We start from the raw sequence: 57,671 nt of genomic DNA, 5'->3' as shown, positions 1-57,671 counted from the left end.
CGCCGTTGTGGCCCAGAGCCAGTGGTCGGCTTCCCGATGCACCAAAAAACGTGGAGTATCAGGAAGGCAGAGCTGGCTCAGCAAGGGCAGCGCACTGGCTCCCGGCGTCAGCGTTGCAGGAAACAGCCGCAGTTTTCTGAAACAGTGGATAAGCCCCTCCACATCGCTGCGTCGGGCTGCCGTAACCAGAAACGCATTTGAATCCTGCGGCGGTAATGCGTAATCCCAACTAAGTTGAGCTGGCAGCATCTGAAGCTGTCTTGCTGCGGATCCCACGAGATAAGCTTCGCGATCTGGCTCTCGCAGGCGGTTATCCGGTGCGGGGACCGGCCGTTGAAGCGTGCGCCAGGAGGGAAAAGCTACGCGTAGCTGATGACGTAGCGGCAGCTCCCGTCGCCATGGCGCCAACACTTCGATAAGACTTTCTGATGAATATCCCGCGCCATCGCGAAAGGTATTTTCGGGCACGGGCAACTGCCACCAGCGCCGCAACTGCCAGCCTTGACGCTGCCGCTGGACGGCCACGGCGCGCAGTGTTTCCCGTTGAATTTCCAGGCCTATTTGCCAGGTACTGATAACCATAATGACGATCTCCGTATCGTTTGCTTGCGAATTTGGCATATCAAAGCTACTGGCTTGCCTTTATACTACCGCGCGTTTGTTTATAAACTGCCCAGTGGAAATGTAATGGGAAATTTAAGGTGAAGTTCGTAAAGTATTTATTAATCCTTGCAGTCTGTTGCATTCTGCTGGGAGCCGGCTCGATTTATGGTTTGTATAAATTTATTGAGCCGCAGCTACCTGACGTCGCCACGCTTAAAGACGTGCGTCTCCAGATTCCAATGCAGGTGTATAGCGCTGACGGGGAATTAATTGCCCAATACGGTGAGAAGCGTCGTATCCCGCTGACCCTCAATCAGGTCCCCCCTGTCATGGTGAAGGCTTTTATTGCCACCGAAGACAGCCGCTTCTATGAACACCACGGTGTTGACCCGGTTGGGATCTTCCGTGCGGCAAGTATTGCGCTGTTCTCAGGCCACGCCTCCCAGGGTGCGAGTACCATTACTCAGCAGCTGGCGCGTAACTTCTTCCTGAGCCCTGAGCGCACGCTGACACGTAAGATTAAAGAGGTCTTCCTCGCGATTCGTATTGAGCAAATGCTGAGCAAAGACGAAATTCTCGAGCTGTATCTGAATAAAATCTACCTTGGCTATCGCGCATACGGCGTGGGCGCCGCAGCACAGGTTTATTTCGGAAAACCTGTCGATCAGCTGACACTCAGTGAAATAGCGGTTATTGCCGGTTTGCCAAAGGCACCGTCTACCTTTAACCCACTGTATTCCCTGGAAAGAGCGACTTCTCGTCGCAACGTTGTGCTCTCTCGTATGCTTAGCGAAGGCTATATTACCCAGCCCCAGTATGATGAAGCTCGCGCGCAGCCCATTGTTGCCAACTATCACGCTCCGCAAATCGCGTTCTCTGCACCTTACCTGTCCGAGCTGGTGCGTCAGGACCTGGTTGCCCGCTACGGCGATAAAGCTTATGAAGATGGCTACAAGGTTTACACCACCATTACCCGCAGGATCCAGCAGGGTGCGCAGCAGGCCGTACGTAACAACGTGATGAACTACGACATGCGCCACGGCTACCGCGGCCCGTCTAACGTGCTGTGGAAAGTCGGCGAAGGGACGTGGGATAACCAAAAAATTATCGACTCCCTGAAAGGTCTGCCGGTTTATGGCCCGCTGTTCCCGGCAGTGGTCACTCAGGCAGCGCCTGCTGAAGCCACCGCTTTGATGGCCGATGGCACCAGCGTCGCATTGAACATGGACGGTATGCGCTGGGCACGTCCGTACCGCTCGGATACTTCGCAAGGCCCAACGCCGCGCAAAGTGACTGACGTCGTGCAGGCCGGCCAGCAAATCTGGGTTCGCAAAGTGGGTGAGTCATGGTGGCTGGGCCAGGTGCCGGATGTGAACTCCGCGCTGGTGTCGCTCAATCCTCGCGACGGGGCCGTGATGGCGCTGGTCGGTGGCTTCGACTTTAACCAGAGTAAATTTAACCGCGCGACCCAGGCGCTGCGTCAGGTCGGTTCGAACATCAAACCGTTCCTCTACACGGCGGCAATGGATAAAGGTCTGACGCTGGCAAGTATCCTGAACGATGTGCCAATCTCCCGCTGGGATGCTGGCGCTGGCTCCGACTGGCGTCCGAAAAACTCCCCACCGCAATATGCCGGGCCAATTCGTCTTCGTCAGGGCCTGGGGCAGTCGAAAAACGTGGTAATGGTGCGTGCAATGCGTGCAATGGGCGTCGACTACGCCGCTGAGTATTTGCAGCGCTTCGGGTTCCCGGCGCAGAACATTGTGCATACGGAATCGCTGGCCCTGGGATCCGCGTCGTTCACCCCAATGCAGGTGGCTCGGGGTTACTCGGTTATGGCAAACGGCGGCTTCCTGGTTGACCCCTACTTCATCTCGAAGATCGTTAACGACAACGGCGATACCGTGTTCGAAGCCAAACCGAAAATTGCCTGCCCGGACTGCGATCTGCCGGTGATTTACGGTAATACGCCTAAAGCGGAAGTGCTGGAAGATAAAGACGTTGAGGATGTGGCAACTTCCCAGGAAGAGCAAAATGCTGCGGTACCAATGCCGAAGCTGGAGCAGGCCAATAACGAGCTGGTTGCCCAGACAACGGCACCAGACTACGCCCCGCACGTGATCAACACGCCGCTGTCCTTCCTTATCAAAAGTGCGCTGAATACCAATATCTACGGCGAACCGGGCTGGCAGGGTACAGGCTGGCGTGCAGCTCGCGACCTGAAACGCCGCGATATCGGTGGCAAAACCGGGACGACCAACAGCTCGAAAGATGCCTGGTTCTCCGGTTACGGTCCGGGTGTGGTGACCTCCGTCTGGATTGGTTTTGACGATCACCGCCGCGATCTGGGGCGTACCTCGGCAAGCGGTGCGATTAAAGATCAGATCTCCGGATATGAAGGCGGTGCGAAGAGTGCTCAACCCGCATGGGACGACTACATGAAGGTCGCACTGGATGGTGTACCGGAAGAGCAGCTCACGCCGCCGCCGGGTATCATCACCGTGAACATTGACCGCAACACAGGCCAGCTGGCCAGCGGCGGCAGTAGTCGGGAAGAGTATTTCATTGAAGGTACGCAGCCAACACGCCAGGCCGTACATGAGATGGGCACCACGATTATTGATAACGGCGAGACGCACGAGCTGTTCTGATACAAAAATCCCCTCGTTTGAGGGGATTTTTTTGTTCTCCCGATCCGTCCTGAATAGCGTTGTAACGTTCCTGACTTAAAGTTCAAACGTACCTAACGTGATTATCCTCTATCCTTTAGCCCCTGATTCTGCCACGCCAGTTTTAAAGCGGCTGATAACCAATGCCCCGCAGGTCGTTTTATCCCCATGCATGACACGTCGCTGACCGTTAACCATTACATGACTCGATCCGATTAAAGTTGCCTCTCTGCCGCATTGAGGGCAATTAAACTTATGGCCGGTGACAACCATCGGAGCACGGTCAACCGTGTGCGTGTATATACCCTGAACGATAGTGCCGCCGTGCGTGGTTGTGTCGCCCACCAGAATAAATCGTTGATTCATCCCAATCCGTCCTTGCGTGTATTGTCTGAAAATGCGCTCAAAAATTGCGCTGGAGCATATTTATACAATTAACCATTCAAAATAACTGGTCTTTAATTGTACAGTTTGTCACCTGTAGTGAACGTAATGCAAATTCTGATTGCTGCGAGATTAGTCATGTGACTATTAGGGACAATTATGAATGGACGCGAGACACGATTTTCGAATGAGCCTGTGATATTCAATCCTGAAGAAAGTCTGAATAAATACCTCCTGAATATCTATCACTCAGACCTGGTAGCCGATGTGGAATCATTCACCGGCGACGAGGCATTGAGTATGCCCTATCGTTACACCATTCGCTTTACCTCAACCACCGATGATGCTGACGCTTTCCATATCGTTCAGAAAGAGGCGACATTCACCCTTCGTGCCGCAAACCCGGCATGGTCAAAACGTTTTCCTGCTCGCGATAAATGGCTGGTTTTAAGAAAAATTCAAGGGGTCATCACATCACTAAGCAGGATCAGCAGCAGCGCTGATGAAACCTTGTATGAAGCGGTGCTGGAACATCCTATGGCACTGCTCAACACGCGTTATCGCAGTGCCATTTATCAGAATGTATCCGTGCCGGAACTGGTCAAGCAAATCCTCAAAGAACATCGCTTTGAGGGTTATGAAATCAATTTTGACGAACTTTCCTGGGCGTATCCACCACGGGAAATGATCGTCCAGTGGAAAGAAACTGACCTGGCTTTCATCCAGCGCTTACTCTCCGAGGTGGGGATCTGGTTCAGGTTCGAGCTACATCCTGACCATGACCACATCGTCGTTATCATCTTCGGGGATTCAGGCTCGAACTATATCCACCACTATAAAATTGCCGCTATAAATCCCGCAGGAACAGTCGGTAGCCTCTATAGCATGCGTAACCTGACGGCCAGGCACGCCATCGTGCCTGCATCAGTCAATGTCCGTAACTACAACTATCGGGAAAGCAGGAACTTAAGGACTCTGGAAGAACAGGTTGATTTATCACGCGTACCAGAGTTGGTCTGCGGTGGGGAATACCATTACGGGGATATACATCTGACTTGTGGCGATCGCTGGGCTATCAAGAGAGGACAAAGTGCAGAAACCAGCTGGCACTATGCCAGGATTCGTCATGAATACCTGCTGACAAATATGATTACACTGGAGGCAATTGCTGACGACCCCAATATTGTACCGGGCTATGACATCGATATCACCGGTGACATACCTGCTGCCTTCCATGAGGGTATGGTAATAACAAGCATGCATTTGTCGGGTTCCCGGCGCAGCAGCTTTCAGAGTGAAGTCAAAGGTGTGCCTTACAGTGAAATCTGGAGCTTCCGGCCAGAACGTCTGCCACGTCCAATAATCACCGGTACAATTCCTGCGCGAATATCAGGAATCAGCCTCAACGATCAGCTTACGCGCATAGATAATCATGGTCGTTACAGGGTGCATTTTAGCTTTGACCAGGCTGAATGGAAAAAGGGCATGGAGAGCATGCCAGTGCGGTTAGGACGGCAGTACGCCGGTGATACTTACGGCATGCACTTCCCCCTGCTCGACAATACAGAGGTTGGCATTGCGTTTGAAAATGGCGACCCCGAACGTCCGTTTATTGCACATGCCTTCCATGACCAGATTAATCCAGACCTGGTTACAGACCGTAACAGCACTCGCAATATCATCAGAACACCACGCAACAACAAGTTTCGGATGGAGGATAAGAAAGACCAGGAGCATATCAAAGTTGCGACGGAGTACGGCAAGTCACAACTGAATTTAGGCCACCTCGTCGATGCATCTGGAAAACAGCGTGGCGAAGGCGTTGAGCTACGCACGGACAAGCAGGCTTCGCTTCGTTCCGCTGAAGGTTTTCATATCACCACTGAAGCGAAACCAAAAGCCACCGGCAATCAGAACGACATGGCCGCGACCGTAGCGCAGCTTGAATCAGCGTTACAACTGGCTCGCTCGCTTCAGGCCAGTTCAGAAATAGCGGATACGCCAGCCGCAGATCTGTCGCCGGTAATGGAACTTCAGCAGCGGGTACGAAAACCAGAGGATGCCACCCTTTCCCTGCATGGTGAATCAGGCGTAGCCCTGACATCCCCTCAATCGGTTTTGCTGCATGCCGGGGAGAATATGACCACTACGGCCAAACAAGACATGAATACCAACGCCTTCCGTCGTATGACTCTGGCCGCAGGGGAAGTCTTCTCCGTCTTCGTCCGTAAAGCAGGAATGGTGTTCACCGCTGCAAAAGGCTCAATACGGTTAACAGCACAGAAAGGTGAAATTAACGCCGTCGCGAATCAGAACATTAATCTGACCAGTTCGCAGGGCAAAATTGTCCTGAATGCTAAAGATGAACTTTTGCTGATGTGCGCAGGCGCTGGCATCCGTCTCAAAAATGGTGAAATTGAGTTTATCGCCCCTCATTACATCAGGTTTAAAGCTCCTGCCGTCGATTACATGGCGAAGGCGAGCCTTGATCATCTGAAGCCAACCTTTGCTGAAGGGGAGTTGGCTCAGCAGTTCCGGCTGCATGCCCCTGACGACCCGGATCATATTCTGAAAGATCAACGTTTCAGGCTCCATAAAAAAGGCGAAGTCATTGAGGGGATCACCGATGATAACGGTGAATCGCCACTGCTGAACACATCTGAACTTGACACCTGGTCGCTCGAATTAGTCCATGATATTGAAACCACGGAGGGAACCGTATGAGTGAGTTATCTGATGCGCAGAATGCCAACCCATTTGATGAGGCTCCAGAACCACAAGATCCGCAAAGTTTCGGCGCACACAATAACCGTTTCCTGGCGCAGCAGTGTATCGGCGTTCCGGTAAATGCCGGTAAACCGATGTACACCACGAACTGCCCAGTTCACCGTCCAATGCCAGGAATTGTGATACTGATTCATGGCGTGAATGACGTGGGGGAAGCCTATCAGAACCAGGAACGCGGCATCATCGAAGGGCTGAAAAAGCGACTTGGCCGCGATGATTTATGGCCGCATGAGTGGGAAGAAAAAACCTACAAAATCCGTAATGCGGAAGGGGTAATGGAGGACTGTACCGATACACAGAAAAAGCAGATGGTCTGCACCTCTACCTCAGTGCGCTCACCGGTAATCCCCTTTTATTGGGGCTATCGCCCGGTTGATAAGGCTATGTGGGAAGATGACCAGCGACAGTACCGAGAAGCCATGCGCAACAGTGGCAATAGCTCAGAAACCCCCTTGCCCTATGATGCCTATCGCGAAAATGACCCGGCGATCCTAAAGCGATTCGGTGGTAAGTATGCGATGGACTGCTTTCATAATACTCTGGACTTAAGTGGGGTCTGGGGTGGTGGAACGTTCGCCAATGCCACTACCAGCATCCCTGATATGCTAGGGCCGGGAGCCGGGGGCGCAGCGCTTGGTGCGGTTGGCTTTATGAGCCGCAGTGAACTGGCAAACGGCGGTGACTTTACCCATCCGGTGTACAACAACCCGCACCGAATTTACCAGTTCTATGCGGCGCAGAGGCTGGCAAACCTGATATTAACCATTCGCCAAAATATGCCTACTGCAAAAGACACAATTAATGTCGTGGCTCATAGCCAGGGAACCATTATCACGATGCTGGCGAACATGCTGGTTAAGCAGGCGGGAGAGGCTCCGGCTGACTGCGTGATCCTCAATCATTGCCCTTATTCTCTTGAAAATCGCTGGCTGGAGAACGGCCAGCCAGGCCACCATCAGACAGATACTGCCCGGCAGCAAACTTTTGAGAACTTTTTCCGTCTGATGGCGACGAATGATAAGTTCGCAGCCAGCGGCGATGGCCTGATGAGTGCCGCCGACCAGAAAGTGCTTCTCGATACAATGACGCTCCCGCGCAAGGCGTTCAGCAGCAACTGGTATGACACTCCGTTAAATCAGCGCAATAACTTCGGCAAGGTCTATAACTATTTTTGCCCGAATGACGGCACGGTATCCCTGCTGCCTGTACAGGGCTTTGGCTGGCGAGGTGTTCCACAAAAGCTGGCCGACACAATCCCGAACCTACGGCAGCGCGTTTTTTTCCAGAACAGCAGTGTCGGCCATACGCCGGATGGAAAGCCGTTTCGTAAGCCTGCTGCGGGTAAAGGCGATTTCGCTTATTCAGCGCTGACAAACGCAAGCTGGGATTTTCCTGATGTGGTTCCGAACGGTGAAACCCTGCCAGAGCCTTTCATTTTCACGCTGATGGGGCAACCAGACCCACTCGATACCAGTGCTGATAAAGACAAAGCCTACAAAGCTCCTGTAGGGGGGAATGACGCTATGGTTTCGTATAACGCGAAAGCGGGGGCAGCCAGCAATGCCAGGCGCACAAAAGAGGAAGTGTTCAACTGCCCGCCGTTCGATCCCTTTAAACATCTACAGCCCGGCCACGTCCTGACCCAGAGGGAAATTGATGTACTCAGATACTGGCGGGAAATGGATATCGTCAGCGGTGAAATCACCGGCGTTAACGACGCTAACAAAAAGATCGTTGTTCGCCGTAATTTGACCGAAGCCGAACTGCATAAGCTATTCACTTCCTCCGACGATGTAATGTTCAGCCAACATTCATCAATTGTCATGTCGCCTAAAGTACCGGAGCTGGCAATGGCTTATGACCTGGCTATCGGCCCCTGCAAGTCGTTTGATTATGAGCATGGTGCGTTCTGGAAGCAATTATTGAACATCGCTGACTGGCGAACCCGCTGGTCTGAAGACAGTGATGCAGAAACATATTACCGGATAGGACAGCTCCCGGAACCGAAAACCAAAATATTCATGAATAAGCCCGATCAAATCCTACCAACAGGCGAATTTGGCGTGGTGAACCAGTTTATGAATGCAACCCGCGTAATCCCGGCTCGTTACCCGGAAGTCCATAATCGTGAAGTGGCAAATCTGCAATGGCCGATGCCCCCGGTTCAAGGATTTAATACTGTTCCATCTGAACCGAGAAGGAAAATCGGATGATAAAAAGAATCTTTAGTCTGGCCATGCTGATCGGCCAGATATTATTAGCGGGATGTACGGCCGCGCAGGAGTCGCCGACGCAGGTTATTTACCGCTTTGACGACCACCGTTATCTGGAGCTGAAGGGCTGGAACTGCCAGGGGGCGTTGTACTACGTTGACCCGGTCCGCGGGATCCGTTCTGAAGTCGCAAGCCAGTTTTATCGGGCATTTGCTGATAAATATATACATCCTTCGGAGCGCTATATTGCCGTTCCTTCATGGGATTCTTCCGCCTTCCTTGTTTCAAAAAATTACGGTGAAACGTGGCAAGTTGCGCCATTTAACACCGGTTTTCATACGGTCGAACCTGAGGGCACTTTCCGGCCTTCACGAGAAAATATGCTCTCGTTCACGGTCGTTAACGATCAGGGATTTTTGCTTACTCGCCAGGGGAATCTTTACATAAGTTCAAAACCCTTCGATGACCCACGAATTTTACCCGGCGGCTCCGGCGTTGATTATGTCGATGAAGACGGTGATAAGCATCATCTTCGACCGGGCTTTGCAGGTGCAGCCTGGGGGTTATCGTACATTCCACCGAAGTCTCTTAAGTACTTAACGGCTTCTCAGTTAGCTAACTGGCAGAACCTGCCGACCCGCGTACCAGAAGTCAGCAATTACAAGGGCTGGGATCATATGCGATGCAACCCGGATCGTGGGGTTAAGGAATGAACAATCTGACTCGGGTAATCCTGACGCTCTGCATGGGGATATTATTAGCGGGATGTACGGCCGCGCAGGAGTCGCCGACGCAGGTTATTTACCGGTTTGACGATCATCGTTACCTGGAATTGAAGGGATGGAACTGTGAGGGGGCATTATTCTACGTTGACCCGCAGCGCGGTATACGCTCAGAAGTTGCCAGTCAGTTTTACCGGGCCTTTGCTGACAAGTATGTGCATCCCTCCGAGCGTTATATTGCCATTCCTGGGTGGGAAACCGATGCCTTCCTTGTTTCAAAAGATTACGGTAAAACGTGGCAAGTTGCGCCATTTAGCACCGGATTTCATACCGTCGAACCGGACGGCTCAAGCAGTCCATCCAGAGAAAATATGCTCTCGTTCACGGTCGTTAACGATCAGGGGTTTTTGCTTACTCGCCAGGAGAATCTTTACATGAGTTCAAAACCCTTCGATGACCCGCGCATATTACCGGGGGGGAAAGGGGTTGACTATATTGATGAGGACGGAGATAAGCACCATATGCGGCCAGGCTTTGCAGGACCAGGATGGGGTTTATCGTATATTCCACCGAAAACAATCGACCAGTTAACTTACCAGTACCTTACTAACTGGCAGAACCTGCCGACCAGCGTACCAGAAGTCAGCAATTACAAGGGCTGGGATCACATGCAGTGCAACCCGGATCGGGGGCTTAAAGAGTGAGCACGGTGAATTAAATCATCTCAAGTGAGAATACTTTCAAACGAGGTGTTTTAAACGCTACAGGCGGCCCTGCTCTTTCAGCCATTCGCGCAGCAGGAACAGCGCGCTGACGTTTCGCGCCTCGCTGAAGTCTTCTTCATCCAGCAGGTCGAGCAGTTTTGCCAGCGGCCAACGCACCTGCGGCAGCTCTTCCGGCTCATCCCCTTCCAGTGATTCTGGGTAGAGATCTTCGGCGACCACGATATTCATCCTGCTGGAGAAATAAGAAGGCGCCATGGTGAGCTTTTTCAGGAAGGTCAGCTCGTTGGCCCCAAAGCCAACCTCTTCTTTCAGCTCGCGGTTTGCGGCTTCAAACACGGTTTCACCCGGGTCAATAAGCCCTTTCGAGAAACCAAGTTCATAGGATTCAGTGCCCACCGCATATTCCCGGATCAAAATGACATGATCGTCGACGATTGGCAGTATCATCACCGCCTCGCGGGAAGAAGGCCGCATGCGCTCGTAAACCCGGCGGACACCGTTGCTGAACTCCAGGTCCACAGTCTCGACATTAAACAGACGTGAACGCGCCACGGTTTCTACATGTAAAATAGTCGGTTTTTGTAAGGGTTTGCTCATCGTGGCTGGTTTAAAGAGTGGGACAGGTGTGTCATTGTGCGGTATGCCGCACGCTTCGTGCAACGCACATTGGTTATTATTTACATTTTTGTAACTTAATCAGCGTAGTCATAGCAAGCGCATATCTGTCAAGAAGCCACAAGGAAATAGGAATTTGCCGATATTTACCTGAAACTCGCTTTGCTAACATCAAGTTACCGCAGGTTGTACCCTACAATAAGGTTTAGTCCACATTCACACCTGCCGATAACAATTCATACACCCGGAATGCTGTAAGGGGTGCATCTTGCTGCGCTTGAATAAGAACACAATGATTTGATGGGGAAGGCATGAGCACCTTACTACTTCTTTTAGCTGCTATGCTGGCCTGTGTCGTTATTGCCGGATGGTTGGTCTGGCGCAGCCTGAAGCTGCGCTCTTACCCGTCAAACGCGCAATCCTTTACCGGTGCGACCTCACGCAAACTCACCGCCGAAGAACGCACTGCGGTTGAACACTACCTTGAAACCCTGACCCGCACTCAGGATATCATCGGGCCTTCTGGAGCCAGCAATGCTCCGGTGAAGCTGATGTTAAACGCACAGAGCAACACCGTCCTTTCCCTGACTCGCTCAATCACCCGTTACGGCCTGTCCACTGACGATGCTAACAAATGGCGCTACTACCTCGATTCGGTTGAGGTTCATCTGCCGCCGTTCTGGGAGCAATACATCACTAACGACAACAGCGTAGAGCTGATTCGCACCGAAACCGTGCCGCTGGTGATCGCACTGAATGGCCATAAACTGGGCGAAGAGAGCGTCGACAATCCGGGCTTTGCGCTGGAACGTATCTCCGGCAGCCAGGCGTCCATTCGCGGTGAGGAAAGTGAGCAAATCGAACTGCTTAACATTCGCCAGGAAACGGCAGAAGAGGCCGCTCTGGGTCGTCCGGACGGATTGCGTGAAGCGATTCTGATTTGCGTCGCGTTTGTGATGCTCTATCTCTGCCTCGTTACCCCTGTGGTTGTGCTCCCGTGGCTGCTGGGTGGCGCGGTTATGCTGCTGGCTGCAAGCCTGTGGGGACTGTTTGCTCCCCCGGCTAAAAATACGCTGCGTGAAATTCATTGTCTGCGCGGCACGCCCAAGCGCTGGGGGCTGTTTGGTGAATCTAATCAGGACCAAATCAACAATATCTCGCTGGGCATCATCGACCTGATTTATCCTCCGCACTGGCAGCCTTATGTGACTCAGGATCTCGGGCAGAAGACCGATATTGATATCTATCTCGACCGCAACGTAGTCCGTCAGGGACGCTTCCTGTCGCTGCACGATGAGGTCAAAAACTTCCCTATTCAGCACTGGATGCGCAATCTGGTGATCGCCACGGGCGCCCTGGCCGTGCTGTTAATGTTGATGGTGTGGGTGCCGCTGGAGATGCCGCTGAAACTGAGCATCTCCTGGCTGAAGGGTGCACAAACGGTTGAGGCCACGGCCGTTGCCGATCTGAATAAAACGCAGCTGCGAGTTGGCGACACCCTGCGCGTCTCCGGCACCGGCATGTGTAATATCCATTTGCCAGGCACCTACCCTGCGAAACAAAACAACCCATTTACGCCTTTTGATTGCTCACAGATTGTCTGGAACACCGCTCGTCCGCTGCCCTTACCTGAATCTGAAATTATGGATAAAGCAACGGCACTGACTCAGACGGTCAATACCCAGCTGCACCCGCAAACAGAAGCAGACTCCAAAGTAAACCCGCAGCTGAGAACGGCCATTCAGAAATCGGGGATGGTGCTGCTGGATGATTTCGCCAGTATCGTGCTGAAAACTCAGGCGCTCTGCACCGCAAGCGATGAATGTATCAGGCTCAAGAACGCGCTGATTAACCTTGGCAATACGAAAGACTGGGATTCCCTGCTCAAAAGGGCCAGGTCCGGCAAACTCGACGGTGTGAACGTGCTGCTGCGCCCGGTCAGCGCCGAATCACTCGATAATCTCGTGACCACCTCCACCGCGCCGTTCTTTATTCGTGAAACCGCCCGTGCCGCCCAGAAGCTTAACAGCCCGGCGCCAGGCGGCTTTATTATCGTCAGCGACGAAGGCAGCGATTTGGTCGACCAGCCCCTCCCACCGGTTTCGCTTTACGACTTCCCGGCTCAGGAGCAGTGGGGAGAGTTCCAGCGCCTGGCGGATATGCTGTTACGCACGCCGTTCAGCGCCGAGGGGATTATTACGGGCCTGAGCACCGACGCCAACGGCACCCAGCATATAACGCTGCATCGTATTCCAGACAGCAGCGGCCTGTGGCGCTATGTGGCAACAACCCTGCTGCTGTTCGGCATGCTGGTTTGCGCGTTGATCAACGGCGTACTTGCCTGGCGACGCTATCACCGCAGCCGTAACCGTCTTGCGCAGATCCAGCAATACTATGAAAGCTGCATTAACCCCTCGCTCACGGCGCTGCCTTCGGTACGTCCGCTGTTCTAAACTTCTCGCGGCAGGTTGTGCTAACCTGTCGCGCAGTTTCTCCCAATCAGGTCTACCCCATGCATATTGATATTGCCTGGCAGGATGTCGATACCGTTTTGCTCGATATGGACGGCACTCTGCTTGATCTCGCTTTTGATAATCATTTCTGGCAGAAGCTGGTCCCGGAAACCGTCAGCCTTGAACGCGGTATTCCCCTGGATGAAGCCCACCAGCTTATTGCCCGGGAATATCATGCCGTGCAACATACGCTAAACTGGTACTGTCTGGATTACTGGAGCGAACGCCTGGGGCTGGATATCTGCGCGATGACCACTGCTCAGGGGCCTAATGCCCTGTTACGGGATGACACGGCACCTTTCATGGCTGCCTTAAAGGCCTGCGGCAAACGGCGGATCTTGCTGACCAATGCGCATCCTCATAACCTGGCCGTGAAGCTCGAACACACAGGTTTAGCCCAGCACCTTGATTTATTGCTTTCCACCCACACATTTGGTTATCCGAAAGAGGATCAGCGTTTGTGGCAGGCCGTCGCCGCGCATACCGGACTTGATGGGGCACGCACCGTCTTTATCGACGACAACGAAGCGATTCTGGATGCCGCAGCGACATTTGGTATTCGCTACTGCCTTGGCGTGACCAACCCGGATTCCGGCATGGCGGACAAAACCTTTCAGCGTCATCCCGCGCTGAACGATTATCGTCACCTGATCCCCTCGCTTTCCGTAAAGGAGTAGCCATGAAAGAGAAGCCCACAGCAGGCGTACGCCTCGACAAATGGCTTTGGGCAGCCCGCTTTTACAAAACCCGAGCCGTGGCGAGGGAGATGGTGGAAGGGGGCAAAGTGCATTACAACGGCCAACGCAGCAAGCCCAGCAAAGTTGTTGAGCTGAACGCGACGCTGACTCTGCGCCAGGGCAATGACGAGCGCACGGTGACCGTCCTCGGTATTACCGAACAGCGCCGCCCGGCATCCGAAGCGATGCAGCTTTATGAAGAGACGGCGCAGAGCGTCGAGAAACGGGAAAAGGTCGCGCTGGCCCGCAAGATGAATGCGCTGACCATGCCGCATCCTGACCGTCGCCCGGATAAAAAAGAGCGCCGGGATCTGATGAAATTTAAACACGGCGGCAACGAATAGCTGCCGCCTGACTGAGAGAAAATTATGGCTCAACACGACCAACTCCATCGTTACCTTTTTGAAAACTATGCCGTGCGCGGCGAGCTGGTAACGGTCTCTGAAACCTGGCAGCAGATCATGGAAAACCATGACTACCCGCAGCCGGTTAAAAAGATCCTCGGCGAACTCCTGGTGGCAACCAGCCTGCTGACGGCCACGCTGAAGTTTGACGGTGATATTACCGTTCAGCTACAGGGTGACGGTCCGATGAGCCTCGCGGTGATCAACGGTAACAACAAGCAGCAGATGCGTGGCGTGGCTCGCGTACAGGGCGAAATCCCTGCGGATGCTGACATGAAAACGCTGATCGGCAACGGCTATCTGGTTATCACCATCACCCCGAGTGAAGGCGAGCGCTACCAGGGTGTTGTTGGTCTGGAAGGTGATACGCTGGCCGAGTGTCTGGAGGATTACTTCCTGCGCTCCGAACAGCTGCCAACTCGTCTGTTTATTCGCACCGGCGACGTAGACGGCAAGGCCGCTGCGGGCGGCATGCTGCTGCAAGTATTGCCAGCTCAGGATGCTCAGGCCGACGATTTTGCACACCTGGCCGCGCTGACCGAAACCATTAAAGCAGAAGAGCTGCTGAACCTGCCGGCTAACGATGTGCTGTGGCGTCTGTACCACGAAGAAGAAGTCACGCTTTACGACCCGCAGAACGTTGAGTTCAAATGCACCTGCTCCCGCGAGCGCTGTGCTGATGCCTTACGAACCCTGCCGGACGAAGAAGTGGACAGCATTATTGCTGACGACGGCGAAATTGACATGAACTGTGACTACTGTGGCAATCACTACGTGTTTGACTCCATGGACATCGCGGCAATTCGTAACAATGCTTCTCCGACGGACCCACAGGTTCACTGATCCTGGTGATTCCCTCTCCTGTATGGGTGAGGGAAGCACGCTTCACTTCGCCCTCTCTCCCAGCAGAGGGCGCAAAAAATATCTCGTTTGCACGCAAACGCGCGCTCAATCACAAAGCGTCCGTTAATCGCACTAATTTTTAACATATTCAGACTATTTTCACCGACCTTTTGCCAATTCCTGCCATACTCTCACCCCGTTGTGACTAGCCTCACAGCGTTTTCCGCTACCCGATTAGAGTCGGATACTCAAATCTATGAGTTTGGTCGCGGTTAACAACCAATAAACAACCCTACAATCTCAGGCAGTACAAATTGGCTAAGGAGCAGTGACATGCGAGTTAAAGGCATAACCCCGCAGGATCTCAAGGCTTATGGTATTCACGATGCGAGTGAGGTGCTTTACAACCCCGATTACGAAACGCTGTACCGCGAAGAGCTTGACCCAGGTCTGCAAGGCTTTGAGCGTGGAGTAGAAACAAATCTTGGCGCGGTTGCTGTCGATACCGGTATCTTCACCGGTCGTTCCCCGAAAGATAAATACATTGTCCGTGACGACACGACCCGCGACACCCTGTGGTGGGCAGACAACGGCAAAGGCAAGAACGATAACAAACCCCTTTCTGAAGAGACCTGGCAGTGCCTGAAGGGTCTCGTCACCGAACAGCTCTCTGGTAAACGCCTGTTCATTGTCGACGCGTTCTGCGGCGCCAATGCGGACACGCGTCTGTCGGTACGTTTTATTACCGAAGTGGCCTGGCAGGCTCATTTCGTTAAAAACATGTTTATCCGCCCAACCGACGAAGAGCTGCAAACATTCGAACCTGATTTCGTGGTGATGAACGGTGCCAAATGCACCAATCCTCACTGGCAGGAGCAGGGACTGAACTCCGAGAATTTCGTGGCCTTTAACCTTACCGAGCGCATGCAGCTGATTGGCGGCACCTGGTACGGCGGCGAAATGAAAAAAGGCATGTTCTCCATCATGAACTACCTGCTGCCATTAAAGGGTATTGCTTCTATGCACTGCTCGGCAAACGTGGGTGAAGATGGCGACGTGGCCGTGTTCTTCGGGCTTTCCGGCACCGGCAAAACCACCCTTTCCACCGACCCGAAACGCCGCCTGATTGGCGATGACGAGCATGGCTGGGACGACGACGGCGTGTTCAACTTTGAAGGCGGCTGCTACGCGAAAACAATTCGCCTGAGCGAAGAAGCGGAGCCGGATATCTTCCACGCGATCCGCCGCGATGCGCTGCTGGAAAACGTCACCGTCCGCGCCGACGGCAGCATCGACTTTGACGATAGCTCAAAAACGGAAAACACCCGCGTCTCCTACCCGCTTTACCACATCGACAACATTGTTAAGCCGGTGTCGAAAGCAGGTCATGCGACCAAGGTAATTTTCCTGACGGCGGACGCCTTTGGCGTGCTGCCGCCGGTATCCCGCTTGACGGCAAACCAGACGCAGTATCACTTCCTGTCTGGCTTTACCGCGAAGCTGGCAGGCACCGAGCGCGGCGTCACCGAACCAACGCCAACCTTCTCCGCCTGCTTTGGCGCGGCGTTCCTGTCGCTGCACCCAACGCAGTACGCGGAAGTGCTGGTGAAGCGCATGCAGGCATCCGGCGCGCAGGCTTATCTGGTGAACACGGGCTGGAACGGCACGGGTAAACGTATATCGATTAAAGATACCCGCGCGATCATCGATGCGATTCTGGATGGTTCACTGGACGACGCGGAGACGTTCACGCTGCCGATATTCGATTTGGCGATCCCAACCGAGCTGGCGGGCGTTGATCCGGCGATTCTGGACCCACGTCACACCTATGCGTCACCGGAACAGTGGCAGGAGAAAGCAGAGCAGCTGGCACAGCTGTTTGTGACTAACTTCGAGAAGTACACTGATACGCCGGCAGGCGCGGCTTTAGTGAGCGCAGGGCCTAAGATCTAAGTTCTTTGTCGACGGTGGTGGATGGCGCTTCGCTTATCCACCCTACGACTTGAATGATTTGTAGGTCGGATAAGCGTCAGCGCCATCCGACATAAAAAAACGAACCCCTCGGGGTTCGTTTTTTGTTTCGGCAAATCAGCTCTCTTTGGTCTGCGGCACAACTTTGTTTATCGGCAGCGGCAGGTAGGCCCTGATCCGTAAACCTCCGCGTTCGCTGCTGCTTATATCAAGCAAACCGTTATGGTTGTCGATAATCCTTTGGACAATCGCCAACCCCAGGCCCGTGCCGCTTGTGGTACGGGCGCTGTCGCCGCGCACAAACGGCTGGAACAGGTGCTTAAGCTGCTCGGGCTTGATCCCCGGGCCGTCGTCTTCTACCTGGAACCAGGCACGGTTCAGCTCGCCGCCGCTGCTGACTTTTATCCAGCCGTTACCGTAGCGGGCGGCGTTAACCACCATATTGGCAACCGCACGCTTGATAGACAGCGGGTGAATATTCACCAGCAGTTCACCATCCTGCAAATCGGTTTCGATTTCGCGCTCGTAGCCGCTTTCTGCGGCCACCACTTCGCCCAGCACGCCGTTCAGGTCCGCCGTTTCCAGCGGCATCTCCTGCCCGGTGCGCAGGTAATCGATAAACTGTTCGATAATCGCGTTGCACTCTTCGATATCTTTGTTGATCGACTCGGCAAGGTAGCCATCTTCCTGGCCCATCATCTCCGTCGCAAGACGGATACGCGTCAGCGGCGTTCGCAGGTCATGACTGACCCCGGCCATCAGCAGCGTACGGTCATCCGCCAGCTGTTTAACGCCCGCCGCCATATGGTTGAACGCACGGGTTACCGAGCGGACCTCCGAAGCACCGTATTCGCGCAGCGGCGGCGGGATAATTCCTTTACCGACCTGAAGCGCTGCGTGCTCCAGGTCGACCAGCGGTCGGTTCTGTATACGGATAAACAGCCACGCCCCCCCTATCGCCAGCAGCATAATGGCAAGCGTATAGCGGAACAGCGGCGAGAAATCGCCCTGGTGAATTTCCGTCAGCGGAACGCGGACCCAAATATTCGGCGACAGCCAGGTCTTCAGCCAGACCACCGGCGAGCTTTTGTTGACCTCGACGCGGACTTCCGTCGGGCCACCCAGCTGCTGCGCCATCTGCTGGCTTAAAAACTCATAGTGCTGCGCCCAGCGCAGGCCAGCGTCTTCCGCCGCCTCGTTGGAGTAGAGGGAAATGCCCAGCTCGCGGTAAATCTCGCGGCGAAAGGCCGGTGGCACCACCAGCTGCGTGCCGTCTTCAAGCTGCAGCTTATCCGTCATCAGCATACGCACTTCGTAGGCGAGAACTTTATTAAACTGCTGCAGGCTTGGCAGGATCGCGAAGTTAAGCACCACGAGGTAGGTCGTCACCAGGCTGACGAACAGCAGGGTGACGATCAGGAGCAGCGTACGGGCAAACGAGCTTCTTGGTGAGAAGCGGACTCGCCTCATGCCTTAGAACCGTCCGGCACGAAGACGTAGCCCAGACCCCAAACGGTCTGAATATAGCGCGGATGCGCCGGATCCTCTTCCACCATACGGCGCAGGCGGGAGATCTGTACGTCGATAGAACGTTCCATGGCGCTGTATTCACGGCCACGGGCAAGGTTCATCAGTTTGTCGCGGGAAAGAGGCTCGCGCGGGTGGCTCACCAGCGCTTTCAGCACCGCGAACTCACCGCTGGTCAGTGGCATAGGCTCATCTTCACGGAACATCTCGCGGGTGCCGAGGTTCAGCTTGAACTTGCCGAAGGCGATAACCGCTTCTTCCTGAGAAGGCGCGCCCGGCAGTTCGTTCGCCTGACGGCGGAGGACTGCACGGATACGGGCTAACAGCTCACGTGGGTTAAACGGTTTTGGAATATAGTCATCAGCACCGATTTCCAGGCCCACGATACGGTCCACTTCTTCGCCTTTGGCGGTGACCATAATGATCGGCATCGGGTTGCTCTGGCTGCGCAGGCGGCGGCAGATAGACAGGCCATCTTCACCGGGCAGCATCAGGTCCAGCACCATCAGGTGGAAGGACTCACGGGTTAACAGGCGATCCATCTGTTCCGCGTTGGCGACGCTACGAACCTGGAAGCCTTGTTCGGTCAGATAACGCTCTAACAGAGCACGCAGACGCATATCGTCATCCACGACCAAAATTTTATAGTTCTCTTGCATTCTTATAACTCCCAAAGGCTCGAACAGTTGAGTGCGTATTCTTAAAAAACTGTGTCAATACGACCAGTCAAATCTGGTATACATTCTAGTCGAAATTGTTACAAAGCATATTAAACAGGCGGTTATCAACACGATTTAACCCAAAATGATGACTTGTCTCGCAATTACCGGGGATTGCCATCATCCTGTTTTATCGGTTTAAATTATCCCTACTGTTCCAGACGCCAAAGGCTCATTGATGAAAACGCCGCTGATTACCCGAGAAGGCTACGAAAAGCTCAAGCAAGAAAAGGATTACCTGTGGCGAGAAGAGCGTCCGGAGGTGACGAAAAAGGTCACCTGGGCGGCAAGCCTTGGCGATCGCAGTGAAAACGCCGACTACCAGTACAACAAAAAACGGCTGCGCGAGATAGATCGCCGCGTTCGTTATCTGACAAAATGCCTCGAATACCTAAAAATTGTCGACTATTCTCCCCAACAAGAGGGAAAAGTGTTCTTCGGGGCGTGGGTTTGCGTCGAAAACGATGACGGCAATCAGCTACGTTTTCGCATCGTTGGCTACGATGAGATCTTTGGCCGCAAGGACTATATCTCTATCGATTCCCCAATGGCCCGCGCGCTGCTGAAAAAAGAAGTGGGCGATTTGGCGGTCGTACAGACGCCCGGCGGCGAAGCCCAGTGGTACGTCAACGAAATTGCCTATGTGAAGTAAATCGGATACTGGCCACGGAACAGTCCGATTAATAATCACCTGGCGGCTGCGGCTGGCATTTTGACCCTTCAATCCGTATAACTGTCCTCTGCATTTTTCACCTATCGACCTACTCAACACAGATGAAAAGCCATGATGAATGATTCGCTCTGCCGCATTATTGCAAGTGAGCTTCATGCCAGAAACGAACAGGTGGAAGCCGCCGTTCGTCTTCTTGATGAAGGGAATACCGTGCCGTTTATCGCACGTTATCGTAAGGAAGTCACCGGTGGTCTGGATGACACGCAACTGCGTCAGTTAGAGACCCGTCTTAGCTACCTGCGCGAGTTAGAAGACCGCCGCCAGGTCATTCTGAAATCCATTACCGAGCAAGGTAAACTCAGCGACGAACTGGCTTCCGCCATTAACGGCACGCTAAGCAAAACTGAGCTGGAAGATTTATACCTGCCGTACAAGCAAAAGCGCCGCACGCGCGGGCAAATTGCCATTGAAGCGGGCCTCGAGCCGCTGGCAGAACTGCTGTGGAACAAGCCGTCCCACGAGCCGGAACAGGAAGCCGCCCGCTTTATTGATGCCGACAAAGGCGTTGCTGACACCAAAGCCGCCCTTGATGGCGCACGCTACATCCTGATGGAGCGTTTCGCGGAAGACGCAGCGCTGCTGGCTAAAGTCCGTAACTACCTGTGGAAGAACGCGTATCTGGTTTCCACGGTCGTCAGCGGCAAAGAAGAGGAAGGCGCGAAATTCCGCGACTACTTCGAGCACCGCGAACCTATTGCTGCCGTGCCGTCCCACCGCGCGCTGGCCATGTTCCGTGGCCGTAACGAAGGCATCCTGCAGCTGGCGCTGAATGCCGATCCGCAGCACGATGAGCCACCACGTGAAAGCTACTGCGAACAGCTTATTATCGAACACCTCGCCCTGCGCCTGAACAATGCCCCGGCGGATGCCTGGCGTCGCGCCGTGGTGAGCTGGACCTGGCGCATAAAAATACTGATGCACCTGGAAACCGAGCTGATGGGCACCGTGCGCGAACGCGCCGACGAAGAGGCCATCAACGTCTTTGCCCGTAACATGCACGACCTGCTGATGGCCGCCCCTGCCGGCCTGCGCGCCACGATGGGGCTGGATCCGGGCCTGCGTACCGGTGTAAAAGTCGCGGTCGTGGACTCAACTGGCAAGCTCGTCGCCTTCGATACCATTTACCCACATACCGGACAGGCAGCGAAAGCAGCGGCTATCGTGGCTGCGCTGAGCGAGAAGCACAACGTTGAGCTGGTGGCGATCGGTAACGGGACGGCTTCCCGCGAAACAGAGCGTTTCTTCCTCGACGTTCAGCAGCAGTTCCCGAAAGTTACCGCCCAGAAGGTTATCGTCAGCGAAGCGGGTGCTTCCGTTTATTCAGCATCCGAGCTGGCCGCACTGGAGTTCCCGGATCTCGATGTCTCTATCCGTGGTGCGGTATCCATCGCCCGCCGCTTACAGGACCCGTTGGCAGAACTGGTGAAAATCGATCCGAAATCCATCGGCGTGGGCCAGTACCAGCACGACGTCAGCCAGTCGCAGCTTGCGAAGAAGCTGGATGCGGTGGTGGAAGACTGCGTGAACGCCGTTGGCGTGGATCTGAACACCGCTTCCGTCCCGTTGCTGACCCGCGTAGCCGGCCTGACCCGCATGATGGCGCAAAACATTGTTAACTGGCGCGATGAGAACGGCCGCTTCCAGGATCGCCAGCAGCTGCTGAAAGTCAGCCGCCTTGGGCCAAAAGCCTTTGAGCAGTGCGCAGGCTTCCTGCGTATTAACCACGGCAATAACCCGCTGGATGCCTCGACCGTTCACCCGGAAGCCTATCCGGTGGTTGAGCGTATTCTTGCCGCTACCGAGCAGGCGCTGGCAGACCTTATGGGCAACGGCGAAGCGCTGCGCGGCCTGAAGGCGAGCGAGTTTACCGACGAGCGTTTCGGCGTGCCGACCGTCACCGACATCATCAAAGAGCTGGAAAAACCGGGTCGCGACCCGCGCCCTGAATTCAAAACGGCGAAATTTGCCGACGGCGTGGAAACCATGAACGACCTGACGCCTGGCATGGTGCTGGAAGGCGCGGTAACCAACGTCACCAACTTCGGTGCCTTTGTGGATATCGGCGTGCACCAGGACGGCCTGGTCCACATCTCTTCGCTCTCCGACAAGTTCATCGACGATCCGCACAAGGTGGTGAAGGCCGGTGACATTGTTAAAGTGAAGGTGCTGGAAGTGGATTTGCAGCGTAAGCGTATCGCGCTGACCATGCGTCTTGACGAGCAGCCGGGCGAAACCAACGCCCGCCGCAGCAGCGCGCCACGCGCGCAGAACAACGACCGCCGCCCTGCCCAGCAGCAGGCAAAACCGCGCGGGCGTGATAACGCCGGCAACGGCAATAGCGCGATGGGTGATGCGCTGGCAGCGGCGTTTGGTAAGAAGAACTAACCTTCCTGCGAATGGCACCGTGTTTATCCGCCCTACTCACACCAGGGGTAGGGTGGATAAACAACACGTCATCCACCTTATTTAGCACAATTTGTTCTTATTCTGCGGTACGCCATTCATCAATAACATTTCATTATCAGCCCTGTTATTTTTTCAAATAATAGAAAGCGTTCCAGCCAGCGATTATTCCTGCGATGTTTAAACAAAACACCGTCGCGCATCATTCCGGTAACAGATGAAATATCAACGCAACATTAATTGAGCGCTGATAATCAGGTTACCTTTTATTTACCTTTTTAACGCTTTGTTATGATTTGCTTAAATTAATAGCGAATGCTAAATATTCCCTGCCTGAAACAAACATCATCTGTTGCATTTAATCACCCACAATAAGCACGCTTTGATAAAATATTTATTGATGATAGAAACCATTCTCATTATCATTGTGCTGCTTGTTATTATTCTTCTGCCCATAAAGATAGTCGGCTTTCACCGCGTAACGGGACGTAGCGGTGGATACAGTAGCTCAGTCAGCGAGGAACCCACTTCTCGCACTAAGAAGGTCCTATGCAATTCACACCGAAAAGCACCTGGAAAATTACCGGCTTTGCCCGTGAAATAAGCCCGGCGTACCGCCAGAAATTATTATCTCTCGGCATGCTGCCTGGCTCCTCATTTAATGTTGTTCGCGTTGCACCATTAGGCGATCCGGTTCACATCGAAACGCGTCGCGTAAGCCTGGTGCTGCGTAAAAAAGATCTCGAATTATTAAACGTCGAAGTCGTTGCCTGACGGGCGGGTTGGGCGTTCGCGCTCTGGTTCTTATTCTCTTTAGTTCACGAAAAAATGAAAAACTTAACCATAGGTTTAATCGGTAACCCCAATTCAGGCAAAACCACGCTGTTTAATCAGCTGACGGGCTCACGTCAGCGCGTGGGGAACTGGGCGGGCGTCACCGTCGAACGAAAAGAAGGCCAGTTTTCCACGCTGACCCATAAAGTCACGCTGGTCGACCTGCCGGGCACCTACTCCCTGACCACCATCTCGTCGCAGACCTCGCTCGACGAGCAAATCGCCTGCCACTACATTCTGAGCGGCGACGCCGACCTGCTGATTAACGTCGTTGACGCGTCGAACCTGGAACGCAATCTGTACCTGACGCTTCAGCTGCTGGAGCTGGGCATTCCCTGCGTTGTGGCGCTCAATATGCTCGATATCGCCGAGAAGCAGGCCATCCGTATCGACATTGATGCCCTTGCCGCTCGCCTTGGCTGCCCCGTTGTGCCGCTGGTTTCGACCCGTGGGCGCGGCATTGAAGGGCTGAAGCTTGCCATTGACCGCCGCGAACCTAATACCCGCTCGGATCTGGTGCTCTACCCGCCCGCCCTGCTCAAAGAAGTCGACAGCCTTGCAGCGGACATGTCCGGCGAGATGCCGGAACAGCAGCGCCGCTGGCTGGCTCTGCAAATGCTCGAAGGGGATATCTACAGCCAGGCCTTTGCCGGCAGCGCTGCGGACAAGCTCGAAAAAGCGCGTGAAAATCTTGCGCAAACCCTTGAAGATCCGGCCCTGCTGATTGCCGATGCGCGCTACCAGTGCATTGCCGCGGTATGCGATACCGTCAGCAATAGCCTGACCGCCGAGCCAAGCCGCATGACGGCGATGATGGATAAAATCATCCTGAACCGCTTCCTCGGCCTGCCGATCTTTTTGCTGGTCATGTACGTCATGTTCCTGCTGGCGATTAACATCGGCGGCGCGCTGCAGCCTATTTTCGACGGCGGCTCTGCGGCCATCTTTATTCACGGCATTCAGTGGATTGGCGCCACGCTGCACTTCCCGGACTGGCTGACCATCTTCTTAGCCCAGGGCATCGGCGGCGGTATCAACACCGTGCTGCCGCTGGTGCCGCAAATCGGCATGATGTACCTGTTCCTCTCCTTCCTTGAGGATTCCGGCTACATGGCGCGTGCGGCGTTCGTGATGGACAGGCTGATGCAGGCGCTCGGCCTGCCGGGCAAATCCTTCGTACCGCTGATTGTCGGCTTCGGCTGTAACGTGCCGTCCGTGATGGGCGCACGAACCCTGGACGCCCCGCGTGAACGTCTGATGACCATCATGATGGCACCGTTTATGTCCTGCGGCGCTCGTCTGGCGATCTTCGCCGTCTTCGCCGCCGCGTTTTTTGGTCAGGACGGCGCGCTGGTGGTCTTCTCTCTCTACATCCTCGGCATCGTAATGGCGATCCTGACCGGGCTGATGCTTAAGTACACCATCATGCGCGGCGAAGCGACGCCGTTCGTCATGGAGCTGCCGGTCTATCACGTGCCGCACCTGAAAAGCCTGCTGATGCAGACCTGGCAGCGCCTGAAAGGCTTCGTGCTGCGCGCCGGTAAAGTGATTGTCATTGTGAGTATTTTCATCGGCGCGCTGAACAGCTTCTCGTTTAGCGGCAAGCCGGTGGATAACATTAACGACTCCGCGCTGGCCTCCGTCAGTAAAGTTTTAACTCCGCTGCTTAAGCCAATCGGCGTGCATGAAGACAACTGGCAGGCCACCGTAGGGCTGTTTACCGGTGCGATGGCGAAAGAGGTCGTTGTGGGGACGCTCAACACCCTCTACACCGCGGAAGACATGCATAACGAAGAGTTTGACGCCGCCAGCTTCAACCTGTGGGACGAACTGGGCGGTGCCGCCGGGGAAACCTGGCAAAGCCTGAAAGACACCTTCAGCCTGAGCGTACTGGCCAATCCCATCGAAGCCAGCAAAGGCGACGGTGAAATGGCGACCGGCGCCATGGGCGTGATGAGCGACAAATTCGGCAGCGCGGCGGCGGCCTACAGCTACCTGATTTTCGTATTGCTCTATATCCCGTGCATTTCGGTAATGGGTGCGGTTGCCCGCGAGTCGAGCCGCGGCTGGATGACCTTCTCCATCCTGTGGGGGCTGAATATCGCTTACTCTCTCTCCACGCTCTATTACCAGACCGTGTCGTTCAAAGAACATCCGCAGTACAGCCTGGTCTGTATTCTGGTGGTGGTGCTGTTTAACGTCGTGCTGATGGGTGGCCTGCGCCGCGCCCGCAGCCGCGTGAACATCAGCCTGATGTCGACACGTAAAACTGCCGCGGCGGCCTGCTGCGAAACCAGCACCGGCGACTGCCACTAAAGGCAAAGGGGAAAGTGATGGCGAGCTTAATTGATATTCGTAACACGCTGGCGCTGCGGGGCCGTATGGATGCCGCGCAGTTAAGCCAGCTGCTCGCCACCCCGCTGCCGCTGGTGAACGCTATGCTCGGTCGCTTAGAGGCGATGGGTAAAGCGATGCGGATTCAGGAAGACCCCGACGACTGCCTGACGGGGAGCTGCAAGAGCTGCCCCGAAGGGAAAAAATGCCTGCGTGAAGTCTGGGTGCTGCAGGGCTAAACCATCGCTATTCATCAACAAGCTTTGCGAACTGATAAACCTGCTCGCAGAACTCAGCGGGATGCGAAATAAACGGCGCGTGGGCGGCCTTCGGGAAAATAGCGGAGCCGCTTTGCGGGTAGCGCTCATCCAGCAGCCCCGCGATTTTGCGCGGCACCAGCCCGTCGAGATAACCGTAAAGGCGCAGCAACGGCACGGTCAGTGTCTCCATCTCTTCACGCAGATCGACGGTTTTCAGGATCTCCAGCCCGCCGTTCAGTACATCTACCTCCGGCATTGGCTGTTCCAGCACCACCGCTTTAAGCTGGCGAGCGTCCTGACGGGCCGTCTCCGTGCCCAGCGTTTGCAGCGCGAGGAAGCGCTCAACGGTACGCTGAAAATCTTCACTTAGCTGCCGCTGGAACCCGGCGAGTACGTCCGGCTTGATCCCCGGCCACTCGTCATGGGCGGTAAAACAAGGCGATGAAGCCACAGTGATTAATCCGCGCACGCGCTCAGGATGTCTCAAAGCAACCTGGCTTGCCACCAGCCCGCCCAGGCTCCAGCCCAGCCAGATAGCCTGCTGCGGTGCCTGCGCCAGCACCACCTCCGCCATCTCTTCCAGCGTCAGCGCGCCAAACCCCTGGCTGCGGCCATAGCCCGGCAAATCGACCAGATGTAAACGAAACTGCGAGCCGAGTTCCTTAACTATGCAATGCCACACTTCGGCGTTCAGTCCCCATCCGTGCAGCAGCACAAGATCGATTTTTCCTTCACCTTTTGTCTGCCACCAGAGCTTGTTCATCAGTTATTGTTCTCGTTTTGCCATACAGGGAGGTGGCTATGCTAACAATCCCGGGGCTGTGTTGGCTATGCCGGATGCCGCTTGCCTGCCCGGCATGGGGGATATGCTCACGCTGCACGGCGGCCATGCCCGTGGCCCCGCCCTGCTGCCCGTGCTGCGGCCTCCCGGCCATGTGGACAGCATCGCCCTGCGGCAGGTGCCTGCAAAATCCGCCATCGTGGGACCGATTGCTCTTCGTCACGGACTATCAGCCGCCGCTGAGCAAGCTTGTTCATCGCTTGAAGTTTGAGGGCGCCACCGCGCTCGCCCCGGCGCTGGCCCGCTTAATTTTGCCAAAAGTGCTGGATAGCCGCCGCCGGGGGGATTATTTCAGGCCGGACGTCATCGTTTCAGTCCCCCTTCACGCCCGCCGGGCCTGGCGCCGGGGATATAACCAGAGCGCCCTCCTCGCTATTCCGCTGGCACGCTGGTTAAACTGTGAATATCAGCCCACGGCCCTCCGCCGCATCAGGCCAACGGCCACGCAGCATCAGCTCACGGCAAAGCAGCGGCGAGGCAATCTTAAGGGGGCGTTCAGGGTTGATATTCCGGTGGCGGGTCGCCATATGGTGATTGTGGATGATGTCGTCACGACGGGCAGTACCGTGGCGGAAATTGCGCGGCTGCTGAAAAAGCAGGGCGCGGCGACTATCCAGGTATGGTGCCTTTGTCGAACCTTGTAGACCCTCGATGATGGGCGTATTATAACCGACTAAAATAGTCAACTATTGAGCAATCGTTATGATCCGTATTTCCGATACTGCACAATCCCACTTCGCCAAACTGCTGGCGGGACAGGAAGAAGGGACGCAAATTCGCGTATTTGTTATCAACCCAGGTACTCCAAACGCGGAGTGCGGGGTGTCCTATTGCCCGTCGGATGCGGTAGAAGCTTCAGATACAGCGTTGAAATTCGAGCAGCTGACCGCCTACGTGGACGAGCTGAGCGCGCCTTACCTCGAAGATGCTGAAATCGACTTCGTGACCGACCAGCTCGGTTCCCAGCTGACGCTGAAAGCCCCGAACGCCAAAATGCGCAAAGTAGCTGACGATGCGCCGCTGATGGAGCGCGTTGAGTACATGCTGCAGGCGACGGTTAATCCACAGCTGGCAGGCCACGGCGGTCGCGTGACGCTGATGGAGATCACCGATGAAGGCTTCGCCATCCTGCAGTTCGGCGGCGGCTGCAACGGCTGTTCTATGGTGGACGTGACCCTGAAAGAAGGCATCGAGAAGCAGCTGCTGGCTGAATTCCCGGAGCTGAAAGGCGTTCGCGACCTGACCGAACACCAGCGCGGTGAGCACTCTTATTACTGATATTTGTGGTGGATGACGCTAACGCTTATCCACCCTACGACTGATCATTGCGGTGGATGACGTCTGTTATTTTCCTTCCTACGAGTCTTTACCGTAGGGCGGATAAGCAGCGCGTCATCCGCCGTCAGTTTTGCCGTTAACCCTTCTTACGCCGCTTATCCAAATCCTTCAGCAGCTTATTCACCCCGGCGTCGGCAAACATTGCTTCAAGCGAGGTCGACAGCTTGCGGCGCCAGTTCTTGTACTGGTAGCTCGTCCCCGGAATATTTACCGGTTCCGCCATGCCCAGCCAGTCTTCCGGCTGCAGGCCCAGCAGCGCACTGCCGCTGTCTGCAATATAGCGCTGCATCCCACGGTTGAGCGTTGCCGTCATCGCCATCAGCGAAGCTTTATGTCCGGCCCGCTTCGGCAGGCAGCCATACTTGTGCAGCCCTTCCAGCAGGCCCTGCTTCGCACGTTCGCGATCCTGATACAGCTCGCTCAGCACGTCCGCATCCGGATACAGCCCCAGGGTTTTACCCAGCGTCAGATCGCCGCTTTCCCAGTAGCCGCGTAGCGTCGGTAAATCGTGGGTGGTCGCTACCGCCATGGACTGTTTTGGCCATGACTGAGGCGCGCGGAACTGCTTTTCGTTGTCGTGTTCAAAATAGAGCACTTTATACGAGTAAACTCCGCTGTCCTTCAGCTTGCCGACGATCTCAACCGGCACCGTGCCCAGATCCTCGCCGATCACCATACAGTTATGACGCTTGCTTTCCAGCGCCAGAATCGACAGCAGATCGTCCACCGGATAATGCACGTAGGCACCTTTATCCGCCGTCTCGCCGTAGGGGATCCACCACAGGCGCAGCATCGACATAACGTGGTCAATGCGCAGCGCGCCGCAGTTGGTCATGTTCGCACGCAGCATTTCGATGTAAGGCTGATAGCCACGGGCCACGATGACGTGCGGATCCATCGGCGGCAGGCCCCAGTTCTGGCCCAGCGGGCCAAGAATATCCGGCGGTGCGCCAACCGAGGCTTTCAGGCAGTACAGTTCGCGGTCGCACCAGGTTTCCGAACCGCCTTCCGCCACGCCAACCGCCAGGTCTCGATACAGGCCAATCGGCATCTTAAAGCCCTGGCTGGTTTGCCAGCAGGCTGCAAACTGGCTGTGGGCAAGATACTGCAGCCAGAGAAAGAAATTCACCTCATCGCTGTGTTCCTGACAGAACGCTTTGACTTCGGGATTATGGGCATCGCGGAAGCCTTCCGGCCAGACAGGCCAGCCCCAGCGCATCTCATCCTCTTTTACCTGATAAGCGTGCAGCGCGTCGAAAGCCGCCTGGTAATAGAGGCTGTCGCCGCCGTTTGCCACAAATGCCTGGAACGCCTGCACCTGCTCATCGCGAGCGGTGCGCAGCGAGAACTGTTTCCAGGCCATGCGCAGCGCCGCCATTTTCAGCACCGTCACGGTGGCATAATCCACCCACTGCGCGTCACGCACCGACTGGAGAGTCTGCTGCGTGGTCGGCATCTTCCACCAGGCCTGCGCTTCATCGCTCAGCAGGAAGTCATCGACGCCGTTGACGTCGATATAAATCACGTTCAGCCAGCGGCGGGACGAAGGGCTGTACGGGCTGGCGCTTTCCGGGTTCGCCGGATAAAGCGCGTGAATGGGGTTCAGGCCAATAAATGACCCACCGCGCTTAGCCACATCCACCAGCATGCTCTGCAAATCGCCGAAATCACCTATGCCCCAGTTACGCTCCGAACGCAGCGTATAGAGCTGCACGCAGGCACCCCACAGCTTCTTGTCCTGCAGCAGGGCTTCCGGCTCATAGCAGCGCTTCGGCGCAACGATCACGCGACACTGCCACAGGTGCTCGTTCTGGCTGACGGTCAGCTCATGATAGCCTTCCGGCAGCTTTGCGGGCAGCGCCAGCTTCTTGCCCGCCTGCGCGTGTCCTTTATGATGCTTCCCCTCTTCCGTGGTGAGCTGCCAGCTGAATTCGCCGTGGCCCTCCAGCGGCAGCGCCATTTTCGTCCCGGCGGTAAACACCTGAACGCTGGGCAGCGGGGTGACCGCCACCTTTTTAGGGGTTGCGGTACGGCTCATGGCTTCCAGCAAGCGCAGCTTGGTCTCCGCCGGAATAGCCTGCGGCTTGCCGTGAGCATTGATGTAGTTCGGGCTAATTCCTGCCGCCAGCGCGGCGTTATCAAGGCGTTTGCTGTCCATGTCTTCCCCTAGCGCTTAGCCTGCCAGATGCGTTGCTGGTAATCGCGGATTGAGCGATCCGAGCTGAACATGCCGCAGCGGGCGGTGTTCAGAATGGCGGCACGCGTCCAGGCTTCCTGGTCGAGGTAGAGCGCATCCGCCAGCTTTTGCGCTTCGGCGTAAGCGGTAAAGTCTGCCATGACCAGATACGGGTCGCCGCCCTGCTTGCCGATGCTGTGCAGCATCTGGTCGAAGGCATGCTTATCGCCGTCGGCGTAAATACCTTTCTCCAGCTCTTTCAGCACCGCATCCAGCACTTTGTCTTTCTTACGCCATTTAACCGGGTCGTAGCCTTTGGCCTTCAGCGCTTTCACTTCTTCCACGGTGTGGCCGAAGATAAAGATGTTCTCGTTACCGACCTTCTCGGCGATTTCAACGTTCGCACCGTCCAGCGTGCCCACGGTCAGCGCGCCGTTCAGCGCCAGCTTCATGTTGCCGGTGCCGGAGGCCTCTTTACCCGCCGTAGAAATCTGCTCGGAGATATCCGCCGCCGGGATCATGATTTCCGCAGCAGAGACGCAGTAATCCGGGATGAACACCACTTTCAGCTTGTCGCCAACTACCGGGTCGTTATTAATCGCCTGCGCAACCTTGTTGATAGCAAAGATAATGTTCTTCGCGAGGTAGTAGCCAGGCGCCGCTTTCGCGCCGAACAGATAGACACGCGGCACGCGGTCAGCCTGCGGGTTCTCGCGGATCTCTTTGTACTGCGCCAGGATGTGCAGCAGGTTAAGGTGCTGACGCTTATATTCGTGCAGACGTTTGATTTGCACGTCGAACAGCGCATCCGGGCTGATGACGATGCCAGTACGCGCCTTCACGAACGCCGCCAGCTTCACTTTGTTCTGGTATTTGATGTCGCGATATTCCTTGCGGAACTTCGCATCGTCGGCGAATTTTTCCAACCCTTCCAGCACGTCCAGATCGTTCGCCCACTCTTTCTTCAGCTTCTTGTCGAGAAGCCCGGCAAGCGCCGGGTTGCACTGCTTGATCCAGCGGCGAGGCGTAATGCCGTTGGTGACGTTATGGAATTTGTTCGGCCAAAGCTGGTGGTATTCAGGGAAGAGATCTTTTACCACCAGGTCAGAGTGCAGCGCAGCGACGCCGTTCACCGCAAAGCCGCTCACTACGCACATATTCGCCATGCGTACCTGCTTGTCGTACACCACCGCAAGCTTCGCCCAGACGGCCTCGTCGCCCGGCCAGGTCTTCTCCACCAGCTTTTTAAAGCGGGCGTTGATTTCGTTGACGATCTGCATGTGGCGCGGCAGCAGAGCCTTCACCAGCTTCTCGTCCCAGCACTCCAGCGCTTCCGGCATCAGCGTGTGGTTGGTGTAGGCGAAGGTTTTGCTGGTGATAGCCCAGGCGTCGTCCCAGCTCATCTGGTGCTCGTCGATCAGCACGCGCAGCAGCTCAGGAATGGCGATGGTCGGGTGAGTGTCGTTAAGCTGAATCACTTCGTAATCCGCCAGCTCTGCCAGCTTACGGCCCGCCAGGTGATGGCGACGCAGGATGTCCGCCACGGAGCAGGCGCACTGGAAATACTGCTGCATCAGGCGCAGCTTTTTGCCGTTCAGGTGGTTGTCGTTCGGATAGAGAACCTTGGTCAACTTCTCCGCGTCGATGCCTTGCTGCTCTGCCTTGAGGAAGTCGCCGTCGTTGAATTTAGTCAGGTCAAACGGATGGGCATGCTTAGCCTGCCACAGGCGCAGCGGCTGGGCGACGCCGTTACGGTAGCCCAGCACCGGTAGATCCCAGGCTTCGCCCTGGAAGATAAACGCCGGTTCCCAGCGGAAATGCGGCCCCTCTTTTACCACTTTTCCGCCCACGCCAACCTGCACGTCGAGGGCCGAGTTGTGCTGGAACCACGGGTAGCTGCCGCGATGCCAGTCGTCCGGTGCCTCCATCTGCTGGCCGTCTTTGAAGGACTGGCGGAACAGGCCGTACTGGTAGTTCAGGCCGTAGCCAATCGCCGACTGGCCAACCGTCGCCATGGAATCCAGGAAGCAGGCAGCCAGACGCCCGAGGCCACCGTTGCCCAGCGCCGGGTCAGTCTCTTCTTCCAGCAGATCGGTCAGGTTGATGTCAAAGCCCTTCAGCTCGTCGGCTACGTCCTGATACCAGCCCAGGTTCAGCAGGTTGTTGCCCGTCAGGCGGCCAATCAGGAATTCCATGGAGATGTAGTTCACATGACGCTGTTTCGCCTGCGGTTTCGCAACCGGCTGGGCGGCCAGCAGTTCGGCTAACGCGCCGCTCACGGCCTGCCACCACTGGTGCTGGGTCATATCCTGCGCGGAATGCAGGCCAAAACGCTGCCACTGGCGGGTCAGCGCAGCCTGAAATTGTGCTTTATTGAAGGTCGGCTGTGACATAGGGAATCGGGTCCTGTGATTATTCGGAATTCATTGCCCGCTAGTGTGCCGGGCAGCCTGGGCTTATTCCTCATCCTGAGGGGGATTAGACAGGGAGGAGTGACGGGGATGAGTCAAAAATGTGATCGCCGCCGCTAAACGCCTGACCTGCAGGTGGATCAATCTCACCCAAATTCGGACAACAAACCACCCGTTACGTTCGTTTAAAGCTTTCGACTGAAACCGCTTTCTTTTCAGGCCGGGCGCGGATTTCATGCAATTTCAGGCCGGGAGAAATACATGCCTAACATGAACCCCGGTAATTAAAAATATGGAATTGTGACAAGGTGCAACTTACCGGGCACGAAAAGTTCAACATTCTTGCAATAAAGTGCAATCTGGCCGACCTTACATTCAGGCATTAATTACGAAGCGTAAAAAAAATCATTCCTTAATCTTTTTTCCTGCATCTGTCGCGCTGCAACCCTCTCTGGCTGCGGCTCGAAAAATGACGGAAAAGGCACAGTGAAGTGACTGACTATGTTGATCCCATCCAAATTGAGTCGCCCGGTACGGCTGGAAAATACCGTGGTTCGCGACCGTCTGCTGGTGAAATTATCCACAGCCGCCAATTATCGGCTGGCGTTGGTAACAAGCCCGGCAGGGTACGGAAAAACCACACTGGTCTCCCAGTGGGCCGCAGGGAAAAATGAGTTGGGTTGGTACTCTCTTGATGAGGGGGACAACCAGCAGGAACGCTTTGCCAGCTACCTGATCACCGCCGTTCAACAAGCGACGGGCGGTCACTGTGTCAGTAGTGAAACCATGGCGCAAAAGCGCCAGTACGCCAGCCTTTCGTCGCTGTTTGCCCAGCTGTTTATCGAGCTGGCAGAGTGGCCTCATCCGCTGTTCCTGGTGATTGATGATTATCACCTGATCAGCAATCCGGTGATCCACGAGGCAATGCGCTTTTTCATCCGCCATCAGCCGGAAAATCTGACCCTGGTCGTGCTGTCACGTAACCTCCCACAGCTTGGCATTGCGAACCTGCGCGTGCGCGACCAGCTGCTGGAAATTGGCAGCCAACAGCTCGCCTTTACCCATCAGGAAGCGAAGCTGTTCTTTGACTGCCGCCTGAACTCCCCTATTGAGCCTGCGGACAGCAGCCGCCTGTGCGATGACGTTGCCGGTTGGGCAACTGCGCTGCAGCTGATCGCCCTCTCGGCGCGTCAGACCAATACTCCTGCCCATCATTCGGCACGTCGTCTTTCAGGCATCAATGCCAGCCATCTCTCTGACTATCTGGTGGATGAGGTTCTGAACACTGTGGATGCCGATACGCGTAACTTCCTGTTACGTAGTTCCATCCTCCGCTCGATGAACGACGCCCTGATAGTCCGCGTAACGGGTGAAGAGAATGGCCAGATGCGGCTGGAAGAGACCGAGCGCCAGGGGCTGTTTTTGCAGCGTATGGATGACTCCGGCGAGTGGTTCAGCTTCCATCCGCTGTTCGGCAGTTTTTTGCGCCAGCGGTGTCAGTGGGAGCTGGCGGCCGAGCTGCCTGAGATTCACCGTGCCGCCGCCGAAAGCTGGATGGCGCAAGGCTTCCCGAGCGAGGCTATTCACCACGCGCTTGCCGCGGGCGACGCCAATATGCTGCGCGACATCCTGCTGCACCACGCGTGGGCGCTGTTTAACCACAGCGAGCTGGCGCTGCTGGAAGAGTCGCTAAAAGCCCTGCCGTGGGAGAGCCTGTTAGAAAATCCTCGTCTGGTTTTACTGCAGGCCTGGCTGATGCAGAGCCAGCACCGCTACAACGAAGTTAACCTGCTGCTGGCACGGGCCGAGCAGGAAATGAATCTGGAAATGGACGACACGCTGCACGGTGAATTTAACGCCCTGCGAGCCCAGGTCGCCATTAACGACGGCGATCCGGAAGAAGCCGAACGGCTGGCGATGGTCGCCCTCGACATGCTGCCGCTGGCGAATTACTACAGCCGCATTGTGGCAACATCCGTTCACGGCGAAGTGCTGCACTGCAAAGGTGACTTAACGAAATCCCTTTCCGTCATGCAGCAGACCGAGCAGATGTCCCGCCGCCACGACGTCTGGCATTACGCGCTGTGGAGCCTGATCCAGCAAAGTGAAATCCTGCTGGCGCAGGGCTTTTTGCAGGCGGCGTGGGAGACGCAGGAGAAAGCGTTCATCCTGATCCGCGAGCAGCATCTTGAACAGCTGCCGCTGCATGAGTTCCTGCTGCGCATCCGCGCGCAGCTGCTGTGGGCCTGGTCGCGCCTCGATGAGGCTGAAGCCTCCGCGCGCTATGGCGTGGAAGTGCTCGCCGGGTATCAGCCTCAGCAACAGCTGCAATGTCTGGCCCTGCTGGTGCAGTGCTCGCTGGCTCGTGGGGATCTGGACAACGCCCGTAATCACCTTAACCGCCTGGAAAACCTGCTGGGCAACGGGCCGTACCACAGCGACTGGGTGTCGAACGCCGATAAAGTCCGGGTGATCTACTGGCAGATGACCGGCGATAAAAAGTCCGCTGCCACCTGGCTGCGCCAGACGCCAAAACCAGAGTTTGCCAATAACCACTTCCTGCAAAGCCAGTGGCGCAACATCGCCCGGGCACAGATCCTGCTCGGTGAGTTCGATCCGGCGGAAATGGTGCTGGAAGAGCTAAACGAAAATGCCCGCAGCCTGCGTCTGATGAGCGATCTCAACCGCAACCTGCTGCTGTTAAACCAGCTCTACTGGCAGTCAGGGCGCAAAAGTGACGCCCAGCGGGTGCTGCTGGAAGCGCTGTCGTTAGCTAACCGCACCGGGTTTGTCAGCCACTTTGTGATTGAAGGTGAAGCGATGGCGCAGCAGCTGCGTCAGCTGATTCAGCTCAATACCCTGCCGGAGCTGGATCAGCATCGCGCCCAGCGTATCCTGCGCGAGATTAACCAGCACCATCGCCACAAGTTCGCCCACTTCGATGAGAACTTTGTTAACCGTCTGCTGACCCACCCGGAGGTGCCGGAGCTTATCCGCACCAGCCCACTCACCCAGCGTGAATGGCAGGTTCTGGGGCTGATTTATTCAGGTTACAGCAACGATCAGATCGCGGGCGAGCTGGACGTGGCGGCTACGACCATCAAAACGCACATTCGGAATCTTTATCAAAAACTCGGAGTGGCGCACCGACAGGACGCGGTGCAGCATGCACAGAAGCTGCTGAAGATGATGGGGTATGGAGTCTGAGTTTTTACCCTCACCCGCTTGTACGGTTTGCCCCCTCGCCCCTTTGGGGAGAGGGCCGGGGTGAGGGGTAAATCGTTACGAAGCTAAAGAGAGCTGCGCCTTACCGTTCCGCTTTGCCAGCCACTGCGCCACCCGCGCCTGCTGTTCGTCCGTCAGCCACATTCCCAGTTTGGTACGACGCCAGATAACATCATCCACGCGTTTCACCCATTCGTGCTCGGCCAGATAGCGCAGCTCTGCTTCGTAAAACTCATGGCCAAAGTCTTCACCTAAATCATCCAGGCCTGTGGCATCCGCCAGAATCAGCTCGCTGTTGCTGCCATAGGTGCGGGCAAAGCGGCGGGCCAGACCTTCGCTCAGGAACGAATAACGGCGGCGCAATTGCGCGGCGAAATCATCGCGATCGCCGGCGATATCTCCACCCGGCAGTTTGCTGCCTTTGGTCCAGGCTGGTCCCATCGTCGGATAATAGTTTTGCAGCTTGTCCAGCGCATGCTCGGCAAGTTTGCGGTAGGTAGTCAGCTTGCCGCCAAAGACGGATAGCAGCGGCGCACTGCCGTTTTCATCGTGAATATCCAGCGTATAGTCGCGGGTGATCGCCTGTGGGGAGTCAGACTCATCGTCGCAAAGCGGGCGAACACCGGAGTAGGTCCACACCACGTCTTCACGGCTCAGGGATTTTTTGAAGTGTTCGTTATAGACGTCCAGCAGGTACTTCACTTCGCTTTCATCAATGTGCACCGCTTTCGGGTCGCCTTTGTACTCCACGTCCGTCGTGCCGATGATGGAGAATTCGTCCATCCACGGGATCACAAACACGATGCGCTTATCTTCGTTTTGCAGAATGTACGCCTGCTTCTGGTTATGCACGCGCGGCACCACGATATGGCTCCCCTTGATCAGGCGGATACCATAAGGAGACGGCAGTTTCAGCCCGTCGTCGAAGAAGTCTTTTACCCACGGCCCGGTAGCGTTAACCAGGCCGCGCGCGCGCCAGGTAAAGGTTTCGCCGGTGTCGATATCCTGCGCTTCCACAATCCAGTGGCCGTTTTCACGACGGGCGCTGGTTGCGCGGGTGCGGGTTTTCACCTCGCCGCCTTTTTTGGTCACCATCTGCGCGTTCGCCAGCACAAGGCGCGCATCGTCTACCCAGCAGTCAGAATATTCGAAACCGCGCACGATTTCGGGCTTCAGTACCGAATCTGCGCCAAAACGCAAACCGGTGGAAGCAGGCAGGCTGGTACGCTTGCCCAGATGGTCGTACATAAACAGGCCAATGCGGATCATCCACGCCGGGCGAAGATGCGGGCGATGAGGCAAACGAAAGCGCATCGGGAAGGCAATATGGGGAGCCATATTCAGCAGCACTTCGCGTTCGGCCAGCGCCTCACTCACCAGGCGAAATTCGTAGTGTTCCAGGTAGCGCAGGCCACCGTGGATTAATTTGGAGCTGGCGGAAGAGGTGGCACAGGCCAGATCCTGCCCCTCCAGCATTAACACGGACAGGCCACGGCCTGCGGCATCAGCTGCAATACCGGCGCCGTTGATACCGCCGCCAATGACAATCAGATCTTTGGTTTCCATGCTGCCCTCTCACGCTTTCGTTAAAGCTCATAAATGTTCGTTATCGCTCATAATAGCAAGCGACCGCCCTTTTGGTAACGAAAAAAAAACATTTCTGCGTGATATAGATAACATTATGGCGTTAATATCAGCGGCCGGCGGTGGCTTTCGCTTAGTATGGCGCTCAGCCCCGCTCCTTTACCTTTACATGTACACGAGCAACGTTATGGATCAATTTGAATGTATTGGTGTGGAAGAAGCACACCAGAAGCTGCACCAGAAACTGGCAGTCTTAGTGGATATCCGCGATCCTCAGAGCTTTGCGATGGGCCACACGCCGGGTGCTTTCCATCTCACCAATGACCGGCTGGTCACTTTTATGCAGCAGACGGATTTCGACACGCCGGTGATGGTGATGTGCTATCACGGCAACAGCAGCAAGGGCGCGGCCCAGTATCTGCTGCAACAGGGTTATGACAGCGTCTACAGCATTGACGGCGGGTTTGACGCCTGGCATCGCCATTTCCCGGCGGAAGTCACGCACGGCACAGCTTGAGATTAATAAAAGCGCCGTTTAGCGGGTATACTGCTTCCCTTTGTATGGATTTGGCTGAAACCCTATGATCATGATTACTTCGTTTGCCAACCCTCGGGTTGCGCAGGCGTTCGTCGACTATATGGCGACCCAGGGCATTGTCCTGACCCTGCAACAGCATCAGCAGCAAAGCGATGTCTGGCTGGCGGACGATAACCAGGAATCCAGGGTTCGCAACGAACTCGAGCTATTTTTGGCTAACCCTGGCGATCCACGTTATCTGGCAGCAAGCTGGTCTGCAGGCGATACGACAAGCGGGTTGCACTATCAGCGCTACCCCTTCCTCGCAACAATCAGGCAAAAAGCCGGGCCGTTTACGCTGCTGATGATTGCAGCCTGTATTTTAGTCTATCTGGCTATGCAGGTGCTGGGCGATCGCACGGTGATGGCTCTGCTTGCCTGGCCTTATGACGACAGCCTGCGCTATGAGTTCTGGCGCTATTTCAGCCATGCGCTGCTGCACTTCTCCATCCTGCACATTACCTTCAACCTGCTATGGTGGTGGTATCTCGGCGGCCCGCTGGAGAAGCGCCTCGGCAGCGGAAAACTCATCGTGCTGACCATCATTTCGGCGCTGCTCAGCGGCTACGTGCAGGCCAAATTCAGCGGCCCGCTGTTTGGCGGCTTGTCCGGTACGGTTTACGCGCTGATGGGCTACGTCTGGCTGCGTGGCGAGCGCGACCCGGAAAGCGGCATCTATATGCAACGCGGTCTGATGGCCTTCGCCGTCATCTGGATTGTGCTGGGGTATTTCGACGTCTGGGGGATGTCGATTGCCAACGCGGCGCATATTACCGGCCTGCTGGTTGGTCTGGCGATGGCGATGGTGGATACGCTGCATGCGCGAAAACGAACATAAAAATCAGAGGTAGGCCTGCGTGAAACAAACACAACGTCACGACGCGATTGTCGAACTGGTTAAAAAACAGGGCTATGTCAGTACAGAAGAGCTGGTGGAGCAGTTTGCGGTTAGCCCGCAGACCATTCGCCGGGATCTTAATGACCTTGCCGATCAGAACATGATTATGCGCCACCACGGCGGCGCGGCGCTGCCGTCCAGCTCGGTGAATACTTCATGGCATGACCGCAAGGCTACCCAGACGGCAGAGAAAGAGCGCATCGCTCGCAAAGTGGCAAGCCAGATCCCGAACGGCGCCACGCTGTTTATCGACATCGGCACCACGCCGGAGGCTGTCGCCCACGCGCTGCTCGACCACAGCAATCTGCGCGTCGTCACCAACAACCTGAACGTCGCCAACACGCTGATGGTGAAAGAAGATTTCCGCATCATTCTGGCAGGCGGCGAGCTACGCAGCCGCGACGGCGGGATCATTGGCGAGGCCACGCTCGACTTTATCTCCCAGTTCCGCCTGGACTTCGGCATTCTTGGGATCAGCGGCATCGACAGCGACGGCTCGCTGCTGGAGTTCGACTACCACGAGGTGCGCACCAAAAAGGCGATTATCGAAAACTCCCGCTGCGTGATGCTGGTCGTAGACCACTCCAAATTTGGCCGCAACGCGATGGTGAATTTGGGCAGCATCAGCCTTGTCGATCAGGTCTACACCGACGTGCCGCCACCGCCGGGCGTGATGCAGGTGATTAAGGATAACAACGTGGTGCTGGAGCTGTGCTGAGCCTTTAACGGGTTTGCCGGATGACGCTACGCTTATCCGGCCTACAAATCTGAAATGCAGGCACACCCCATCCGTCTCGATTTTGTAGGGCGGAAAAGCGTTGCGTCTTCCGCCATGTTTTCCCGCCCTAACCTTTAAAGACGAACCGGCTTGATATGCCAGATTTCGTCGGCGTATTCCTGAATCGTCCTGTCGGACGAGAAATAGCCCATGTTGGCAATGTTATGCATGGTGCGGATGGTCCACTCTTCCGGCTGGCGGTACAGTTCGTCCACCTTGTCCTGACAGTCCACGTAGCTGCGGTAGTCCGCCAGCACCTGGTAGTGATCCCCGAAGTTAATCAGAGAATCCAGCAGGTCGCGGTAGCGCGTCGGTTCGCCGGGGCTGAAGGTGCCGCTGCCGATTTGCGTCAGCACCTGATGCAGCTCTTCATCCTGTTCGTAATACTCGCGCGGCTTGTAGCCGTTGCGCCGCAGCTCTTCGACCTCTTCCGCCGTATTACCAAAGATAAAGATGTTGTCCTCGCCGACGTGCTCCAGCATCTCGACGTTTGCGCCGTCCAGGGTGCCGATGGTCAGCGCGCCGTTGAGGGCAAACTTCATATTGCTGGTGCCGGAGGCCTCGGTGCCCGCAAGCGAAATCTGCTCGGAGAGATCCGCCGCCGGAATGATGATCTGCGCCAGGCTCACGCTGTAGTTCGGAATGAACACCACTTTCAGGCGATCCTTCACGTCCGGATCGTTGTTGATCACCGCCGCCACATCGTTAATGAGATGGATGATGTGCTTCGCCATGTAGTACGCCGAGGCGGCCTTCCCGGCAAAGATATTTACGCGCGGCACCCAGTCCGCCGTTGGGTCGGCCTTGATGCGGTTATAGCGCGTGATGACGTGCAGCACGTTCATCAGCTGGCGCTTGTATTCGTGGATGCGCTTGATCTGCACGTCAAACAAAGCGTTAGGGTTTACCACCACGTTCAGCTGCTGGCCGATGTACTCCGCCAGCCGCTTCTTGTTGGCGAGCTTCGCCTTGCGCACGTCCTGATGCACGGTCGGGTAATCGATATGCTGCTTCAGCTCATTAAGCTGGCCCAGATCGGTGCGCCAGGTGCGGCCAATGTTTTCATCCAGCACGTCCGAAAGCGGCGGATTCGCCAGCGCCAGCCAGCGGCGCGGCGTAACGCCGTTGGTTTTATTGCTAAAGCGCATCGGGAAGATAGCGGCGAAGTCGGCAAACAGCGACTGCACCATCAGGTTCGAGTGCAGCTCGGAGACGCCGTTCACCTTGTGGCTGGCGACCACCGCCAGCCAGGCCATACGTACGCGCCGACCGTTGGACTCATCAATGATCGAGGTGCGCCCCAGCAGACCGGTATCGTTTGGATACTGTTCCTGCAGGGTTTTCAGGAAGTAGTCGTTAATTTCAAAGATAATTTGCAGATGGCGCGGCAGAATTTTGCCGAGCATGTCTACCGGCCAGGATTCCAGCGCCTCGCTCATCAGCGTGTGGTTAGTGTAGGAGAACACCTGGCAGGTCACTTCGAAGGCATCTTCCCAGCTGAATTTATGCTCATCCATCAGCACGCGCATCAGCTCTGGGATAGACAGCACCGGGTGGGTATCATTGAGGTGAATAGCGATTTTATCTGCCAGGTTGGCGTAGGTTTTATGCAGCTGATAGTGGCGGCTGAGAATGTCCTGCACGGTGGCGGAGACCAGGAAGTACTCCTGCCGCAGACGCAGCTCACGCCCCGAATAGGTCGTATCGTCCGGGTAAAGCACGCGGGAGACGTTCTCGGAATGGTTTTTATCCTCCACCGCCGCGAAGTAGTCACCCTGATTGAATTTGCCGAGGTTGATTTCGCTACTGGCCTGGGCATTCCACAGGCGCAGGGTGTTGGTCGCATCGGTGTCGTAGCCGGGGATAATCTGATCGTAAGCCACCGCGAGGATCTCTTCGGTTTCCACCCAGCGGGATTTTTTGCCTTCCAGCTGTACACGGCCACCAAAACGCACTTTGTAGCGGGTGTTGTGACGCTTGAACTCCCACGGGTTACCGTATTCCAGCCAGTAGTCCGGGGACTCTTTCTGCCGCCCATCGACAATGTTCTGTTTGAACATGCCGTAGTCGTAGCGAATACCGTAGCCGCGTCCCGGTAAACCGAGCGTGGCAAGCGAATCGAGGAAGCAGGCCGCAAGACGCCCGAGGCCGCCGTTACCCAGTCCGGGGTCATTTTCTTCGTCGATCAGCTCTTCAAGATCGAGGCCCATCTCTTCAAGGGCGTTTTTCACGTCGTCATAAATGCCCAGCGAAAGCAGCGCATTGGAGAGGGTGCGGCCAATCAAAAACTCCATCGACAGGTAATAAACCTGGCGAACTTCCTGGGAGAGCTGCGCACGGTTTGAGCGCAGCCAGCGTTCCACCAGCCGGTCACGTACGGCGAACAGCGTAGCGTTCAGCCACTCGTGCTTATTGGCGATAGCAGGGTCTTTCCCCACCGTAAACATCAGCTTGTAAGCAATCGAATGTTTTAACGCTTCGACGCTCAGCGTGGGTGATGCATAGGAAAAGGGTGCGTTCATAATCAGTGATTCCTGGATGATTACAACAAGCGTTGATAAAGGTCGCGGTACGACTGCGCCGCTACCTGCCAGCTAAAATCCATATTCATGGCCTGACGCTGGACGAAACGCCACAGCGACGGGCGGGACCACAGCACGAAAGCACGTCTGATCGCACGAAGCAGCGACCAGGCATTACTGTCTTCAAAAACAAATCCCGTTGCGATTCCGTCCGCCAGATTTTCAAGGGAAGTGTCGGATACCGTATCCGCCAGCCCGCCCGTTCGCCGCACCAGCGGCAAGGTGCCATATTTCAGGCCGTATAACTGGGTTAAACCACACGGCTCAAAGCGGCTGGGCACCAGAATCACATCCGCCCCGCCCATAATGCGGTGGGAGAACGCTTCGTGATAGCCAATCTGAACCCCGACCTGGCCGGGATGCTCGGCTGCCGCCGCCAGAAAACCTTCTTGTATAATTGAGTCGCCCGCCCCCAGCAGCGCCAGTTGCCCGCCCTGTTCGAGCAGCCCCGGCAGCGCTTCAAGCACCAGGTCCAGCCCTTTCTGGCTGGTTAAACGACTTACCACGGCAAAAAGCGGCGCTTTGTCGTTTACCTTCAGGCCCATCGCCACCTGCAGCTGCCGTTTGTTCTCCGCTTTATCCTCCAGCGAATCGCGGGTATACCGGGAAGCAAGCAGCAGGTCATGGGCCGGGTCCCAGATTTTGTCATCGACGCCGTTGAGGATGCCGGACAGGCGTCCCTCGCGGTGGCGCTGAGTCAGCAGCCCCTCCATCCCGTAGGCGAAGTGCGCCTCGGTAATTTCCCGCGCGTAGGTCGGGCTGACCGCCGTAATATGATCAGCATAGTAAAGGCCGGCTTTCAAGTACGAAATTTGACCGTTGAACTCCAGGCCATTGATATCATAGAACGACCAGGGCAGGTCAATTTCATTCATATGATGGGCGTAAAACAGCCCCTGGTAGGCCAGGTTATGAACGGTAAAGACCGACTTTGCCGGATTGCCTCGCGCGCGCAAATAGGCCGGTGTCAGTCCTGCATGCCAGTCGTGTGCGTGCACGATATCCGGGCGCCAGAAGGGATCCAGCCCACAGGCCATTTCACTTCCCGCCCAGCCGAGCAGGGCAAAACGCAGCACGTTATCGGTATAGGCAAACTGGTTAGTGTCGTGGTACGGGCTACCCGGACGATCGTATAAATGGGGGGCATCAATGAGATAGATCCCCACGCCGTTGAGCTGTCCGTATAACAAAGTCATATGACCCGCGAAGGTATCGCGATGGGATACCACCTGCACATCGGTAATACCGCGGCGAATATCCGGAAACGCAGGCAGTAATACGCGTGTTTCCACGCCCCCGGCAATCTGGGCCGCAGGCAGCGCGCCAAGAACATCTGCAAGGCCACCGGTTTTCAACAGTGGAAATATTTCAGAACATACATGTAAGACCTGCATTCGCACTCCCGTATAGCAAGTCTCGGCGCTGCATTAAGTCAGGAACAGTCGCCGAACGATAAAATGACTCCGCGCGGCTCACGCCGCGCGTGGGTCAATCCTTCACTTCTTTAACCTTGTATCCTTGCCAGCATTTCCCGAGTCACCAGCACAATGCCTTCTTCCGAGCGGTAGAAACGACGCGCGTCTTCTTCAGCATTTTCACCCACGACCATCCCTTCCGGAATAACACAGGCCCTGTCGATAATGCAGCGACGCAGACGGCAGGAGCGCCCGACTTTCACATCCGGCAACAGCACTGACGAATCGATATTACAAAACGAGTTAACGCGGACCCGCGGGAACAGCACCGACTGCACCACCACCGAACCGGAGATAATGCAGCCGCCGGAAACCAGCGAGTTCAGCGTCATGCCGTGGCTGCCCGAGCGGTCCTGCACAAACTTGGCAGGCGGCAGCGGTTCCATATGGGTACGGATGGGCCATTCCTGGTCGTACATATCCAGTTCCGGCGTCACCGACGCGAGATCCAGGTTGGCCTTCCAGTAGGCTTCAAGCGTCCCCACGTCGCGCCAGTAAGGCTCGGCGTCCGGGTCTGACTGCACGCAGGAGAGCGGGAACGGATGGGCAAACGCCTGACCGGATTTCATGACGTAAGGGATGATGTCCTTACCGAAATCGTGGCTGGAGTTCTCATCGACGTCGTCGGCCTCAAGCAGCTCGTAGAGGTAATCGGCGTCAAAAACGTAGATCCCCATGCTGGCTAACGCTTTGCTGTCGTCGCCCGGCATCGACGGCGGATGGGCAGGTTTTTCCACGAATTCGATAATTTTGTCTTCTTCGTCAACCGCCATCACGCCGAAGGCCGTCGCTTCATGCAGCGGTACCGGCATGCAGGCCACCGTGCAACGTGCGCCCTTTTCGACGTGGTCAATCAGCATGCGCGAGTAGTCCTGCTTGTAGATATGGTCCCCCGCCAGAATCACCACGTACTCGGCTTTATAACGGCGAATGATGTCGAGGTTCTGAGTGACGGCATCTGCCGTACCGCGATACCAGTTTTCCCCGTGCACACGCTGCTGCGCGGGCAGGAGATCGACAAACTCGTTCATCTCTTCGCTGAAGAACGACCAGCCGCGCTGGATATGCTGCACCAGCGTGTGGGACTGATACTGGGTGATCACGCCAATACGGCGGATCCCGGAGTTAATGCAGTTCGATAGGGCAAAATCAATAATGCGGAACTTGCCGCCAAAGTGAACGGCGGGTTTCGCACGCGTAGATGTCAGGTCTTTTAGTCGGGTACCGCGGCCACCAGCCAGAATCAACGCAACTGACTTATTAGGCAGCTGTCTTGCCAGCATTAGAGGGTCGTTCTTCTCAAGTCTAACCATGACTGACTCCTTTTTTATGACTTCTGGAATACGCAGACTCCGTGCGCAGGACCATGCCATACAGCCATCACCACCGGGTTGTCCTCCCCGGCAAATGGGGGAATGGCTCGCCACTCCCCTTCAGGTAATACGATGTCTGCAACTTCTTCGGTGGCATTAATCGTAATAAGCCAACGTTCACTGAGCAGGATTTGCACACGATGCACCCCACTCTGCCACTCGTCGGCATTCAGAGGCTGAGCCTCCTTGTTAAACCAGCGAACATTGTCATCTCCTTCCTCCCACCAGCTGTTCCGGGTAAGGGCCGGAACAGTCTGGCGCAGATGAATCAACGCTGCGGTAAAGGTGGTTAAACCGTCGTTACAGTGTTCCCAGTCAAGCCAGGTCAGGGCGTTGTCCTGGCAGTAAGCATTGTTATTGCCGTGCTGGCTGTGACCGTGCTCATCACCTGCCAGCAGCATCGGCGTCCCCTGAGAAAGCAGCAGCGTGGTCAGCAACGAATGCACGCTGTCACGCCGTCGCTCTTTGATAATCAGGCTGGCTTCCAGCCCCTCAAAGCCGTAGTTGTTGCTGTAGTTATTGCCCGTCCCGTCGCGGTTATCTTCGCCGTTGGCTTCGTTGTGCTTGTTGTTGAAGCTCACGCAGTCGCGCAGGGTAAAACCGTCGTGGGCGGTAATTAAGTTGATGCTGGTTGAAGGACGGCGCTCGCCGTGGCGGTAGACATCGCTCGACCCGGCAAAGCGGCAGGCGAATCCCCCCAACGATAAATCCTGTTGCAGCCAGAAACGGCGCATGCCGTCGCGAAAATGATCGTTCCATTCAGCGAACAACGGCGGATAGTTGCCGACCTGATAACCGCCGGCACCGATGTCCCAGGGTTCGGCGATCAGCTTGGTCTGCGACAACACGGGATCGTTTTTGATCGCCTCAAACAGCGGCGCATCCTGACGAAACTCCGGGGTTCGCCCCATGATCGACGCGAGATCGAAGCGGAAGCCGTCAACGTGGCAGCTGTCGACCCAGTAACGCAGGCAGTCCACCATCTGGCTGACCACCCCCGGCGTGCTGAGGTTCAGCGCGTTACCGCAGCCCGTCCAGTTGTGGTAATCGCCGTTGTCCATTAACCAATAATAGCTACGGTTATCGATTCCGCGCAGGGAGAAGGTCGGCCCGTCCAGATCCAGCTCCGCGCTGTGGTTAAGCACGATGTCCAGAATCACTTCAATGCCTGCCTTATGCAGCGCTTTGATTGCCCCTCGTAGCTCATTAGCGGCATTGTGCGGATCGTGATTAACCGCGTAATAGCCTTCCACTGCGTAGAAAGCCCGCGGGTTATAGCCCCAGTAGTTGCTCAGACCTAAATGGGCAACGCGCGGCTCGGTGACAAAATGCGCCACCGGCAGCAGTTCGATCGCCGTGATCCCCAGGCGTTTGAAATAGGCGATCATCACCGGATGACCGAGCGCGGCGTAGGTGCCGCGGATCTCCTGCGGGATACCAGGATGGCGCAAGGTCAGCCCCCGAACGTGGGCTTCGTAGATAATTGTTTTGCCCCACGGCGTGCGCGGGTGCTCATCGTCTTCCCAGTCGAACGTCTCCCGCACCACCACGCACTTCGCCATTTCGCGGGCGTCGTCCTGCATGTCCGGCTGGTCGTGTCCGCTGTGGAAATGCGGATGGTCGTTCAGGCCGCCAACCACCACGCGGGCGCAGGGATCGAGCAGCAGCTTCGCCGGGTTAAAACGATGGCCGTTATGCGGCTCCCACGGGCCGTGAACCCGGTAGCCATAAAGCAGGCCTGGTTTTGCATTGGGCAGATAGCCGTGCCAGATATCTCCGGTGCGCACCGGCAGATCGTAACGCTGTTCATGACCGTGTTCGTCAAAGATACAGAGTTCTACCTTGTGCGCGTGGGCGGAAAATAGCGTGAAGTTCACCCCTTTCCCGTCATAGTGCGAACCGTACGGTGCCGAATTTCCGGCGGTAAGCTGTGTCATTCGCCCTCCCGGACCAGCCAGATAGTGGCCAGCGGCGGCAGCGTGATGCTCAGGGAGTGCTCGCGCCCGTGGCTGGCGATTTCTTCGCTGTGAACAATACCGCTGTTGCCGGCATTGCTGCCGTGATAGTGCATGGAGTCGGTGTTCAGCTCTTCGCGCCAGCTGCCCGACTGGTTGATGCCGAAACGATAGTTGTGACGCGGCACCGGCGTGAAGTTAGCAGCAACGATCACTTCGTTACCTTCTGCATCACGGCGTACAAAGATAAACACCGAGTTAGCTTTGTCTTCCACCACCAGCCATTCGAAGCCGTACGAGTCAAAATCCAGCTGGTGCATCGCGGCATGCTGCCGGTAGGTGCGGTTCAGGTCGCGCACCAGGCGCTTCACGCCGTGGTGCCAGTTGTCACCGCCTTCCAGCAGGTGCCAGTCCAGGCTGGTGTCGTGGTTCCACTCGCGGCCCTGGGCGAACTCGTTGCCCATAAACAGCAGCTTCTTGCCGGGGAAGGCCCACATCCAGCCGTAGTAGGCGCGCAGGTTGGCAAACTTCTGCCACGCGTCGCCCGGCATTCTGTCCAGTATGGATTTCTTGCCGTGCACGACCTCATCGTGAGACAGCGGCAGCACGAAGTTTTCGGTGCTGTTGTAGAGCATGCCAAAGGTCATTTTGTCGTGATGATGCTGACGATAGACCGGGTCGAGCTTCATGTAGTCGAGGGTGTCGTGCATCCAGCCCAGGTTCCACTTGAACCAGAAGCCCAGGCCGCCCATAGATGGCGGGCGCGACACACCAGTGAAGTCAGTGGATTCTTCCGCCATGGTGACCGCGCCGGGCGTTTGCTCGCCGATAATACGGTTGGTGCTGCGCAGGAACTCGATGGCCTCTAAGTTTTCGCGCCCGCCTTTGTCGTTAGGGATCCACTCCCCCGGCTCGCGGCTGTAGTCGCGGTAAATCATCGAGGCCACCGCATCCACGCGCAGGCCGTCTATGCCGAAGCGTTCAATCCAGTACAGGGCGTTGCCGACCAGATAGTTGCTGACTTCGCGCCGCCCGTAGTTGTAGATCAGCGTGTTCCAGTCCTGATGAAAACCTTCGCGCGGGTCGCCGTGCTCGTAAAGCGAGGTGCCGTCAAACTTCGCCAGCCCGGCGTCGTCCGTCGGGAAATGGCCGGGCACCCAGTCGAGCAGCACGTTCAGCCCTGCGGCGTGGGCTGCGTTGATGAAGTAGCGGAAGTCTTCCCGCGTGCCGAACCGCCGGGTTGGCGCATACAGCCCCTGCGGCTGGTAGCCCCAGCTGCCGTCAAACGGATGTTCGTTGATGGGCAGCAGCTCAAGGTGCGTGAAGCCCATCTCTTTGACGTACGGCACCAGCTGGTCCGCCAGCTCGCGGTAGCTCAGCCAGAAATTGTTGTCCGCGTGACGACGCCATGAGCCGAGATGCACTTCATAGATGGAGATTGGCTGGTCGAAGCCGTTGGCCTTTTGCCGCGCCGGGCTGAGCACGGTTTTCTCCGGCAGGCCGCAGATAAGTGAAGCTGTTTCCGGGCGCATCTGGGACTCAAAAGCGTACGGATCGGCCTTCAGGCGCAGGTGGCCTTCGATATCGATCAGCTCAAATTTATAAAGCTGGCCGGGATGCGCGCCGGGGATAAACAGCTCCCAGATACCGCTTTCGCGGCGCAGGCGCATCGGGTGGCGGCGACCATCCCAGTAGTTGAACTGGCCCACCACGGAAACGCGGCGGGCGTTAGGTGCCCAGACGGAAAAGCGCGTACCCGTCACGCCGTCCATAGTATCGGCATGCGCGCCAAGGGTTTCATAAGGGCGCAGGTGGGTGCCTTCGGACAGCAGCCAGCTGTCCATCTCCTGAATTAGCGGGCCAAAGCGATAGGGGTCATCAATCAGATTTTCCTGGCCGTGCCAGATGACAGCCAGCTGATAGCGAAATGGATTTTTGCGACGCTGAATAATACCGCTGAAAAAACCGCGCGAGTCGAGGCACTCAAGCTTGCCGACCTTACGGCCGGTTTTCGGTTCGATAACCCATACTTCCGTGGCGTCAGGCAACAGGGCACGGACTTCCAGCCCGGCTTCTGTTTTATGCATCCCCAGCAGGGAAAAGGGGTCGGCGAAATGACCCGCTATCAGCGCATTGATCGCGTCTTTATCGGGAAGAACAGACATAGTATTCGTCCTGTTTATTGTATGTGCCACACAACCCGGCACTTATCATTGACCCTAACGGACAGCGTAAAAAGCGCTCCTGCAAGCTGCTCCGCCCAACTAATCATCATGACGGTTTTTTCCGCCCTGACTTAAGCATAGCCAACGTGCTGTTTTACTCCTGGGAAATAATTAACAACAACATTACATCCATGTATGACGCGAAAAAAAAGGGGCTGCAATGCCCCTTTGGTATGTAAGTGTAATTATGCGAGCAGGCGCAACATTCTGCGCAACGGCTCGGCGGCCCCCCACAAAAGTTGGTCGCCGACGGTGAAGGCCGAGAGGTACTCCGGCCCCATATTCAGCTTGCGCAGACGACCCACTGGCGTGGTCAGCGTGCCGGTTACGGCGGCAGGGGTCAGCTCACGCATGGTGATGTCGCGGTCGTTTGGCACCACTTTTGCCCAGTCGTTGTGGGAAGCGAGCATCGCTTCGATGGTTGGAATCGAAACGTCTTTCTTGAGCTTGATGGTGAAGGCCTGGCTGTGGCAGCGCAGCGCACCGACGCGGACGCAAAGCCCGTCAACCGGGATCGCGGTGGTGCTGTTTAAAATCTTGTTGGTTTCCGCCTGACCTTTCCACTCTTCGCGGGTCTGGCCGTTATCCAGCTGCTTGTCGATCCAGGGGATCAGGCTGCCCGCCAGCGGTACGCCGAAGTTGTCCACCGGCAGGTTGCCGCTGCGGCCCAGGTCGGTGACTTTGCGTTCAATGCTCAGGATGGCGGATGCCGGGTCTGCCAGTTCGGTCGCCACTTCGCCGTACAGCTGGCCCATCTGGTTTAGCAGCTCGCGCATATGGCGCGCGCCGCCGCCGGATGCTGCCTGGTATGTGGCAACGGAGACCCAGTCAACCAGGTCGTTAGCGAACAGGCCGCCCAGCGACATCAGCATCAGGCTTACGGTGCAGTTGCCGCCTACAAAGGTTTTCACGCCTTTGTTCAGGCCTTCCTGGATGACGTGCTGGTTTACCGGGTCAAGGATGATGATGGCGTCGTTTTTCATGCGCAGCGAAGAGGCCGCGTCAATCCAGTAGCCCTGCCAGCCGCTTTCACGGAGCTTTGGGTAGATTTCATTGGTATAATCGCCACCCTGGCAAGTAATGATGATATCCAGTGCCTTCAGTGCTTCCAGATCGTAGGCGTCCTGAAGCGTGCCGGTAGACTGGCCAGCAAAAGACGGGGCGGCAAGGCCCAGCTGAGAAGTAGAGAAGAAAACGGGACGAATGGCGTCAAAATCACGCTCTTCTACCATGCGCTGCATGAGTACAGAGCCGACCATACCGCGCCAGCCAATAAAACCTACATTTTTCATAGCGACTTATCCTGCAGAGATGTTTGTTGTGTGCATTTATGGAACGTCACCCCACATTACAAAATGCAGCCAAAGTCGCAAGTGAATTTAATCAATGATATCCGCGCTATCAGTAATACAGCTTATTAGCGGGATTTTTAAGGGATTTTCAGGGAATACAGATGAACGACATTCTATCCGCGGCGGTATTGCTGATTCTGATAATGGATCCGCTGGGCAACCTGCCCATTTTTATGTCAGTGCTAAAGCACACCGAGCCAAAGCGCCGCCGGGCGATTATGATCCGCGAACTGCTTATCGCGCTGATTATCATGCTGATTTTCCTGTTCGCCGGGGAAAAAATTCTCGCCTTCCTTAACCTGCGCGCGGAAAGCGTATCGATTTCAGGCGGGATTATCCTGTTCCTGATCGCCATTAAAATGATTTTCCCGAGCCACGACGGCGGCAACGCCAGCGGCCTGCCCGCGGGTGAAGAACCCTTTATCGTCCCGCTGGCCATCCCGTTAGTTGCCGGGCCGACGCTGCTGGCAACGTTGATGCTGCTCTCACACCAGTATCCCAATCAGATGGGCCATTTAGTGGCGGCGCTGATGCTGGCATGGGGCGGCACGGTGGCCATTTTGCTGCAATCGTCGCTGTTCTTACGTCTGCTGGGCGAAAAAGGTGTTAACGCGCTGGAGAGGCTGATGGGCCTGGTGCTGGTGATGCTGGCAACGCAGATGTTCCTGGACGGCATCCGCGTGTGGATGAAAGGGTAATTCTTTAGCCCTGGATGGATTTGTAGGGTGGATCAGCGTCAGTGCCATCCAGCATCGACGTTTATGTGTCGGATGACGCTGCGCTTAGCCGACCTACGACTGGAAGAGATCGTGGCTTGCGCCAGGCGGATTTTTTAATAAAGTGCTCAGGGTCGGCCCGATTTCAGGGCGAACGTCCGAAAAGTGAATACCACCTCAATACTGTATAAGCTTTATTTTTTCGTCTTGAACAAGGAATTCCACTCATGGCTACGGGCTATATCAATAAAAAATCTCAGCAAATTAACGCCCGTATCCCTCATGAAGTTGTTGAAGAAATGGATAACTGCCTGAGTGAAAATGAGACAAGAGCAAAATTCATTATTGCCGCCGTTCAGGCCGAGATAAAACGCCGCCAAAAGAAGCAAATACCCTCATCTGAGTCTTGATCGCGCCCCCACTTCGTGTCCTGTTGGTGCCGATATAGGTCTGCCAGCAACTAATACTTCTGCATAGTTTTGATTCTGACAGCGACACCATGTTCCCGGCTTAAATCGCTCCGTTTTTTGCCCTTCAGGCAGGGTCACGTGGTCGGGAACCACGTGAGAGAGCGATCGTCGGACAAAATAGCGAAGCATTTTGAACAACGCTTGCGTTGGCCACGAAGTGGTTCGGCACAAAGTGCCGAATAAACGAATCGCGAACGACCCTGCATGTTGGGTAAAAACCGGAGTTTACCGCTTTAGCGGCGATTTATTTGCCGGGCGCCGGGGTTGTCAGGGGGATGGCGTAATCCCCCTGACACGTTCACCGTTTGCTGGAATACCAAGGAAAGCAGAACCTACGGGTGAACGGAAAAAATACGGAATGGCATATTTTAGTTTTTATGTCGGATGGCGCTGCGCTTATCCGACCTACGTCAGCTCAGCAAACTAAATGCAATCATCCCGACAATCGCACCCGTGGTGCCGAGGATGGTTTCCATCATCGTCCATGTTTTCAGGGTTTGCCCTTCCGTTGCGCCGGTAAATTTGCCGAACAGCCAGAAGCCCGCGTCGTTGACGTGGCTCACGACTATTGAACCGCCTGCGATACAGATGGACAGCGCGGCCATCTGCGCGCCGCTATAGTGCAGCTGTTCGATAACTGGCATGACCAGGCCAACCGCCGTCAGGCAGGCGACCGTTGCTGAACCCTGGATGATGCGTACTGCCGCAGCCAGGATGAAACAGGTCAGCGCAATCGGCAGGCCCATGCCGGTCAGTGCTTCACCTAAAGCCGGGCCGACGCCGGAATCCACCAGCACCTGCTTGAACACGCCACCGGCACCGATAACCAGCAGGATGATTCCCGCAGGCTGCAGCGCGGCGCCGCAGATTTCCATCACCCTTTCTTTTGCCATGCCCTGACGGTAGGCCAGACCATAAATCGCTACCAGGCAGGCAACCAGAATCGCGGTGAACGGGTGGCCAACGAACTCCATCCACTCATACAGGGTGGAGCCCTGCGGCACGAAGCGCGCGGCGATAGTTTTCAGGCCAACCAGCACCAGCGGCAGCAGGATCAGCGACAGGCTGAAGCCGAACGACGGCAGCTTGCCTTCGCCCAGGTGCGGCTCGGTGATATCGTCAGGAATTTTCAGCTCAACGTATTTGCTGATGAAGTTTCCCCACAGCGGCCCGGCGATAATCATGCCGGGAATGGCCGCGCACAGGCCGATGAGGATCATCCAGCCGAAGTCGGCGTGCATCTGGGAGGCCAGCAGCATCGGCGCAGGCCCCGGCAGCAGAAACGCGGCGGCGGCGGCAACGCCCGCAAACAGAGGAATAACCAGCTTAACGAGGTTGGTGCCGGTATGGCGCGCCATGGAGAACGCCACGCTTATCAGCAGCACGATGGCCACTTCAAAGAACAGCGGCAGCGCGCAGATTAAGCCTGCCAGGCCAATCGCATAATGGGCGCGGTTGTGGCCGAAGGACTTGAGCATTTTGACCGCAATCTGGTCAACGGCGCCCGTTTCATGAAGAATTTTGCCGAACATCGCGCCGAGCGCGACGACGATAGCCAGGAAGCCCAGCGTACCGCCCATCCCTTTTTCCATGGTTGTCGCGATCTTATCGAGCGGCATCCCGGAAAACAGCCCTGCGCCTATAGAAACCACCATCAAAGCAACGAAGGCGTGCATGCGCGCCTTCATTACTAAAAACAGCAGCAGCAAAACCGAGCCGACTGCCGTTAAAACAAGCGTTAATGTACTCACTTCGCACTGCCTTTGTTAATCACATCAATTGTGCTGGCGACAACGTCTTCCAGCGGCTGGTCGATATCCACGACCAGAACATCGTTTTCTGCGGCTGGCTCTTCGAGCGTTTCAAACTGGGTGACCAGCATCTGGGTCTTGAAGAAGTGGCCTTTACGCGCCTTCAGGCGGCTTTCGATCACCTCGAAATCCCCTTTCATGTAGATGAAGGAGAGGTTCGGGTTGCCGTCGCGCAGCTGGTCGCGGTAATCCTTCTTGAGGGCCGAGCAGACAATCAGGGAGACTTTGTTGGTGCGCTGCATGGCAAAGGCGGCGTCGTTCAGCGCCTTCAGCCACGGCCTGCGGTCTTCGTCGTTTAGCGGCTCGCCGGAGGCCATTTTCATGATGTTGCAGCGAGGATGCAGGAAGTCGCCGTCCAGGAAGGCGGCCTTCAGCTGATGGGCCACTTCGCTGGCGACGGCCGATTTGCCACTGCCAGAAACGCCCATCAGGACGTAGATGTGGTGGTCATGGTTAGTAGTGCTCATAGCGTAGCTCCGACTGGCACAATGATTTCAGAAGTCAGTATTCCCGCGAATACGTACATTTGTTACGGGTAACTGTTATCGGTAACATTGTCAGCAGTGGTTGAGCAATAAGCAATAACCATTCTGTTGCAAAGTGAATAAATGTGAACTACATCATACTTTGAAAATCTTAGATCGAGCCGCCCGGCGACAGGGTAAAGCCCAGATCCAGCAGCTTCGGCGTCACCTCTTCGCCACGGATTCTCGCCAGCAGGCGCTCTGCGCCAATACGCCCCATGCGCTCACGCGGCGTGAGGACGCTGGCAAGCCTTGGCTCCATCACCTGCCCGATGTCGTGGCCGTGGAAGCCGGCAATTGCGATGTCCTGCGGAATGCGTAGGCCCTGGCGCTGGCATTCGAACGCGGCGCCTATCGCTAAATCATCGTTGGTACAGAAGATGCTGTCCAGCTCGGGATATTCGCGCTTTGCCTGGCGGAAGAGTTCGATACCGGTGGAATAGGAAGAGGATTGCTCGACCATCACGCTGTAGGGCACCAGCCCCGCATCCTGCATTGCCTGCTCATAGCCGCGTTTCTTGATAACGGTACGCTCATCGAGGCGTGCGCCGAGGTAGGCCACGTGGCGGTGGCCCCGGCTGATAATGGCGGCGGTCATCTGGCGGGCGGCCTCGAAGTTGTCGAAGCCGACGGCGATATCCAGACAGGGTGAAACGCTGTCCATCAGCTCCACCACCGGAATACCGGCTACCTCAATCATTTTCAGCGTGCGCGGCGTGTGGGAGCGTTCGGTCAGAATCAGCCCGTCGATGTTCCAGGAAAGCATGGACTCCAGGCGCTCTTCTTCCAGCTCCGGCTTATAGCCGTAGTGGGCGAGCATGGTCTGGTAGCCGTAGGCGTCAATCACGTTTTCGATGCCGCGCAGCACTTCCGCGAACACTTGGTTGGTAAGGGATGGCAGCAGCACGCCGATGGCGCGGCTGGTGGAATTTGAAAGGATATCGGGGGCGCGGTTAGGAATGTAGCCCAGCTCGTCGAGGGCGGCGGCAATCTTCACCTGCAAAGCGGCGGAAACCTGATCGGGATTGCGTAAAAAACGGCTCACCGTCATTTTGGTGATCCCTACGCGATCCGCAACGTCCTGTAGTACCGGTCTTTTCTTTTTCATATTCCGCGCGCGCTTCCTCAACAATGACGCCGAAGTTTAGCACGGACAAAGCACAACCTTCCCCTGTTTAAGAGGAAGGTTGTGACCGGTAACTAACGAGTTTTTTATACTGGCGGTAAATCAAACAGCAGTATCTCGCTCGCTTCGTTGGCGTGAACAGAAATGGCCTGCTCATCCCACACGGCAACCGCATCGCTGGTTTTTGCCTGCGTGCCGTTAATGGACACGTCGCCTTTAACAACCTGGATCCAGATGCGGCGGTTGGCCGGAACCTGATAAACAGACTGCTCGTCTTTCGCCAGCGCCCAGCGTGACAGCTCCATATCCTGATTCACCTTCAGCGAACCGTCACGAGCGTCCGGAGAGAGCACCAGCTGGCGGCCCTGCGGCGCATCAAAACGGCGCTGATCGTAGCGCGGCGTGATGCCGGTTTTTTCTGGAATGATCCAGATCTGGTACAGGCGCAGACGCTCGGTTTTGCTCGGGTTGTACTCGGAGTGGGTGATCCCCGTCCCGGCGCTCATAATCTGAAACTCACCGGCAGGCACTTTCTCTTCGTTGCCCATGCTGTCCCGGTGCGCCACCGCCCCTTCCAGCACGTAGGTCAGGATTTCCATGTCTTTGTGCGGGTGGGTCCCGAAGCCTTCACCGGCTGCAACCACGTCTTCGTTAATGACGCGCAGCGCGGAGAATCCCATATAGTTGGCGTCGTAATAGTTGGCAAAAGAGAAGGTGTGCCAGCTGTCCAACCAACCATGATTTGCGTGACCACGTTCTTCGGCTTTTCTTAAGTAGATCATTTCACTTCTCCTCGATTCGTTTGATGGAGTAAGTGTGGACCCGAAGCGGAGGAGATCATAGAGGGTGAAGTTTGACGCCTCTGTTCAAAAAATATGAACGAGTTTGAGGCGTCAGCGGAGAGGGTTAAGCCAGCGTCACCGTTGAAGGGGAAGCCTGTTCAAAGCCGCGTTCGAGGATCTCAAGGTTGGTTAATGCTTCAGATTCACTGACGAAATTAGGCTTACCGTTGAGGATGGTTTCGTACAGCGAGTCGTACACGCGGCCATAGTCGCCCTGCTCCGGCTTCATCTCTTCACGCACGGTCTCACCAGCATCGTTAACATACTCCAGCACGCCGACGCTGCTGTCTGCCGCAAAGCCCGGCTCACCCGGCATTATGTACGCCTTAAGGCTGGTTTCCTGCTGGTCGATACCGTATTTAACAAAAGAGCCTTTGCTGCCGTGGACGATAAACTTCGGATAGTCGATTTTTACCAGGTGGCTGGTTTTCACGATGGCTTTGAGATCGCCATAGAAGAGCTGGGCCTCAAAGGTGTCGTCAGGGTTGGCCTTATTACGCAGGCTGCGGATGTCATAGGCGACGTGGTCCGGGCGGCCAAACAGCGAAATGATCTGGTCCATGGTGTGTACGCCAAGGCCGTAGAACGCGCCGTCGGCAGGCAGGCCTGGCGTCGTTGCCGCCTCCGGGCGGTACATATCGAAGTGGCTTTCCACTTCCACCACGGTGCCCAGCTTGCCGCTGTCGATGGCCTTTTTCATCGTCAGGAAGCAGGAGTCAAAGCGGCGGTTCTGATAAGGCGAAACGGTCAGCCCTTTGGCGCGCGCCAGCTCGAACAGCTCTTTGGCTTCTTTTAACGTTGGGGTAAACGGCTTTTCCACCAGCACGTTTTTACCGGCTTCCAGCGCCTTCTTCGCGTAGTCGAAGTGGCTGTCCTGATGGGTGCAGACCACCACCAGCTTCACCTGCGGGTCGTTCAGCACCTCGTCCAGATCGCTGGTGAAATGGATATGTTCGTACTGCGGCTGCCGCTCGACGTCCGGCTTTTCATGACGACGGTAGATGTGGGCGACGTGGAATTTGTCTTTGCGAACCAGAACGTAAGGAAGATGGTAGCGGGTGGTGCTTTTGCCAAAACCAATAAAAGCGCAGTGGAGGGTCATTGCTTCGTCCTTTTGACTTTGAATTGCCTTAACCCTACTGCATTCGGCTGCGGATGGCATGCATTTTTGGTGGATGGCGCTGGCGCTTATCCACCCTACGAAACCGCTGTCTCATGGCACTCTGTGGTGGATGGCGCTGGCGCTTATCCACCCTACGCGTTGTAGATACTGTTATGCCATGCAAGCATTTCCCGTATGAAGCGTGGCATCGAACGGGCGTCCTGACTTCAGGACGCCGTATGCCACCTGCGCCAGCTTGCGCATCATCGCACCGATTATCAGCTTCGGCGCTTT

43 protein-coding genes and 1 pseudogene (1 of these 44 running past the window's edge) are annotated in these 57,671 nt (G+C 56.0%); 23 read left to right on the top strand and 21 right to left on the bottom strand.

Going from position 1 to position 57,671, the window contains the following annotated elements; all coding sequences use genetic code 11:
* A protein-coding gene (locus HYQ67_RS17105) for a type IV pilus biogenesis protein PilM (protein ID WP_202305461.1) crosses the window boundary here: on the bottom strand, positions 1 to 621 show its 5' portion. Its footprint begins 243 nt before the window's first position; the window shows 621 of its 864 coding nt (coding positions 1–621); it begins with the start codon at positions 619 to 621; its stop codon lies off the left edge, out of view.
* 80 nt (positions 622 to 701) lie between these two features.
* On the opposite strand from HYQ67_RS17105, the gene mrcA reads away from it, so the two are divergent.
* Complete coding sequence (gene mrcA / locus HYQ67_RS17100) at positions 702 to 3,254, top strand: peptidoglycan glycosyltransferase/peptidoglycan DD-transpeptidase MrcA (RefSeq protein WP_202305459.1); 2,553 nt, start codon at positions 702 to 704, stop codon at positions 3,252 to 3,254.
* 108 nt (positions 3,255 to 3,362) lie between these two features.
* Here the strand turns inward: mrcA and HYQ67_RS17095 are convergent, their stop codons facing one another.
* The gene (locus HYQ67_RS17095; RefSeq protein WP_202305457.1) at positions 3,363 to 3,638 is read right to left on the bottom strand and encodes a PAAR domain-containing protein; all 276 of its coding nucleotides are present in this window, start codon (positions 3,636 to 3,638) and stop codon (positions 3,363 to 3,365) included.
* Positions 3,639 to 3,815: 177 nt separating this feature from the next.
* On the opposite strand from HYQ67_RS17095, the gene HYQ67_RS17090 reads away from it, so the two are divergent.
* The 4 genes from HYQ67_RS17090 to HYQ67_RS17075 are packed head-to-tail and all read left to right on the top strand — an operon-like array spanning position 3,816 to position 10,082.
* Complete coding sequence (locus HYQ67_RS17090; protein ID WP_202305455.1) at positions 3,816 to 6,380, top strand: type VI secretion system Vgr family protein; 2,565 nt, start codon at positions 3,816 to 3,818, stop codon at positions 6,378 to 6,380.
* Entirely contained in the window at positions 6,377 to 8,656 is a 2,280-nt protein-coding gene (locus HYQ67_RS17085) for a T6SS effector phospholipase Tle3 domain-containing protein (protein WP_202305454.1), read from the top strand. The genes HYQ67_RS17090 and HYQ67_RS17085 overlap by 4 nt, the downstream gene beginning before the upstream one ends.
* Positions 8,656 to 9,369, top strand: coding sequence for a T6SS immunity protein Tli3 family protein (locus tag HYQ67_RS17080; RefSeq protein ID WP_431355450.1), 714 nt, complete (start codon positions 8,656 to 8,658; stop codon positions 9,367 to 9,369). The genes HYQ67_RS17085 and HYQ67_RS17080 overlap by 1 nt, the downstream gene beginning before the upstream one ends.
* Complete coding sequence (locus tag HYQ67_RS17075; protein WP_237391297.1) at positions 9,366 to 10,082, top strand: T6SS immunity protein Tli3 family protein; 717 nt, start codon at positions 9,366 to 9,368, stop codon at positions 10,080 to 10,082. Before HYQ67_RS17080 ends, HYQ67_RS17075 begins: the two co-directional genes overlap by 4 nt.
* A gap of 57 nt (positions 10,083 to 10,139) precedes the next feature.
* Here the strand turns inward: HYQ67_RS17075 and nudE are convergent, their stop codons facing one another.
* Complete coding sequence (gene nudE, locus HYQ67_RS17070; RefSeq protein WP_202305452.1) at positions 10,140 to 10,700, bottom strand: ADP compounds hydrolase NudE; 561 nt, start codon at positions 10,698 to 10,700, stop codon at positions 10,140 to 10,142.
* Between the two features lie 329 nt (positions 10,701 to 11,029).
* On the opposite strand from nudE, the gene HYQ67_RS17065 reads away from it, so the two are divergent.
* The 5 genes from HYQ67_RS17065 to pckA all read left to right on the top strand — a co-directional run bounded on the left by HYQ67_RS17065 (position 11,030) and on the right by pckA (position 17,168).
* Complete coding sequence (locus HYQ67_RS17065; RefSeq protein WP_202305451.1) at positions 11,030 to 13,171, top strand: intracellular growth attenuator family protein; 2,142 nt, start codon at positions 11,030 to 11,032, stop codon at positions 13,169 to 13,171.
* A gap of 59 nt (positions 13,172 to 13,230) precedes the next feature.
* The gene (gene yrfG / locus HYQ67_RS17060; RefSeq protein ID WP_202305450.1) at positions 13,231 to 13,908 is read left to right on the top strand and encodes a GMP/IMP nucleotidase; all 678 of its coding nucleotides are present in this window, start codon (positions 13,231 to 13,233) and stop codon (positions 13,906 to 13,908) included.
* 2 nt (positions 13,909 to 13,910) lie between these two features.
* Positions 13,911 to 14,312, top strand: coding sequence for a ribosome-associated heat shock protein Hsp15 (gene hslR, locus HYQ67_RS17055; protein ID WP_202305449.1), 402 nt, complete (start codon positions 13,911 to 13,913; stop codon positions 14,310 to 14,312).
* A 24-nt stretch (positions 14,313 to 14,336) separates the two neighbouring features.
* Positions 14,337 to 15,215, top strand: a complete 879-nt coding sequence (gene hslO, locus HYQ67_RS17050) for an Hsp33 family molecular chaperone HslO (RefSeq protein ID WP_202305448.1) — start codon at positions 14,337 to 14,339, stop codon at positions 15,213 to 15,215.
* Between the two features lie 333 nt (positions 15,216 to 15,548).
* Positions 15,549 to 17,168 carry a phosphoenolpyruvate carboxykinase (ATP) gene (gene pckA, locus HYQ67_RS17045; protein ID WP_202305447.1) on the top strand — a complete coding sequence of 540 codons (1,620 nt, stop codon included), beginning with the start codon at positions 15,549 to 15,551 and terminating at the stop codon, positions 17,166 to 17,168.
* Positions 17,169 to 17,303: 135 nt separating this feature from the next.
* Here pckA and envZ read toward each other — a convergent pair whose 3' ends face one another.
* Positions 17,304 to 18,656, bottom strand: coding sequence for a two-component system sensor histidine kinase EnvZ (gene envZ / locus HYQ67_RS17040; protein WP_202305446.1), 1,353 nt, complete (start codon positions 18,654 to 18,656; stop codon positions 17,304 to 17,306).
* Positions 18,653 to 19,372: an osmolarity response regulator transcription factor OmpR gene (gene ompR / locus HYQ67_RS17035; RefSeq protein WP_001157751.1), complete on the bottom strand. Its 720-nt coding sequence runs from the start codon at positions 19,370 to 19,372 to the stop codon at positions 18,653 to 18,655. The genes envZ and ompR overlap by 4 nt, the downstream gene beginning before the upstream one ends.
* A 238-nt stretch (positions 19,373 to 19,610) precedes the next feature.
* Here ompR and greB point away from each other — a divergent pair, with 238 nt between their 5' ends.
* From greB to feoC, 5 genes are all read left to right on the top strand, one after another.
* Positions 19,611 to 20,084: a transcription elongation factor GreB gene (gene greB / locus HYQ67_RS17030; RefSeq protein ID WP_202305436.1), complete on the top strand. Its 474-nt coding sequence runs from the start codon at positions 19,611 to 19,613 to the stop codon at positions 20,082 to 20,084.
* 132 nt (positions 20,085 to 20,216) lie between these two features.
* Entirely contained in the window at positions 20,217 to 22,550 is a 2,334-nt protein-coding gene (locus HYQ67_RS17025) for a Tex family protein (RefSeq protein ID WP_202305434.1), read from the top strand.
* A gap of 567 nt (positions 22,551 to 23,117) precedes the next feature.
* Positions 23,118 to 23,342 carry a ferrous iron transporter A gene (gene feoA, locus HYQ67_RS17020; RefSeq protein ID WP_202305432.1) on the top strand — a complete coding sequence of 75 codons (225 nt, stop codon included), beginning with the start codon at positions 23,118 to 23,120 and terminating at the stop codon, positions 23,340 to 23,342.
* Between the two features lie 54 nt (positions 23,343 to 23,396).
* Complete coding sequence (gene feoB / locus HYQ67_RS17015; RefSeq protein WP_202305430.1) at positions 23,397 to 25,718, top strand: Fe(2+) transporter permease subunit FeoB; 2,322 nt, start codon at positions 23,397 to 23,399, stop codon at positions 25,716 to 25,718.
* A 17-nt stretch (positions 25,719 to 25,735) separates the two neighbouring features.
* A complete protein-coding gene (gene feoC, locus HYQ67_RS17010; RefSeq protein WP_202305429.1) occupies positions 25,736 to 25,975 on the top strand; it encodes a [Fe-S]-dependent transcriptional repressor FeoC in 240 nt (79 codons plus the stop codon).
* A gap of 7 nt (positions 25,976 to 25,982) precedes the next feature.
* Here the strand turns inward: feoC and bioH are convergent, their stop codons facing one another.
* Positions 25,983 to 26,759: a pimeloyl-ACP methyl ester esterase BioH gene (bioH, locus tag HYQ67_RS17005; RefSeq protein ID WP_202305428.1), complete on the bottom strand. Its 777-nt coding sequence runs from the start codon at positions 26,757 to 26,759 to the stop codon at positions 25,983 to 25,985.
* A 38-nt stretch (positions 26,760 to 26,797) separates the two neighbouring features.
* Between bioH and gntX the strand changes: the two genes are divergently transcribed.
* Positions 26,798 to 27,481, top strand: a complete 684-nt coding sequence (gntX, locus tag HYQ67_RS17000; RefSeq protein WP_202305427.1) for a DNA utilization protein GntX — start codon at positions 26,798 to 26,800, stop codon at positions 27,479 to 27,481.
* A gap of 58 nt (positions 27,482 to 27,539) precedes the next feature.
* Positions 27,540 to 28,115 carry a Fe-S biogenesis protein NfuA gene (gene nfuA / locus HYQ67_RS16995; RefSeq protein ID WP_202305426.1) on the top strand — a complete coding sequence of 192 codons (576 nt, stop codon included), beginning with the start codon at positions 27,540 to 27,542 and terminating at the stop codon, positions 28,113 to 28,115.
* A 136-nt stretch (positions 28,116 to 28,251) separates the two neighbouring features.
* On the opposite strand, the gene malQ is transcribed toward nfuA, so the two are convergent.
* Together malQ and malP are read right to left on the bottom strand one after the other, a co-directional pair.
* The gene (gene malQ / locus HYQ67_RS16990; protein ID WP_202305425.1) at positions 28,252 to 30,333 is read right to left on the bottom strand and encodes a 4-alpha-glucanotransferase; all 2,082 of its coding nucleotides are present in this window, start codon (positions 30,331 to 30,333) and stop codon (positions 28,252 to 28,254) included.
* A gap of 8 nt (positions 30,334 to 30,341) precedes the next feature.
* Entirely contained in the window at positions 30,342 to 32,744 is a 2,403-nt protein-coding gene (gene malP, locus HYQ67_RS16985; RefSeq protein WP_202305424.1) for a maltodextrin phosphorylase, read from the bottom strand.
* Positions 32,745 to 33,263: 519 nt separating this feature from the next.
* Here malP and malT point away from each other — a divergent pair.
* Positions 33,264 to 35,969 (top strand): HTH-type transcriptional regulator MalT, encoded by a 2,706-nt coding sequence (malT, locus tag HYQ67_RS16980; protein WP_202305423.1) that lies wholly within the window; start codon positions 33,264 to 33,266, stop codon positions 35,967 to 35,969.
* 75 nt (positions 35,970 to 36,044) lie between these two features.
* On the opposite strand, the gene glpD is transcribed toward malT, so the two are convergent.
* Positions 36,045 to 37,553 carry a glycerol-3-phosphate dehydrogenase gene (glpD, locus tag HYQ67_RS16975; RefSeq protein ID WP_202305421.1) on the bottom strand — a complete coding sequence of 503 codons (1,509 nt, stop codon included), beginning with the start codon at positions 37,551 to 37,553 and terminating at the stop codon, positions 36,045 to 36,047.
* Between the two features lie 205 nt (positions 37,554 to 37,758).
* Between glpD and glpE the strand changes: the two genes are divergently transcribed.
* From glpE to HYQ67_RS16960, 3 genes are all read left to right on the top strand, one after another.
* The gene (gene glpE / locus HYQ67_RS16970) at positions 37,759 to 38,088 is read left to right on the top strand and encodes a thiosulfate sulfurtransferase GlpE (RefSeq protein ID WP_202305420.1); all 330 of its coding nucleotides are present in this window, start codon (positions 37,759 to 37,761) and stop codon (positions 38,086 to 38,088) included.
* 64 nt (positions 38,089 to 38,152) lie between these two features.
* Complete coding sequence (glpG, locus tag HYQ67_RS16965) at positions 38,153 to 38,986, top strand: rhomboid family intramembrane serine protease GlpG (protein WP_202305414.1); 834 nt, start codon at positions 38,153 to 38,155, stop codon at positions 38,984 to 38,986.
* A gap of 19 nt (positions 38,987 to 39,005) precedes the next feature.
* Positions 39,006 to 39,764, top strand: a complete 759-nt coding sequence (locus HYQ67_RS16960; protein WP_202305413.1) for a DeoR/GlpR family transcriptional regulator — start codon at positions 39,006 to 39,008, stop codon at positions 39,762 to 39,764.
* A gap of 134 nt (positions 39,765 to 39,898) precedes the next feature.
* Here HYQ67_RS16960 and glgP read toward each other — a convergent pair whose 3' ends face one another.
* From glgP to asd, 6 genes are all read right to left on the bottom strand, one after another.
* Positions 39,899 to 42,346, bottom strand: a complete 2,448-nt coding sequence (gene glgP, locus HYQ67_RS16955) for a glycogen phosphorylase (protein ID WP_202305412.1) — start codon at positions 42,344 to 42,346, stop codon at positions 39,899 to 39,901.
* A 20-nt stretch (positions 42,347 to 42,366) separates the two neighbouring features.
* Positions 42,367 to 43,800: a glycogen synthase GlgA gene (glgA, locus tag HYQ67_RS16950; RefSeq protein WP_202305411.1), complete on the bottom strand. Its 1,434-nt coding sequence runs from the start codon at positions 43,798 to 43,800 to the stop codon at positions 42,367 to 42,369.
* A 110-nt stretch (positions 43,801 to 43,910) separates the two neighbouring features.
* Positions 43,911 to 45,194, bottom strand: a complete 1,284-nt coding sequence (gene glgC, locus HYQ67_RS16945; protein WP_202305410.1) for a glucose-1-phosphate adenylyltransferase — start codon at positions 45,192 to 45,194, stop codon at positions 43,911 to 43,913.
* Between the two features lie 14 nt (positions 45,195 to 45,208).
* A complete protein-coding gene (gene glgX, locus HYQ67_RS16940) occupies positions 45,209 to 47,191 on the bottom strand; it encodes a glycogen debranching protein GlgX (RefSeq protein WP_202305408.1) in 1,983 nt (660 codons plus the stop codon).
* Entirely contained in the window at positions 47,188 to 49,374 is a 2,187-nt protein-coding gene (gene glgB, locus HYQ67_RS16935) for a 1,4-alpha-glucan branching enzyme (RefSeq protein WP_202305405.1), read from the bottom strand. The genes glgX and glgB overlap by 4 nt, the downstream gene beginning before the upstream one ends.
* A gap of 245 nt (positions 49,375 to 49,619) precedes the next feature.
* Positions 49,620 to 50,726 carry an aspartate-semialdehyde dehydrogenase gene (gene asd, locus HYQ67_RS16930; protein WP_202305404.1) on the bottom strand — a complete coding sequence of 369 codons (1,107 nt, stop codon included), beginning with the start codon at positions 50,724 to 50,726 and terminating at the stop codon, positions 49,620 to 49,622.
* 161 nt (positions 50,727 to 50,887) lie between these two features.
* Between asd and HYQ67_RS16925 the strand changes: the two genes are divergently transcribed.
* Both HYQ67_RS16925 and HYQ67_RS16920 read left to right on the top strand, forming a co-directional pair.
* Complete coding sequence (locus HYQ67_RS16925; protein WP_202305403.1) at positions 50,888 to 51,484, top strand: YhgN family NAAT transporter; 597 nt, start codon at positions 50,888 to 50,890, stop codon at positions 51,482 to 51,484.
* A gap of 245 nt (positions 51,485 to 51,729) precedes the next feature.
* A complete protein-coding gene (locus HYQ67_RS16920) occupies positions 51,730 to 51,912 on the top strand; it encodes a YlcI/YnfO family protein (RefSeq protein WP_202305401.1) in 183 nt (60 codons plus the stop codon).
* Positions 51,913 to 52,382: 470 nt separating this feature from the next.
* Here HYQ67_RS16920 and gntU read toward each other — a convergent pair whose 3' ends face one another.
* The 6 genes and pseudogenes from gntU to HYQ67_RS16890 all read right to left on the bottom strand — a co-directional run.
* Positions 52,383 to 53,723 carry a gluconate transporter gene (gntU, locus tag HYQ67_RS16915; RefSeq protein WP_202305400.1) on the bottom strand — a complete coding sequence of 447 codons (1,341 nt, stop codon included), beginning with the start codon at positions 53,721 to 53,723 and terminating at the stop codon, positions 52,383 to 52,385.
* Positions 53,720 to 54,250: a gluconokinase gene (gene gntK / locus HYQ67_RS16910; RefSeq protein WP_202305399.1), complete on the bottom strand. Its 531-nt coding sequence runs from the start codon at positions 54,248 to 54,250 to the stop codon at positions 53,720 to 53,722. Before gntK ends, gntU begins: the two co-directional genes overlap by 4 nt.
* Before the next feature lie 169 nt (positions 54,251 to 54,419).
* Positions 54,420 to 55,415 (bottom strand): gluconate operon transcriptional repressor GntR, encoded by a 996-nt coding sequence (gntR, locus tag HYQ67_RS16905; protein ID WP_202305398.1) that lies wholly within the window; start codon positions 55,413 to 55,415, stop codon positions 54,420 to 54,422.
* A gap of 104 nt (positions 55,416 to 55,519) precedes the next feature.
* Entirely contained in the window at positions 55,520 to 56,215 is a 696-nt protein-coding gene (locus HYQ67_RS16900; protein ID WP_202305396.1) for a pirin family protein, read from the bottom strand.
* Positions 56,216 to 56,339: 124 nt separating this feature from the next.
* Positions 56,340 to 57,377: an oxidoreductase gene (locus HYQ67_RS16895; RefSeq protein WP_202305395.1), complete on the bottom strand. Its 1,038-nt coding sequence runs from the start codon at positions 57,375 to 57,377 to the stop codon at positions 56,340 to 56,342.
* A 171-nt stretch (positions 57,378 to 57,548) separates the two neighbouring features.
* Positions 57,549 to 57,671 (bottom strand): annotated as a pseudogene (locus HYQ67_RS16890) (IS110 family transposase); the annotation flags it as partial.

The sequence above is a fragment of the Dryocola clanedunensis subsp. sulfonylureivorans genome (assembly GCF_016756775.1).
Taxonomy (GTDB): domain Bacteria; phylum Pseudomonadota; class Gammaproteobacteria; order Enterobacterales; family Enterobacteriaceae; genus Dryocola; species Dryocola clanedunensis.
This window is presented reverse-complemented; position numbering and strand designations above follow the sequence as displayed.

What these genes read in the sequence shown, in the direction of transcription:
- HYQ67_RS17095 (WP_202305457.1), bottom strand. Translation starts at nt 3,638, where the DNA reads ATGAATCAACGATTTATTCTGGTGGGCGACACAACCACGCACGGCGGC.
- HYQ67_RS17090 (WP_202305455.1), top strand. Translation starts at nt 3,816, where the DNA reads ATGAATGGACGCGAGACACGATTTTCGAATGAGCCTGTGATATTCAAT.
- HYQ67_RS17085 (WP_202305454.1), top strand. Translation starts at nt 6,377, where the DNA reads ATGAGTGAGTTATCTGATGCGCAGAATGCCAACCCATTTGATGAGGCT.
- HYQ67_RS17075 (WP_237391297.1), top strand. Translation starts at nt 9,366, where the DNA reads ATGAACAATCTGACTCGGGTAATCCTGACGCTCTGCATGGGGATATTA.
- nudE (WP_202305452.1), bottom strand. Translation starts at nt 10,700, where the DNA reads ATGAGCAAACCCTTACAAAAACCGACTATTTTACATGTAGAAACCGTG.
- HYQ67_RS17065 (WP_202305451.1), top strand. Translation starts at nt 11,030, where the DNA reads ATGAGCACCTTACTACTTCTTTTAGCTGCTATGCTGGCCTGTGTCGTT.
- yrfG (WP_202305450.1), top strand. Translation starts at nt 13,231, where the DNA reads ATGCATATTGATATTGCCTGGCAGGATGTCGATACCGTTTTGCTCGAT.
- hslR (WP_202305449.1), top strand. Translation starts at nt 13,911, where the DNA reads ATGAAAGAGAAGCCCACAGCAGGCGTACGCCTCGACAAATGGCTTTGG.
- hslO (WP_202305448.1), top strand. Translation starts at nt 14,337, where the DNA reads ATGGCTCAACACGACCAACTCCATCGTTACCTTTTTGAAAACTATGCC.
- pckA (WP_202305447.1), top strand. Translation starts at nt 15,549, where the DNA reads ATGCGAGTTAAAGGCATAACCCCGCAGGATCTCAAGGCTTATGGTATT.
- envZ (WP_202305446.1), bottom strand. Translation starts at nt 18,656, where the DNA reads ATGAGGCGAGTCCGCTTCTCACCAAGAAGCTCGTTTGCCCGTACGCTG.
- ompR (WP_001157751.1), bottom strand. Translation starts at nt 19,372, where the DNA reads ATGCAAGAGAACTATAAAATTTTGGTCGTGGATGACGATATGCGTCTG.
- greB (WP_202305436.1), top strand. Translation starts at nt 19,611, where the DNA reads ATGAAAACGCCGCTGATTACCCGAGAAGGCTACGAAAAGCTCAAGCAA.
- HYQ67_RS17025 (WP_202305434.1), top strand. Translation starts at nt 20,217, where the DNA reads ATGATGAATGATTCGCTCTGCCGCATTATTGCAAGTGAGCTTCATGCC.
- feoA (WP_202305432.1), top strand. Translation starts at nt 23,118, where the DNA reads ATGCAATTCACACCGAAAAGCACCTGGAAAATTACCGGCTTTGCCCGT.
- feoB (WP_202305430.1), top strand. Translation starts at nt 23,397, where the DNA reads ATGAAAAACTTAACCATAGGTTTAATCGGTAACCCCAATTCAGGCAAA.
- feoC (WP_202305429.1), top strand. Translation starts at nt 25,736, where the DNA reads ATGGCGAGCTTAATTGATATTCGTAACACGCTGGCGCTGCGGGGCCGT.
- bioH (WP_202305428.1), bottom strand. Translation starts at nt 26,759, where the DNA reads ATGAACAAGCTCTGGTGGCAGACAAAAGGTGAAGGAAAAATCGATCTT.
- gntX (WP_202305427.1), top strand. Translation starts at nt 26,798, where the DNA reads ATGCTAACAATCCCGGGGCTGTGTTGGCTATGCCGGATGCCGCTTGCC.
- nfuA (WP_202305426.1), top strand. Translation starts at nt 27,540, where the DNA reads ATGATCCGTATTTCCGATACTGCACAATCCCACTTCGCCAAACTGCTG.
- malQ (WP_202305425.1), bottom strand. Translation starts at nt 30,333, where the DNA reads ATGGACAGCAAACGCCTTGATAACGCCGCGCTGGCGGCAGGAATTAGC.
- malP (WP_202305424.1), bottom strand. Translation starts at nt 32,744, where the DNA reads ATGTCACAGCCGACCTTCAATAAAGCACAATTTCAGGCTGCGCTGACC.
- malT (WP_202305423.1), top strand. Translation starts at nt 33,264, where the DNA reads ATGTTGATCCCATCCAAATTGAGTCGCCCGGTACGGCTGGAAAATACC.
- glpD (WP_202305421.1), bottom strand. Translation starts at nt 37,553, where the DNA reads ATGGAAACCAAAGATCTGATTGTCATTGGCGGCGGTATCAACGGCGCC.
- glpE (WP_202305420.1), top strand. Translation starts at nt 37,759, where the DNA reads ATGGATCAATTTGAATGTATTGGTGTGGAAGAAGCACACCAGAAGCTG.
- glpG (WP_202305414.1), top strand. Translation starts at nt 38,153, where the DNA reads ATGATCATGATTACTTCGTTTGCCAACCCTCGGGTTGCGCAGGCGTTC.
- glgP (WP_202305412.1), bottom strand. Translation starts at nt 42,346, where the DNA reads ATGAACGCACCCTTTTCCTATGCATCACCCACGCTGAGCGTCGAAGCG.
- glgA (WP_202305411.1), bottom strand. Translation starts at nt 43,800, where the DNA reads ATGCAGGTCTTACATGTATGTTCTGAAATATTTCCACTGTTGAAAACC.
- glgC (WP_202305410.1), bottom strand. Translation starts at nt 45,194, where the DNA reads ATGGTTAGACTTGAGAAGAACGACCCTCTAATGCTGGCAAGACAGCTG.
- glgX (WP_202305408.1), bottom strand. Translation starts at nt 47,191, where the DNA reads ATGACACAGCTTACCGCCGGAAATTCGGCACCGTACGGTTCGCACTAT.
- glgB (WP_202305405.1), bottom strand. Translation starts at nt 49,374, where the DNA reads ATGTCTGTTCTTCCCGATAAAGACGCGATCAATGCGCTGATAGCGGGT.
- asd (WP_202305404.1), bottom strand. Translation starts at nt 50,726, where the DNA reads ATGAAAAATGTAGGTTTTATTGGCTGGCGCGGTATGGTCGGCTCTGTA.
- HYQ67_RS16925 (WP_202305403.1), top strand. Translation starts at nt 50,888, where the DNA reads ATGAACGACATTCTATCCGCGGCGGTATTGCTGATTCTGATAATGGAT.
- HYQ67_RS16920 (WP_202305401.1), top strand. Translation starts at nt 51,730, where the DNA reads ATGGCTACGGGCTATATCAATAAAAAATCTCAGCAAATTAACGCCCGT.
- gntK (WP_202305399.1), bottom strand. Translation starts at nt 54,250, where the DNA reads ATGAGCACTACTAACCATGACCACCACATCTACGTCCTGATGGGCGTT.
- gntR (WP_202305398.1), bottom strand. Translation starts at nt 55,415, where the DNA reads ATGAAAAAGAAAAGACCGGTACTACAGGACGTTGCGGATCGCGTAGGG.
- HYQ67_RS16900 (WP_202305396.1), bottom strand. Translation starts at nt 56,215, where the DNA reads ATGATCTACTTAAGAAAAGCCGAAGAACGTGGTCACGCAAATCATGGT.
- HYQ67_RS16895 (WP_202305395.1), bottom strand. Translation starts at nt 57,377, where the DNA reads ATGACCCTCCACTGCGCTTTTATTGGTTTTGGCAAAAGCACCACCCGC.